This is a genomic window from Bacillus sp. EE-W1 (assembly GCF_009760835.1).
GTDB classification, from domain to species: Bacteria; Bacillota; Bacilli; order Bacillales; family Bacillaceae_G; genus Bacillus_A; species Bacillus_A wiedmannii.
In genome coordinates this window covers 71,092-120,066 of sequence record NZ_WIPE01000058.1, presented here as the reverse complement: position 1 = coordinate 120,066, position 48,975 = coordinate 71,092, and the positions used below count along the sequence as shown (strand labels likewise).

Below are 48,975 nucleotides of genomic sequence, written 5' to 3'. Positions count from 1 at the left end.
TTTGGATTTATAAGAAGTGTGATAACCATTGTTGTACTTTTTGAACGAATTTTTTCTCGCCGTATCAAAATCTTTTGAAGCCTGTTTGGGAACTTGTGCGTTGATGTCATGTAACCACTTATATCGCTTTCGCTCCTTGATCTTTGTAAACCGTTTCTGTAAAGCTAACTGTGAAACAGATTTTCCAAATAGCTTATAGTATCTATCACTCATTCTTTTACAATAGTTATAAGCAAATCTTGCAGCTCCAGCATGGTTGCTAAGCACTTTTTCTTGTTCAGGCGTCGGAATCAGTCTAACTTTCTTCGCCAATATCATCAGAATGTAACTCCTTTAATGAAAGATTTGTTCTTCTGAATCGTAGCGTGTTCCACCAGCATTCTCCTGAGACTACTCGGATGCAAACCTGTTAATTCTGATACTTGACTAACTCGTGAAAATTTCATTATTATTCTTACCTCATTGAATCCAACATAGCACATACGTTCGCTGTATTCAATGAAGTTTGATAGATTCAATAAAATTTATCTCGTTCAACTAAGGGCGCAATTCCTTAGCCAGTTCTCTTATGAACTTCTCATGTTTTCACATGAGCGCAGACTATATGTTTATCTACTTAGAGATAGAGGATTTTTCCACCACCATAGGCTTGTGGTGTACTCTCGTCAGTTATACGAGATAGTCGTTGAACGTTCATCTTATCCATTTTGACTTAGATGATTCGAGGCGGAAGACCCATTGTTCTAGTGTTTAGGATTTAACCTTGCACGATCTGATTGATTTTTCCTGCTTTCGCAACATTCACGCTCGCCATTTCTAGCCACGTTGTAGTTCAATCAGCTTTAGGGATTGCCCGCAGTTAACCCTCACTACTAGCCAATCACTTGACTAGCAGGGCTTACTGATATATTTAATTAACTTTCGTTATAATTGGTTAAATAAATCGTAACAGTTAGTTACCCCTTTATTAAATTATGTAATAGATTTTATCATAAAATGATTTACAACATAATAACTGAAAAAGACATTATATTCATTAGTTATATATGTTTAGTAATATTTTATTTTCAATCATATTCTCCTTTCCTAAAACAACTACTCACACATATCCAATTCAGTCCTCATAACTTCAAAAACAATAAATTCGTAATAAAATCAAAGGTAGGAACATATTTGATATGTTCAAAATGTTCTTGTCTTTTTATTAGTGGGGCCGGTTCATAACCATCTAGCTAAGATTTTGAAATACTTCAAAATTAAAATTTTCGTCACACCACAATTTTCTATGAGAACCCAGTGCATTTTTGTAGAAAAACACGCTAAACCAAAAATAAGCTGCCCCTACGGACAGCTTATTTACATAATTATCTTTAGTGGAAATTGCTTTTTGTTTTATTTTTTCTCACTAATTTTAAGCCGTTTAGCATTTATGAAGAATGCGCTCCCAATTGTGAATATAACAGAAGAGATATACATTGTTATCCCTGAATATTTATTATCAAATATTGTAGTATTAAGTAAATTAATAAATATCATTAATATAAATGATATTTACAATCCATTAATATATTTCACTTATGCCCCTCCCTTACTTTTTTCTTTTCTCTTTCGTCTTTTTTTCGGTAACCCCTATGTAATAAATAGAGTTTTCTAAAGGCATTATTTAGAACTTCCTTTTCCCCTATTTTACCATTAAATAGAATTGATATTTTGTTTAATTTTGTTTGTATATTCTATACATGTCCGGTTGTCATAATGTTTCATTATCGTTAGCAAAAAAAGGAGAAATCATACTCTCACAAGGAAAATCCCTTTGTTTTTTCTATAGATCTATGCTTTTTTTACAGTCCTATACTGATGCGGTTTTAGGATTCTTATTTGTTAATGGATTAACCAAAAAACTGTATTAAAATTTCGTATGCTCTTAGCGTGAGGATTTTCCGAAATGCTAGCGATTCTCCTATCGTTCCAAAAACTCAATAAGCGTTTCACATACTTTATCCGTCTCCTCTATATCTGGGAAATGCGCACTATTTTCAAATATAACAAGTTTACTATTTTTCAATTTTTTCGTTATTCTATTACTCATTCCTACACCCGTATTATAGTCATGCGCCCCGACTAAGACACACGTATCAATTTCTAAATCTTTAATGCGCTCAATAAGCGGTAAAGGTGATTTTGTTTCAAAAATAACTTTACTCAGCTTCCCTGTATTACTTAACTTACTTTCCTCCCAAAGACTTCGATTTAACTTTGCAAATTCTTCATTTTTAAACAATAGACGATCTACATTTTCTGTATCAACTATATTCCAAACTTGATGATATCTTTCTTTCAAAGGAATTTTTGACTTACTTATTTTTGATATTTGTTCTTTCATTTCTCCTTTCGTTATTTGCAGAAAACCTTCTATCTGCACAGTATACATATCATTAAAACCATCTAACAACGGTGCTTGTAATACCATTTTTGCAACCTTTTTCGGATATTTCAAAGCATACTCTAAACAAAGTTGTCCACCAAAAGAATATCCTAACAAATTTACTTTTTCGACATTTAATTGCTTTCTTAATTCCTCTAAATCTTCAACTAGAGTATTGATTGAGTACGCACCATCATCTTGTGGTGCCTCACTTCGTCCACATCCCCTTTGTTCATAATAAACTACAGTCATATTTCCTTCTAACCTCAACCCAAGTGTTCTTTCGAATACATAATGATTGCCACCTGGACCACCATGTACAATAATAAGAGGAACTGTATTATGAGCTATCCCTGCAACTTTACACCAATGCAAAATCCCATTAATTTTCAAATAGTGTACACCATCTTGCAACATAAACTAATTCATTTATCCTTTCTCCTTATCGCTCACTTATTACTATCTAAATGTATAAGTTCTGACCATTAACACTTTTTCCCTTTATATTCTTTAGACACTATCCTCATTTATATGAATATTTTTCTTATTCGAAAAGATATTTTTAAAAATTCCTACTCCAAAAATTAATAAGTCTATACCAACTAACTTATTTATTTGTAATGGGACGCTCTCCATTCCGAACAATCCAAATGTATCAATGGATAACGCAACGACCAATTGAGTAATAAGGCTAATTAGCACCGTATACGCTGGACCTAAATTCTTTATTGCACCCATTATACAAATAATTAACCCAATGCCAAACAATCCACTTACATAAAACAAATAATTTGTAGTATACACTTTAATGCTAATACTGTTTTCTGCAATAATATAAAATAGAATAGAACTTATGAGACCTATTCCAAGAACACATGTTGTTGTTAACCACTGTCCTACACTTTCATTTACCTTTGCGTTAAAAACAGATTGTACGCTAATTAATACACCAGCTAATATAGCTAAACTAAATCCAATCATACTCCCTCTCCTCTTTTCATTGCTCATATATATTATTTTTAGCAACTTCCTTCATTCTCAAAAAATCTTTAATTACAATAACTCCATTGTTCTTTTCAATTAATTTCTCTTTATAAAATTTTTGTAAAACCCGAATTACATGCCTATAACTTACACCTATAAAATCCGCAATACTTGATACAGAAGTCGCATCCAAATCTTTTTTATACATATTCCCGTTACTGTCGGTGGAAATAGAAAGTAAATAACTAGCTACACGTACTTCTACTGGATAAAGTAAATTAAGAGCTGTAAAACGAGTCGATATTTTTAATGTGTTCGCAATGTTTTTAAGCAAGAAATTCATTAATTTAGGATTTTGTAATAACTTATTTCTAATAACCATATGGGAAATAGAGATTGCTACAACTTCTGAACAAGCTTCAACAGCATTATGTGCTTTACTATTTTGTATGAATTCAATATCACCAACAACCGCCAATGGATTAATAAAACGAAGGATCAGTTTCTTCCCCTCTGGTGTAATCGTGTAAACTTTTACTTTACCTTTAACAACAAAATATAAACGATCCATTTCGTCATCTATATTGCAAATAAGCTCGCCTTTTTCAAAATGATTTAATTGAAAATGAGCTGTATCTATTTCTGAAAAAGCCTCTAGTGTTTTATTGGTTTTCAAATAATGAATAATTAAATCTGATCTATTCTCCACTTTCATTTCCTCCTTTCATTTACATATTAAATACAACAATACCTATAATCATTACTATTGTTCCCACAATATGATATCTCTCCATCTGTATCTTTTTCATTTGAAATAATCCTTTCATCTCAATAAAAGTTGCTGTTAACAATTGTGCAACCATAAGTGTACCTGCTGTCAATGTAACTCCTAGTGAATATATTGCCAGCGTTTCCGCACAAATAATTAATACACCAAATGCACCCGCTGCTAAATATATTTTTTTCACACGCTTTAAATCCGTTACTTTCTCTTCTTTCTTTAACAAAAATATTGTTGTTGCAATAATGAAGCCAATTAAATGCGTAATAATACTTGTCGACCATATACCAATATGTGAACTGAGTTTCGCATTAAATGTGCCTTGAAGTGTAATAAATAAGCCAGCAAATACAGCAAATACAATGCCTTTCAAAAAATCATCTCCTAATCTTTTATTTCTAACTTAATTAAAAGGTATAATCCTATATAGGCAAAAGGACAAATGTCACATCAGTATGAAAATAACTGCAAATGACCATAAAAAAACACACCTCAAAATATTTGAGGTGTGTTTTTATTTTTTTATTAATATATATAATTTTAATAATTATAATTACGCTACATTAACAGATTTCTTCTTCAAAACCAACTTTCCAAATAAGAAACGCACAAGCGGCCCCATAATAATTAATTGTAATGGATACGCCATAATGAAGTTTTTAATAAAAATCGAGAAATACATTGAAACGAATGATTCACCATGTAACCCATTATGCAAATACATCATAGCCATTCCATAAAACGACATGAAGAACACCATTCCAATAACCATAGCTGTCGCCATCGCAATAATAATATTTACTTTTTTCGATTTATCAAATGGTAACGTGAAGACAAGTTTTTTCGCACACGGTCCAACGATACATATTTCAATTAATAGTGCAATAATGAAGCCAATTATTAGTTCTAATGCGATCTCCTTAATATGAATTTGTCCTCCTGTTCCGTTCATCAATAAATTATAAAACGTCATTACAATAACCATCCCAAGGCACATCATCATACCAAACTGGAGGTTTTCCTTTCTTGTTGTTGGCAATTTCTATCATCCTTTCTGTTTAAGTCTTTGTCATTATATCGATTATGGAAACCTCTTCGTAAGTGAACATTTTGTGAACAAATTTAAAGCGTTATCATATTTTCTTTCCTTTCCGCTCAAATTCGCACTTTTACTTATAAAGGTTTTATATATTTCAATGTTGAATTACTAAATGTAACATTAAATTACATTACTACTAGGAGGATACCCATTTATGAACAAGAGTTTTACGCATACCACATCGTTACAAGGAAAAAAATGAAGATGGGACAAATCATACATTTCGATAAAAATCAAAAGAATACCCTATTTCATTTCTTTTTTGAAAGAGAACATTTAAATTCTAACGGTAAAGATGCTATACAAATTTTGAAAGAACATTATACAAATGAAGAAATACATATAAAAAATGAAAATGCTACAGTAGTTATAAATTATATTGATCAAACAATTAGATCCGTTAGAGAAACGATTGTGGAAATGGTTAGACTAGAAGAATTCCCTGAATACCCTTCAAGATTAGCTTATTTATATGCTGCAAAGAGCTATGAAGACGCTTTAAAATGGAAAGCATTATTTGATTCTTACAATCGAGAAGTTTTGCAGATTGTTAAACTACGAGTGATAGGACATTGTTTTGAAGGTGACGGAACCCTTTTACCGAAAGAAGACGGCATTCCATTCTCTCAAAAAATTGAACAAGCTAGAGAGTATTGGAAAGGAAACTTCAGTAATGAACTTCCTGAGTTACTGATTAGTGGAAAAATTGAAGTGGTGGAAATTGTTGATGATTTTTCCGCAATTCATATATAATTCCTAACTAAATTATATAGGATGGAGATTACAATGATGAAAAAAGTGTACTTCAATCATGATGGTGGTATAGATGATTTAATTTCACTATTTTTATTACTTCAGATGGATAATGTCAAACTTACAGGTGTTTCAGTTATCCCTGCAGATTGCTATTTAGAACCAGCAATGTCTGCAAGTCGCAAAATTATTGATCGCTTCGGCAAAGGAAATATTGAAGTAGCCGCATCAAATTCCCGTGCCAAAAATCCATTTCCAAAAGATTGGCGGATGCATGCATTTTATGTAGATGCTTTACCAATATTAAATGAGTCTGGAAAAGTTGTAACACCCGTAGCAGAAAAACCTGCACATCATCATTTAATTGAAACTTTACTACAAACTGAAGAGAAAACAACTTTATTATTTACGGGTCCTCTTACCGATTTAGCACGTGCACTATATGAAGCACCAATAATCGAAGAAAAAATTGAACGTCTTATTTGGATGGGAGGCACATTTCGTACTGCCGGCAACGTTCATGAACCCGAACATGATGGAACAGCTGAGTGGAATTCGTTTTGGGACCCTGAAGCAGTAGCTCGTGTTTGGGAATCAAAAATTAAAATCGACTTAGTAACGCTAGAAAGTACAAACCAAGTTCCATTAACTATAGACATACGTGAAAGTTGGGCAAAAGAAAGAAAATATATTGGTATTGATTTCCTTGGTCAATGCTATGCAATGGTTCCTCCTCTCGTTCACTTCTCAACGAACTCTACTTACTATTTGTGGGATGTATTAACTGCTGCGTTTGTAGGAAAATCTGATCTTGCAAAATTACAAACAATTAATAGTACTGTTCATACATATGGACCTAGCCAGGGGCGTACAATGGAAACTGTTGATGGACGACCTGTAAATGTAGTATATGATGTAAACCACAATGGATTTTTTAACTATATAACTGAATTAGCGAAGAAAGCTTCCACTTGAACCACTATCTATATGAAAAATAAATAGAATGGCATTATTTCAGACGATAAACCCCATATTTAGAATTTGTTTGAAACTACATATTTAACTATTGAAAAGAGTATTGAATTAACTTTCAATACTCTTTTTATGCAGTTTAATTATATTTGATTAGTGTAGTGTCTTACTGATTATTCATTTCATAACCATTTACAAAAAACGTAATTGTTTCTAATTCATCTTCATTTAATTCTCTATTTACGTCTCGTTTATACGCTGTCTTTATGTTTTCTTCATCGCCTTTATGAATTTCTGTATAAGTTCCTACTGTTTTTAACAAATGCATTTCTTGTAAAAACTCATCCCGACTTATAGCTGTCCCATGAGAAAGAATATAAGTTTCAGCATCAAATGCCTCCAACTCTTCTATTAATTTAAACGTTCGTTTCATCGAATAGTTCCACTTTGAAGAGAAGATATCTGCATATATACAGTCTCCTAAAAATAAAATCTTTTCTTCTTTCACGTAAATAACAACTGAATCATGTGCATGATCTCCGCCGACATGTTTTAACACGCATGTCACTTCACCAAGGTCTAATTCAATTTGATCCTGGAACGTTAAGGTCGGAGGAATAATTTTAATATTTCTCGCTTTTTCTTCAAACTCTTTTTTAATGCAATCTGCACAAAATGCAATTTCAGTACCATCTTTTACGCGTGCGTCCAACGCTTCATCTGTCCATTCATAAGATACTAGTGGCTGCATTTCTTTCTTCGTTTCTGCATGCGCAATAGTTAATGCATCTTGTAGTACAGGCAACCCAAAAATATGATCCCAGTGCCAATGCGTTAATGCTACGAAATCAGGACTTGATACATTCTGTTCTTTTAGCATTTCTAAAAATAATTGTGCATGTTCTTCTGAATTCCCTGCATCAATCATTAAAGTTTTTTCTTGTCCAACGACCATTCCTAATATAGGTCTATCTGTTTCAGAAACTGGTGTCATATACCAAAATGAGTTTCCTATTTTTTTAATTTGCTGCATTACAAACCCCTCCATTTATTACTATTCTCTTCAATTATTATCTGTAAAACCTTCATCCAGCACATAGTATGAAATAATATATATCACTTTCTTTAGAACATAGTAACTTCATCTATCCATTTAAATAAGCATCCCAATCATAGTCTTCAATTTTATAGAATCTACCTTCATCATTTCTTTCATATGCACATAAAGGTGGTTCCTCAAGAAAGTTTAAAATAGAATCATCCATATTCAAAATGACTCCAATTGAAATAATTTGAAAGTTTTTAGGATTATTGACATAGTCATCACTTTCATAGCCACTTAATATTGACCAACCAGAGTCACCTTCTTCTCTTGAACCCTCTTTAAGCATAAAGTTAAATTCTCTTTTTTCAAGTACATCATCACTAACAATTACCTTCGTATCAAAATAAAAATCCCAATCTTTTGAAGCTGGATCATTATATTCCGTATCACATATATTTTCAATTCCAAATGAAATTTTATCACCTATTTTTAAATCTAAACGATATGGCTCATTGATCAGTTCCCCTACAAACTTTTTCTCATTTCTTTCAGTGATTTCCACCCACATTCGTTCACCATGAAACCCATCTTCGTCTTCGATTTTAGTTACAAAAATTAACTTTACCAAATCTCCAACCTTTAATTTCTCCAAAACTTCTGAGCTAGGAAGATAGAATGTATAGGGCGCTTCTTTATTTATCTCATAAACATTATCTAAGTACCAAGTCATCTTTTTCTCTCCTTAAAAGCTTTTCACACTCATATTTTAAAAATAATACTATTTTTTCTTCCGGCAAACTACTACCATAGAATAGCAGTCTTCCCCTAACTTATTTCCTTCCCAATCATTATATATATGTAATAATTCAAAACCATTCACTACTAATAATCTTTCTAACTCCTGTGGATACGTATAGCGAAGATCAATCGTTGTTTTCAGTTCTTCTACTTGCATATCACCCTCATAAAATCTTCTTGTTGTTATGTAATGCTGTATTTGCTGAATTGAATCATATGTCATTTCAGTATATAAATCACATTTTCTTCCCATTTCATCACTAATAGTTGTCCAATATTCTTCTGTAGATGGTTGTATTAATTCTTCTTTTGAAGGAAAACGTGTATCGAATATAAATATACCATTATCAGCTAACACATGATGAATAGATGTTAATAACTTATTTTGATCTGTATTCGTAAGAAAGTGTTGAAATCCATGACCAACCATAAATGCTAACAGAATTGTTTCTTCAATCTTTAATTGTAAACAGTCTTGTTGTAACCATTTTACTTTTTTACAATCCATAGATTTTCTCTTCGCTTCAGCAAGCATACCTTCATGTATATCTACACCAATCATTTGATATCCGTTTTCTATAAATGGAATTGTAACCCTTCCTGTTCCGCAGGCAATATCTAGAATCCATTCATTTTGTATATTTAGTTTTTGTGCCCATGATAGTAAGAACGGAAAATCTGACAGACTTTTATTTTCTATATCATATCGTTTTGGATTTTCGTATTCAGATAGACTCCATTTTGTTTGCAAACGTATTCCCCATTTCATATTTCCACTTAAGTTTAATATATAAATTATAACGAATTATTAGTTTTTTCTCTATAATCAAACACAATTACTTGGACTAATCTAACTTTCCTTTTCGTAAGCTAAAAATAAGTGGAAGAATCGGAGTGTGATACGATGGAACGATTATGGATTCCTATGATAGTTACATTTTTTTCATTCGGTGGATTACTATTAGGCGGTGCTGTCGGCATTGCTACGCGCCAACTAATTGAAGAAAAAATGCATCGTTTATATGCATTATGTGGCGGAATTTTGCTTGGCCTTTTATCTCTTGAAATTATTCCTGAAACATTTGCAAGCTATGAAATAATTGGGCCTATACTTGGTATAGCTATCGGTATTTTAGTTATGAGCTTATTAGATAACTATTGTCACCATCCAATGATACATAAAAAAGATCAACAAGCGTGGCAAACTTTCCTTTTTCTTTCTTTTGCTATATTTATTCATAATTTGCCAAGTGGATTTGCTTTAGGTACAGCTTTTATTAATCATGCTGAATCTGCAGTTCCTTTTTTAATAGCAATCGTTGTTCACCATATTCCTGAAGGATTAGCTTTAATTATCCCCTTTCTCTTTACAAAGCATAAATATATTTCATTTTTACTAACAACTTTATTACTTTCACTTATTCTCGGTACCGGTACTGTTTTTGGCATTTTGATGGAAGAAAAAGCTCTTCATCTACAAGGGCTCATTATGGGAAGTGCTATCGGTTCCCTTGGCTATGTTACAATTCATGAAATGCTTTGGAAAGCAAAGAAACAGCTCTCTTTCCTTTCATTTTTAACATGGGCAACTAGTGGTTTTTTACTAATAGCAGTATTTACGCTATTCGCTGGTCATCATTAAAGATAATAATATAATCATTTGTATATTTTTCCTTTTTCTCCAAAACATAATAGTATCTACCTAATTATAAGGAGGAAAAATTATGTTTGGGAAAACAGCCGGTGAAGCTCTAGTTGACCTTTTAATTGACTGGGGAGTAGAACATATATACGGAATGCCTGGAGATTCCATCAATTCTATAATTGAAGCTTTACGAAAAAAACAAGATAAAATCAAATTTATTCAAGTGCGCCATGAAGAAGCTGGTGCACTTGCAGCAGCTGCCTATGCGAAATTAACAGGGAAACTCGGCGTTTGTATGGCAATCGCAGGGCCCGGTGCTATTCATTTATTAAATGGTTTATATGATGCTAAACTCGATAAAGTCCCTGTTCTAGCAATTTCAGGTCAAGTAGAAACAGATTTACTCGGGACGGATTTTTTCCAAGAAGTAAACTTAGAAAGATTATTCGATGATGTTGCGGTATATAACCAGCGCATTATGTCAGCAGAACAGTTGCCTGCTGTTGTGAATCAAGCGATTCGAATGGCTTATACGAAAAAAGGTGTATCTGTTCTTACGATTCCAGATGATGTTCCGAAATTCGAAGTAAAAAGTGGTGCTCGTGTTACAAATACTTCTTTTACATTACCTGAGTTATTTCCGCAAGAAGAAGATATACATGCTGCAAAACTCGCAATAAATGAAGCGAAAAAGCCTGTAATTTTAGCTGGAAAAGGTGCGAAACATGCGAGAGAATCTTTACTTACTTTCGCAGAACACATCGGTGCTCCAATCGTACTTACATTACCAGCTAAAGGAATTATTCCTGATGAACATCCACTTTGTATCGGTGGATTAGGATTAATTGGAACGAAACCTTCTTATGAAGCAATGAAACATGCGGATACTTTAATTATGATTGGTACATCCTATCCGTTCACAGGTTTCTTGCCCGAAAAAGCAAAAACAATTCATATCGATACTGATCCTGCCCAAATAGGAAAACGTTACGTAACAGATATTGGCTTAGCTGGTGATGCTGATAAAACATTAAAATGGTTAATTGAAAATGTAGAAAAACACGAGGACCATTCCTTCTTAGAGCATCATCAAGAAATGATGAAAAAGTGGGAAGAAAAATTACACAATCAAGAAGAAGATTCTTCTACTCCAATTAAACCACAACGCGTTATGCATGCACTGCAACAAGTAGCTCATGATGATGCAATATTATCAGTCGATGTCGGAAATGTAACAGTATGGACAGCAAGGCACTTTCGTATGACAAATCAGCAATTTATTATTTCTAGCTGGCTCGCAACACTTGGCTGCGGTTTACCTGGTGCACTTGCTGGAAAAATTGCTTTCCCGGATAAACAAGTATTTGCAGTTTGTGGTGACGGTGGTTTTGGAATGACAATGAACGATTTCGTAACAGCTGTTAAATATAAACTACCAATCGTTGTCGTCGTTTTAAACAATAATAAAATCGCCATGATTAAATTCGAACAAGAAGTTATGGGGAATATCGAATTTGGTACAGACTTAACAAACCCTGATTTTGCAAAATACGCAGAGGCGTGCGGAGGTATTGGATACCGTGTTGAGAATGTAGATGAACTACTTCCTGCTTTCGAAAGTGCGGTAAAACAAAATAGTCCGTGTATTATTGATGTAGTTGTAGATGTAAATGAAGCACCAATGCCAGCAAAAATCACCTTTGGTCAAGCCGCTGGTTATACGAAGCATATGATAAAAGAATTATTTGAAGAAGGTAAGATTGATTTACCTCCACTATAAACAAAAGAGATAGCTGAAAACGATTTGTCTTCAGCTATCTCTTTTATTTTTGTATTTCTCTATAAAAAGAAAAATCATTCACATTAGTTTGTATTCGTTTCTCTTCCTTTACTTCTTTATCCTTGCTCTTAAGTATTTTTATATTTCCTAGTTTAATCGCATCTTGCATACTATTACTAACTAGATTTCCCGCTAAAATTGTCATACTATAAAAAGCAATTGGTATAAGTACAATCCATGTATGTGTAGTTAAATGGCGGAAGTTTTGACCAATTAGGCCAGTCCATTCTTTTGTTACACTATCTGGATCCATTCCACTGAAGGTTATTGTTCCACCAAAAAATAATTGCAACAAACCAAGGTGTAAAAGTAGTAATAAAGTACTTACAAATTGTTGCGCTACTAATAAAAGAAATGGCGGTAACATATGCGGCCATATATGGCGCTTCAACCTATGCCACTTACTTCCGCCGAGCACAGTAGCTGCCAACATAAATTCTTCTTTCTTAATACGCTTTACTTCTTGCGCTACATACAACATAACCGTTGGTACAGCAAGACATACAAGAACTATAATTTGAAATGCCACCCGCAAATACAACGGCACAACTTCCGCTCCACTGTCAAACGTTAAAACTTCATTTAACATAAAATAAGAAATCATGACCATCGGTACAATACTAAAAGGATCAAAAAATGATGAAATAACTGGAAAAGAACGTTTACCATACATACCAAGAAGTAAACCAACTCCCCCTCCAACTATAACTCGTAAAATCGCTATAATTATACTCGCTCCAACTGTCCATTTCGCGCCTTCTATTATTAATTGGACAAGGTCGCGGCCTTTCACATCACTTCCAAACCAAAATTTACTTGATGGCGAAAATGGAGCTGCTTCTAGTTCTCCTTTTTCGTTATACATCATCGTAAGTTCGCGAATATTCCCATCAAAAAACACCGTATATCCAATACTAACAATCATTAGTACACTTAAAAAAGTAATACCTATCCAAAATCTCACATCTCTTTTTACAACTTGCCACATATTACACACGCTCCTTTATCACATTTTGCAAGAGTGTATGTAATATACGAAATAGTATAAAAAGCGGTACGTATAATATTACTAGACTCACTGTAAATATTTCTAATTTAGAATTTTCTTTTACAAAAACAAACATACCATATGTATTAAATATCCATTCAATAATATATAAATTGGAAAGCATAAATAATATATTTGTTTTCGCATAATAAATTGTCGTCAATAAAACATTTCTTGAAATATGATGTGTCAAAATATGCTGTAAGCTTAATCCTTTACTCTTGGCAAACAAACTATAATCTTTCTCTAACTCTTCCTTAAATCGTAATAACAACAGTTTAATAAATAATAATGTTGTTGGTATTGTAAGACATATAATCGGTAACAAACGTATCCTTTCTTCCCCTAATCCAGCTAGTTTGACCGGCATAAATCCTGTTTTTTGAAAAAGAATTACGACAAGAAGTTGTGATAATAAAATAAGTAATATATCTGGTATACTCTCAAGCGTAAGAAAAATCCCGTTCCACATTTTCTGTTTCATATGAGAACGTTGCAATACCCAAACGACAAGTACATACGCTATAAGCAAAGATAGTAAAAACGCTGAGAGAAATACAATCATCGTTTCAAAATAATGAATCCATATTTGTGGAAATAATTTTCTTGAGTCCCGAAATCCATATGTAATTTCACCTGGTTGAAGTAACTTTCCTCCAAGAAATACAATCGTGTTCCAAAAACCGATTAAATCCATTTGCAATCCCTTAAATAAACGCGGTAGCGCGCCTAGACAGATTATACATAAAATTGCAGCTACTAGTTGTAAACAAGTAACCCCACACCATTTAGCAATTCGCATCAACATAACGATTTCCCCTTACCATCCGATAGAATATTCAGAAATCAAAAACCACATATATTACATCTCTTCAGCTATACTTTGCACCCGTTTCTTCCCACTCGGTAAAATGGTTTGATATAAACACGTAACAAAAAATAATAAACCAAATAAAATAATATACAACGTATCTGCACGAATCCATTTCGGGAACAACATCGCTATCGCACCGAGAGATAACAGCTGGAATCCTGTCGTTAATGGACTAAGTAAACTTTGAACACGTCCCATGAATGATTCTTCTACAATTTCATACATCCAGCCCATAATTGCAACATTAATAAACGGTAAAAAGAAAGTCGCAAAAGCGATACATACATAAAAAGACCATACGTGGTTTACAAAGTAACACATACCCAAAAAGACCCCTGAGCCAGCCATACCAAAGACAATAATAGGCTTAGGTGCATATTTCTTCCCTACACTTGTTGCTACTACACTTCCAATTAGTAATGAAATCCCTCCAACTACACCACCCACCATCGCTAAACTTTCATACGTTGCTGGTGCTAATTTATATTTTAATATGTAAGTTGTGGATACGCTTAAAATACCATTTAATAGTCCAAACACGATAAATCCTAAAAGTAATTTTTTTAAAGTGTCATTTTGATATATATACTTGATCCCTTTTTGAAACTCTGTTATTAACATTTTCAAATTAACTTCTTTCCATTTTGTTCTACCGTTTGGCAAACGCACTTTTTCTGGAATGGAGATCGTTTGAATCAAAATACCACTCATAATAAAAGTGAGCGTATTTACTAAAATGCTCCCGTAAATTCCAAAAGTCCAGTACACCATCGTTGCAATTCCTACACCAAACAAAGCATACAAACTATTTACCATTTGATTCATACCTGCTGTTACACCGTATTGGTCTGATTCAACTACTCCTTGTATCATCGACTGTTCTGATGGAGAGAAAAATTGTATACATGCATTTTCCAAAAATAAAAATATAAAGACGAGTATAATCATTCCGTAATAAAGCGAAATTAGAATTCCGATATTACAGAGCGAACAACATATGTTGCTTACCGTACAAATACGTTGTCTATCAAAACGATCCACTACTGTCCCTACTAATAGAAAAAAGATTAATGCGGGTAATGCCATCATAATTTGTGTCATCGTTGCGTAAACTGGTTGTTTTCCGTACTGGTCTAACAAATAAAACATTAAAGAAATTCCAGCAATCATAGAACCGAGTCGCTCTAAAATATTTGCTAGAAAAAAACGGCCATACACTTTGTTGCGAAATAACTGTAGCATTTCTTTCATATTTCTAACTCTTTCTCTCAACAAAATTTTATTTTTTCAGTCATTTCTTGGAAGTTATATTATATTTTTCGACCATTATCCAATCTTTTCCTTCTCTATAGAGAACAATATAAAAAAGACTCTTGTTTTTTATCAAGAGTCTTTTTATTTAACTTCGCTTCAGTTAATACTATGCATCTAAATGTCTTTATACGTCTCGCTAACTATTATAATTTTCTAAAGTTCGGATACACTTTATTTATTTTACGAATGTATCGCACATCCAATTATAAAATTTTTCTTCCTCTTCAAATTGTGGATAATGAGCTGACTTCTCAAAAGTAATAAATTCTTTTTGACCTGCTTCAATCGTATCAAAATATGTTTTTGCTGCATGATATGAAGTGTTATAGTCATATTTCCCCATAAGGAAATAAAGCGGTAGCTTCATTTTAGTCACCTTAGTAGGCAATGGATTCTTTAAATCCTTTTCTAATAAGACAGTTTGAGAATGTGATAATCCAACGTTATAACGAATTACGTCTAACAAGTTATATTCATTACTGAGTAACATTCCGATGTTATCACCATCTGGATTTTCAATGAGTCTTGATGTTCCACCATATTTCGCAACATAATTCCTCGGAGTGTATGTATCGCCATTTTTAATTTTTTCAGTCAACTCATTTAAATAGGCAACCTCATCTGTATTCCCAGCACTTTGTGCCTGTTCAATCACATAGTTTAAACTATCCATTTCACTTTCTACTGTATCACTCATTTGCCCGATGCCAACATATGCTTCATATTTTTCAGGGGCTTTATTGGCAGCTTGCATTCCGATATATGTACCGTAAGAATGACCAACCAATATTATTTTTTCTCGACCAAGACGGTTTGAAATATAATCTGTCATAGCTAATAAGTCTTCTACAAGAAGATCTGATGTAAGGTTCGAATAGTCTTCAAAGAAATGATACGACTTCCCGCTCGCTCTTTGGTCGTAATTAACAACTGTGAATTTCTCTTCCAATAAGTTTTGGTATTTTTGAGCATATGGTATTTCTGAAGTTCCTGGTCCACCATGTACAAAAATAATAACTGGATTGTTCCTATCTTTGCCGCGTATCATAATTTCATGACCACTGCCATTTATCTCTACTTTCTCTAATATGTTTATACTGTTCTTCCCCTTTATTTGCGAAGTCCATGTAGGAAATATTAGTGCTACGATTAATAATAGTGTAGTGATGGCACCAATAACTTTTATTAATTTTTTTATCTTCTTCATAAGTAGTCTCCTTTCTTTTAAATTTATAAAAACATCAATTTAATTCTGTAAAACTCCCTCAAAATAATATGAATATATAACAATTTCTCTCTCTAATTTCATCTTGCTCGTTTGCACATTTTTAATATCCCATACACTTCTTAATTTTCCCCTATATAAACTCTTAATATTTTCTTAATTTTCAAATATAAAATTTATAGAAAGACTCAGTCAAAATGTATTAAAAATAAAGAAAAAAGCCCTTGTTTTCAAAACAAAGACTTTTTTCCTTTAACTATTTCGCAACCTCTTCTTTCGGCATTACCATACCTTTATAAAGCTGGACAGTAATCCAGTAATAGATGAAATAAATGACTAAGAAAATCCCTATCGGCACCCATACCTTCACAAACGGGTCAACTAATATAAAGCTGAATAAGTTAAGCCCTACTAACACGTGGGAAATTCCAATAATTGCTGGGAAGATAAATAAATATGAAATTTCTTTGTAAATACTTTTCGTTAACATACTACGTCTCACACCGATTTTTCGTAACATTTCATAACGGCGTACGTCACGAGAAGCACCTGTTAATATTTTGAACATTAGCGAACTTGCCATCATTGCTAAAAAGGCAATTCCAAGGAAAAATCCCATAAACATTGTTCCACTCATGAAACTGTTCATAAACTGATAAATTGTCATTTTTGTAAATAAGTCTACTTTTGTACCTGTTGTTTTTTCAATTTGTTCTTTTTGTCTCTTATCTATATCGAGCAACAACGGTTTATATTTTTTCATATCATCTACTTTTGCTAATGTTACACTATGTTCCGTTCCTTGAACTGCTTTGTAGTGTTCTTCATCAGCAATTCTTACAGGTTTTCCGTTAAATTGATTATGTGTAATTTGTATTTCTCTTACAACCGCATCTTCCCAATCCCTTGGCATACGAGGAAGTTTATTGGCTGCTTCAGGAGCTTCCAAAGCAGAATAAACAGGTTCAGTTAAAGGTTCAGCCACACGTTTACGAGCAGGTTCTTTTAAAGTTTTTGTATCAAAGTGGTCTGAAACAAGTGGTGGTTTCTCAGTTAAGTCGTTACGTAAATAATAAACCGCTTCTCCATCTACTTTATACTTATACTTGCTTTCTTCCACAATTTCCATTTCTTTTAAGGCTGCTTTATCTTGATCATTTGAATCATGAATTACGACATCATATACACGAGAGAAGTCGGTCATAATACCTACATTTTTTTGGAACGCCATCCCTGCCGTCATCGCACCTGCACCTAATGCAATTAACATCGCTACGGTACCTAATACTCTCGATAAACTATTTACTCGAAAGCGTAGCTGTGCATATGTAAAACTATTTAAGCCCGTTTCATTTCGTTTTTTATTCCCTTTAATTTTCATCACAAAAAATGGAAGCAATGAACTAAAGATAAAATATGTTCCGAGTGTTGTAACGATTGTCGCTATTATAAAACCAAGTTCAGCAAACATTTTTATATTTACCATAAAATAGTATCCTGTACTTACTAGTAATACACCAAGTACAGTCATTATAATAATGCGAGTTTTACTTTTCTTCACTTCATCTAGTGTTTCATCTTCACGTATTAATTCTAATTCTGTTTTACGTAATAAACGGATGCTATTCATTAAACCAGTAATAAAAAATAGTATTAAGAAGAAAATAGCTGTAACTAAGATTGCTGGTGTATATACAGATGAATAACTACCTTTTGCTGAAATTTCCATACCATTCATTAAAAAGTTTCCTGCTACACTTGCAAGTAACATCCCTACTAAGATTCCGATAATAATACTGACAATACCCATACCGAATGTTTCAATAAATAATAACTGTGCTACTTTTTTCTTTTTCGCACCGAGCATCATGTACATACCGAGTTCTTTTCTTCTTAATGTGAGTAAGAAAGAATTGGCATATATAATATAAAATACAGTAATGAAAGATAATAGTATGGCACCTACCCAAAATACGAGTCTAATACTACCAATAAGACTATTATCCTTCGTAAATTCACTATTCATCGCCATCGTTTGGAACATGTAGAAAATACTAATACTAATAACGAGACCAATAAGTAAAACCATATAATCTTTTAACATCTTTTTCATACTATGACGTGATAATTTGAATAACATAGTCTCGCCCCCTACTTAGACTCAGCAGCTGAGCCCATATGAGCGAGCACGCCTAAAATGTCTTGATAGAAATTTTCTCGCGTTCCTTGACGCTTTAACTCTTTATAAAGAAGACCGTCTTGAATAAATAAAATACGTTCACAATAACTCGCGCTAAATGCATCGTGTGTAACCATCAAAATACTTACATTGTGATTTTCATGTAAATCTTGCATCGCTTCTAATAAGCTTTTTGCATTTTTACTATCAAGCGCACCTGTCGGTTCATCTGCTAATACGATTGCTGGATTATGTACTAAAGCTCGTGCTGCCGCCGTTCTTTGCTTTTGTCCACCAGAAACAGCAGTTGGATATTTCGTTAAAATTTCAGTAATCCCTAATTTCTTTGCAACCTCATTTACCTTCCCCGTAATCTCACTTGAAGGTACGCCTTGCAGAGAAAGTGGTAAAGCGATATTTTCATAAATTGATAAGTTTTCTAGTAAGTTAAAATCTTGAAAAATGAATCCTAATTTTTGAGATCGAAAATCAGATAATGCATTCCCCTTCATAGAAGTAATATTTGTACCAGCTATTGTCACACTGCCACCTGTTGATTGATCCAATGTACTAATCACATTAAGTAAAGTCGTTTTTCCAGATCCAGAAGGACCCATAATCCCGACGAATTCCCCTTCTTTAATACTTAATGACACACCCCTTAACGCTTTTGACTGATTCTCATTTCTTTTCCCATACGTTTTTTCTACACGTTCTACAGTAACTACATTTGTTGGCATCTCTTTCACTCCATCCCTTTTGTGTAAAATTAATTTCTCACATATTTCTTATCTTTTTCTCATGTAAATCCTTAATAATTTTTAAATTTTTCAATCAGAAAGGATTACACGAGTTACGTAAACCTTTTTCCTATTCCATATTCTCACTTTTCTAAAACTCGTTCCTTCGATTTCGCTTACATTTACCTTACATTTTTGTAAGGTAAAAATATTACAGACCATTTCATAAGGCGGATTCCTTTGTAATGAGCAAGTTTTTTATTTTTATCAAAATTAACGGGATACATAAATAACAACAATAATAAGTTAAAAAACAATATAATTTTATTTTAAAACGATAAATTATATGATAAAATCATGTTGTCATTAAATAAACGAGGTGCTTTTTATGAAACAAGTTACAACACTCTTTTTAAAACTAGCTATTGTTTTTATAGGTATAGTAGTACTTGCATTGTGCATATTTTTAGTTCCTAAAATCGGGAATTTCGCTGGAGAATTGTATCCAGCTATTGCTTATATGAAATCTCTCGTTTTAATCGATATGTACGTAGCGACGATACCTTTTTACTTCGCTCTGTATCAAGTTTTTAAACTTTTAAGTTATATTGATAAGAACAAAGCGTTCTCGGTATTATCAGTAAAGGCTTTAAAAAATATAAAATACTGTGCCCTCACTATCGGTACCATATACATACTAGGTATGCCACTTTACTATCTTATGGCAAAAAAAATTGATCCTCCAAGTTTTATACCAATTGGATTAATCATTATTTTCTCCTCTATCGTGATTGCTGTTTTTGCTGCAGTTCTCCAAAAGCTCTTACAAGAAGCCATTAATATAAAATCAGAAAATGATTTAACGGTATGAAGTGAAATATATGGCAATAAATGATGAAGGGATAGCGATTAAGCTATCCCTTCATCATTTATTATGGTTCTTTAATGAGTTTAAATTCAGTAATACATGTTAATGGTGTATTTTATTATCAATCTCTATTTCTTATTTTTTATTTCCTCTTTTATACTCTCCACAAACCTATTTAGTTCAATAACTTCTGACTGGTCTTCACCGTATTTACGTACATTTACAGATCCGTTCTCCATTTCCTTATCCCCAATAACAAGAACATAAGGAACTTTTTGCATTTGTGCTTCTCTTATTTTATATCCTAACTTTTCATCTCGTACATCTCTTTCAACACGAATGCCAGCTTGTGCTAATTTATCCGCAATCTCATCTGCGTATTGTACATGGACTGCATTCGAAACTGGAATGACCTTCACTTGAACCGGTGCCACCCATGCCGGGAACGCGCCTCCAAAGTGCTCAATTAATATCGCTAAGAAACGGTCTAAAGATCCTAAAACTGCTCTGTGAATGACAACTGGTCTTCTCTTTTCATTCTTCTCATCTATATAATTTAAATCAAACTTCTCTGGCATTTGGAAATCTAGTTGGATTGTCCCGCACTGATGACTTCTATTTAAAGCGTCTTTAATATGGAAGTCGATTTTCGGTCCATAAAATGCACCGTCACCTTCATTTAGTCTATATTTATAATTCAATGAATGTAATACATTTTCTAATGCCGCTTCTGCTTGCTCCCACAACTTATCATCACCCATTGAATCTTCTGGACGAGTAGAAAGCTCTACTTCATATTCGAATCCAAAAGTTTTATAAACGTAATCAATTTGCGCCATTACAGATTTAATTTCATCTTCAATTTGTTCTGGAGTTACAAATAAATGAGCATCATCTTGGCAGAAAGTACGTACTCTTAATAATCCATTTAATGCCCCGCTAAATTCGTGTCGGTGTACTTGACCGAACTCACACATACGAATTGGCAATTCGCGATAAGAGTGTAATTTATTTTTGAACATTAACATATGCCCTGGGCAGTTCATTGGTTTTAATGCGAAACTTTTATTGTCTACTTCAGAGAAATACATGTTGTCTTTGTAATGTCCCCAGTGTCCTGATTTCTCCCATAATTCTTGGTTCATCATAAACGGAGTACGTACTTCTTGATACTTATACTCTTTTTGAATTCCTCTTAAAAATGCTTCTAATTCATTACGAATAATTTGTCCTTTCGGTAAATAAAATGGCATTCCCGGAGCCTCTTCAGAAAACATAAATAACTCCAGCTCACTACCTAATTTACGATGATTTCTTTTTGCTGCTTCTTCAACGAAATGTACATAATCTTCTAATTCTTTTTGAGAAGAGAACGCAACACCATATATACGCTGAAGCACTTGATTGTTACTATCACCTCGCCAATATGCACCAGAAACGTGAGTTAATTGGAAGGCTTTCAAATAGCCTGTTGACGGTAAATGAGGTCCTCTACATAAGTCTACAAATTCACCTTGTTTATATAGTGTTACACTTTCCCCACTAGGAATTGCTTCCAACAATTCTAATTTCAGGTGATCATTCATTTCTTGAAACAGTTTTTTTGCCTCTTCTCGTGAAACCTCAATTCGCTCTATTTTTATATTTTCATTTATAATTTTTTTCATTTCTTTTTCGATTTCCGGTAAATCTTCTACGTTTACACTACTCGGAAGATCCATATCATAATAAAATCCATTTTCAATAACAGGTCCTACGCCAAGGTTTACATTACCATGCATTCTCTTTACAGCTTGCGCTAAAATATGTGCCGCAGAGTGTCTTGCAATTTCTACCCCTTCATTTGAATCTATAGTAACGATTTCTACTTCCGCATTTTCTTCAATATTTCGGCGTAAATCATATAACTGATCATTTACTTTCCCTGCGACTGCTTTCTTTTTTAAACTACTGCTAATGGATCCCGCAATTTCTTCTAAAGTAATTCCTTTTACAAATTCTTTAACGCTTCCATCCGGAAATTTCATTTCAATCATCTGTTCTTTCATTTTTCATCTCTCCATTTCATAATAAAAAGCACACTCATCCCTAAAATAGGGACGAGCGTGCTTTTACCCGTGGTTCCACCCAGATTCCCATTGTAAATATACAATGGCTTCTTTTACGGTAACGTCGTTTACACGGCACTAGATACTTAATTTCCCCAGTGCAGCTCTAAGGTGGTAAGTTATTTTTCTGCGTTAGGAAGTTCTCAGCTTTCCTTCCTTCTCTGTATAACCGGATAAAATAACTCGTGTCCTTTTCTTTGCTTATTATGAAATTGAATACAAAAAAGCATATTCATCCCTAAAATAGGGACGAATATGCTTATATCCGTGGTTCCACCCAGATTCCCATCACAAAAAACATAATGGCTTCTTTTGCGATAACGTCGCTTACACGGCACTAGATACTTAGTTTCCCCAGTGCAGCTCTAAGGTGGTAAGTTATTTTTCTGCGTTAGGAAGTTCTCAGCTTTCCTTCCTTCTCTGTATAACCGGATAAAATAACTCGTGTCCTTTTCTTTGCTTTTAAAAGTACATCCATTAATTGTTATTTACTATATCTTATTCATTTTATTTTTGCAAGTGTTTAAAAATGATTTTTTATTAAATAAAAAAAGAAACCAAAAATAGATTTTTGGTTTCCTCTTCTCAATTTTACCAATCTTGTGGTTCGTAATTTAAGTCTGAAAATAGACGTCGTTTCTCTTTCTTCGATAAATCTCTCCACTGTCCAACAGGTAAATTATTTAATTCTATATTCATAATTCTTGTACGCTTTAAAGTGTATACTTGATAACCTAAAGCTTCACACATACGACGAATTTGACGATTCAACCCTTGAGTTAAAATAATTTGGAATTCATATTTTGATAACTGTGTTACCTCACAAGGAAGCGTTTTCGTTCCTAAAATTTTCACACCAGCTGCCATTTTCTCTAGAAAATCAGGTGTAATTGGCTTATCTACTGAAACGATATATTCTTTTTCATGTTTGTTTTCAGCACGTAAAATTTCATTTACAATATCACCATCATTCGTTAATAAAATTAAACCGTCTGAGTCTTTATCAAGACGTCCAATGTGACTAATTCGTAATGGATGATTCACTAAATCGATAATATTACCTTTTACAGCTTTTTCACTCGTACATGTAATACCTACTGGTTTATTTAAAGCGATATATACGTGATCTCGAGCAATACGAAGTTGCTCTCCATTTACACGTACATCATCACCTGGATTTACTTGGTCACCAATTTTTGCAACCTTACCGTTAATAATTACTCTTCTCTCATTAATTAGTTTATCTGCTCCACGTCTAGACGCTTTTCCAGCTTCACTAATAAATTTATTGATACGCAAATTAGGCACATCCTTTTCAAAAAAATTCAAGCTCACACTGCTTCTACCGTACAATACAAAAGGGTAAGCCTTCTATTATAACTTAAACATATTAACATGAAAAGGTATATAACGTCTTCTATTAATTACTCGTTTATAAGAAAATATCTTTATTATACATTCATTTATGCACGTTTTGTACACTTAATATACAAGCCACTCTTCCTTACATACAGCTTGTTTACCTCTTATATCTTTTAAATCATCATGAATATTAGCTAGTTTATACAACTCAGGGAAAATCTCTTCTACATAATTTTGATGCGTCATTTCATCTTTCCAATAAGTTAGCACAATGTAACGATTTTCAGTTTTTAAAGACTTCCCAATAACTCCACCTAACATCCCTTTTGCATTTTTCATCCCTTTATTCCAAATTGTTTCTTGTTTATGTAAGAAATACTTTTCCTTTCCCACCTCTACATCACATATAGCAACTCTTACGAATGTTCCTTCTGTAACTACGTCTTCCAAAGGCATATCAGTTATATCATACAACGTTTGAAACAATTCAATTTCACATGAAAGAAACGTATCCTCTTGATTACTATTTAAATAAATGGTATCGTGAGCAGCATTCATAAATGATTGATACGCACTTCTATCTTCCCATAAAGTAAATACACATGCCTCATCCTCATACCATCCACCAAATTGCCCATGAAATCCATCTAGCTGCTGTATAGCTTGCCATTTTTCTTGTGCTTTTGAAAATAACTCTTTTTTCTCTTCTTCCACTTTACAGTAGATTGTTTTTATTAACATTTTTAACTCCCCCTTAGGATATAATTTACCTTCCACTTATAATTTTCAGTTTACATAATATTTTTATAATCTCCTCATTACTCTTTATGTGCATATAGAACTAATCATATTTATCACTACATCTATCAAACCATCTATCTGATTTTATTTCAAATAATTCAGAATCAAAAGAAAAGATGTAACCCTTAACGAATTACAACTTTATCTTATCTCCCTTTCTTATTCACCTTTTGTTCAAATAAATAATATGTAAGTTCTCCTGGATAATGTAATACAGTTACCTTCCGCTCCCCTTTTTTAAAACTAACAGTATGTCCGTTTTCCCCTAAGTTCTCCCATCCACTAGCCTTTGTAATAGGCATTACACTTATATATTTATACTCCTCTTCCTTATCATCGTTAATATGAATTGCTGACATTGGTACTGGAAAATCTTCAATTTTAGATTCTTTGTCTAAATATATAAGTGTAAATAAACCAGCTAATAACACAACCGTTGAAATATTTGAAACTAGTTTTCTTCTATTCATTTTCACTAAAAACCCTCTTTTCTCACATATTACTTTCATTATTTTACCAATCTTGATTATTTACGTATATAAAAAATATAATTTAAATTAATTCCAGACTATATTCTCTATTATTAACAATATTATTGTTATATATTATAATTAAAAGATGTTTATTTTTGGAGGTATTAACCATTGAAGAAATTATTTTTTAATAAATGGACAATCGTTATTTCTATTTTTATTATTACCTGTACGATTTTCTACACAACTAAAGATAAAAATAATAACGAAAAAACTACCGTAGAAACAATTGATACAAAAAGTTTTAAAACTAAATTACAACCAAAAATTGATGAATTAACTACAAATTATAATGACATCATCGAAAAAGATTGGTTGCCTGCCTGGGAAGAGATTAACACGAACGGAGATTCAGTAGACAGAGATAAACTATTAGTCACAATGAATGCTATTTCCAAACAATATGAAAAAATCATGAACGAAATAGACACTGTGAAAATTAAAGAAAATATATCGGAAGTACAAATACAAGAACAACTAATTTATTTCACAACTGAATTTAAGACTGCTTCTAAATTTATGAAAAACGCAGCAAATTTAATTATAGACGGAGCAAATAACTCTACTCCATCCAATGAAACAATTGAAAATACTAAACATGCTTTAGGACTTGCGGACCAACATATTGTCCTCGCTTTATCTACGTTAAATGAAGTTGAAGTTAAATTAGGACTTGCAAAAAAATAAAACTGGTTACTATTTTAACATAAAAAAAGATTGCAATTCATATTTTGTCTGTCTATAATGTTTTTATTGATTTACAATCAATATTTTTATAAATTTTATAATTCGGATGAACCATTCAGGAGAAGGTCTATTGATCTACCGACGGGGCAAAAAGTTGCTGAATCAACTTTGAAACTCTCAGGTCTTGTTTACAAGTAGAACTGCATGGGGACGAATCTCTGGAGAGACTCCCTCTCGCTTTTATATAGCGCGGAGGAAAAAGAGCACCGAAGGAGCAAATCCGCTACTATAGCGGATAATCTCTCAGGTAAAAGGACAGAGACAAGCGAAAGAAAATGCCGATTTGTATCGGTTTATTTTTCTATCCCTTGTTTCTCCAGAGACCATTTCATTTACTTGAAGTGGTTTTTATTTTTTCATAAAAAGGAGAATACAGATGGAGACAGTAAGTACAGTATTAGAACAAATCAATCACTATGTGTGGGGATTACCAACGTTGTTGTTACTCGTTGGTACTGGTATCATTCTCACAGTGCGTTTAAAAGGATTACAGTTTAGTAAACTATTATACGCTCACAAACTAGCTTTTAAAAAATCAGAAGATACATCTTCCTCTGGAGATATTAGCCACTTCCAAGCACTTATGACAGCTATGGCGGCAACGATAGGTATGGGGAATATAGCCGGTGTTGCAACTGCTGTAACGATTGGTGGACCCGGTGCAATCTTTTGGATGTGGATTACTGCTTTGTTCGGTATGGCAACAAAGTATGCCGAAGCAATTCTTGCGGTGAAATACCGTGTTAGTAATGAAAATGGTGAATATTCAGGTGGACCAATGTACTATTTAGAACGTGGTTTAGGTAAGAAATGGCTTGCTGTTTTATTCGCTATATTCGGCACAACTGCTTCTTTCGGTATCGGTAATATGGTGCAATCTAACTCAGTTGCAGAGGCAATGCGAATTAATTTCTCTTTTCCTCCTGCTTTAACTGGTATATTCATGTCGTTTTTAATCGCCATTGTTATTTTAGGCGGTGTGAAAAAAATCGGGAAAGTGACAGGATATATCGTTCCTATTAAAGCTTTCTTTTATATCATTGCTGGGCTTATTATTATTTTCTATCACTACGATCAAATTCCAGAAGCATTCTCACTTATTTTTTCTGGCGCATTCAATGGGACTGCAGCTGCTGGTGGTTTTATTGGCGCAACAATTGCATCTGCAATTCAAATCGGAATGGCGCGCGGTGTATTTGCAAACGAAGCTGGTTTAGGGAGTGCCCCTATTGCTGCAGCTGCCGCAAAAACTGATTCACCTGCAAAGCAAGCTTTAGTTTCTATGACTGGTACTTTTCTAGATACGTTTATTGTATGTACCATTACAGGGCTAGTATTAATTACTACAGGTGCATGGAAATCAGGTAAAACTGGCGTTGAAGCGACAACACTTGCGTTCCAATCTGTATTTGGCACTGCTGGTAGTATGATTCTTGGTATCGCAATTATATTATTTGCCTACTCTACTATTTTAGGATGGTCGTATTACGGCGAGAAGTGCGTGGCTTATTTATTTGGAGAAGGTGCTGTTAAATATTATAAAGCGATCTTTATCGTCATGATTGCTATTGGGGCTAATTTAAAACTAGGTATCGTATGGACATTTGCTGATATTGCAAATGGACTTATGGCGATTCCAAACTTAATTGGCCTTATTGGGTTAAGTGGTATTGTTGTTGCTGAAACGAATCGCTTTTTACAAGCAGAGAAATTGAAAGAAAGTCATAAAAAACAGGCAAGTTAATATAAAAAAAGGAATGACTCATACATAATGAGCATTTCTTTTTTCGTTTTCTAACTCAGTAAATGTCATTAAAAATATATTTATATCGATCTTTCCCTTTTTTTATTCCACTAAAAGTTTTTCACATAAATGACATAAATCGTATGGTCTAACTATATAGTTGAAAAGGAATGTGACATTAAAGTGTCGCCGAAAAACTCATCCAAGAAAAGGGAGGAAAAATCTTTTGAAAAACAAAATCATTGTTTTCCTATCTGTTTTATCATTTATTATTGGTGGTTTCTTTTTTAACACAAATACTTCAAGTGCTGAAACATCATCTACTGATTACGTCCCTAACCAATTAATCGTTAAGTTCAAACAAAATGCCTCTTTAAGTAATGTTCAATCTTTTCACAAATCTGTCGGTACTAACGTTTTATCTAAAGATGATACGTTAGGTTTTGAAGTCGTTCAATTTTCAAAAGGTACTGTCAAAGAAAAAATAAAAAGTTATAAAAATAATCCAGATGTGGAATATGCAGAACCGAATTATTACGTTCACGCCTTTTGGACTCCGAACGACCCATATTTTAAAAATCAATATGGATTGCAAAAAATTCAAGCTCCACAAGCTTGGGATAGTCAACGAAGTGATCCTGGTGTAAAAGTAGCTATTATTGATACAGGAGTTCAAGGTTCACACCCTGATTTAGCTTCGAAAGTAATTTACGGACATGATTATGTTGACAACGACAATACATCTGATGATGGTAATGGTCATGGTACGCATTGCGCTGGAATTACTGGAGCACTTACGAATAATAGTGTTGGAATTGCTGGTGTTGCCCCACAAACTTCAATTTATGCCGTCCGCGTATTAGATAATCAAGGAAGTGGTACTCTTGATGCTGTAGCGCAAGGGATTAGAGAAGCTGCTGATTCAGGTGCAAAAGTAATTAGCTTAAGCTTAGGCGCCCCAAATGGTGGGACTGCTTTACAACAAGCCGTTCAATATGCATGGAATAAAGGCTCTGTTATTGTTTCAGCTGCTGGAAATGCTGGAAATACAAAAGCTAATTATCCTGCTTATTACAACGAGGTGATTGCAGTTGCTTCTACAGATCAATCAGATAGAAAATCTTCATTTTCTACTTATGGTAACTGGGTAGATGTTGCAGCACCAGGTTCAAATATATATTCCACATATAAAGGAAGCACGTATCAATCATTAAGTGGTACATCTATGGCAACACCTCATGTTGCAGGAGTCGCTGCTCTTTTAGCAAATCAAGGATATAGCAATACACAAATCCGCCAAATTATTGAGTCAACGTCTGATAAAATTAGTGGTACAGGTACGTATTGGAAAAATGGTAGAGTCAATGCATATAAAGCTATACAATATGCTAAACAATTACAAGAAAATAAAGCCTCTTAAGAAATAATGTAAAACTTTAATCAGTGATCTGCCATTAGTGCGGAATAAAATAGAAGGAGAGACTTTTACAATTAAAGGCTCTCCTTCTTACAAACTATATTACTCCCCCTCCTTCTGCACCATATGTAAATACAGTACAAAATCCGTCATTGTCGACGAATGACCGAGTTGACGGATCATCGCTGTTATATTTCCTCTATGATATGTACCATGATTTACGACATGTTGTACTAACTCTAAAATTGAAGTTTCTAATTTCCCTGCATATGGATTCTCGATAACAAATAAAGCATTCACGTCTTGTATTGTAATTAAAAAGTCTTTATATTGATTTGCCATGTTTTTAAACATTTTTTCTAATTCATGTAACGATTTAGTTTCGATTTGTTTTCGTAAATTTTCTCGGTCTTGTATTGCTTCATTCATACTTTTACCATGCAATATGTGTAACCACACTTGATCTGTAATATAAATATGCGCAAAAGTATCCTTAATTGATGGAAATACACTCTGTATCTTTTCGCTAAAGATTGTCTCATAGCTTGGTAACTCTTTTAATCGATTGAATAATCGCGTATTAGCCCAATCATGGTAATCAAACTGTTTTAACATGTACTCTTTCAATCTAAATCGCCTCCTTATTGTACGAAACGAATGTTTTGTTTCTCCATTTCCGATTCTCTATCAGCTTTTGCAATCCCTTTTTCTTCAACTACATGTTTATTTATAGTTTTATATTTTACATACGTATGAAATTCCGTTTGAAATGGAAACGGTGTAATCCGAATTGTTTCCTCGTCCACCCATTCAGCTTGAATAAGTTTCTCCACCTTACTATTAAACATTTCCGTTCCTTCAAAACCATCTTTAAACAAATCAATTTCATCTTCCTTTTCTGCTCCAGGTTTATTCATACACACATATAAAGAAAGTTCATCGCAAAACTTTAATAATCTATAATGTTTATCGAACATCGCAAATTGTTCTTTCGTTAACGTTTTCAAAATTCTTTTTTGTCGTTCCAATTCATGTTTATAAAAAGACATCATTTCTTCGTCTTCATCATTTAATGAAAATGATAAAAAATGTTTACTACAAAGTAATGCTCCGTATGGATTCGAATCTTCAATTTCATTCAAACCAATCGTATAAAAAACAAACCGCAATGAACTTGGACAATCCATAAATGTATATGGAATATTTTTAGCATCATTCAAAATTGGTACTTTATCAAGTTCTATCCATCCTCTATCATGCTCATATATTGCATCAATTGTCTCTTTTAAGTATGTTTCATCTTCAAAAAAATCTTCTTTTATATGCTTTGCAATCTCTCCAGCTAAAAAACCATGATCATGTTGACGAATTAATATACTTTCATTCTCATTTTTTTCACGAAAAATCATTCATATACTCCCCCTCATCCTCATATTACAGCATTTTCTATACATCAATTCTTAATTAATCCCTAATTATTAGCAGGGATTCAGTCTCTTACAACGAAATTAACATAACTATATAGTATTCTTTCTAACCATATAAATAGCTTTCTCTATACTATCCATTATACTAAAACATTCATTCTAAAAAACTTTTTATGAGGTGAAAACATGAACAAAACAGAATTAGTTAAAAACGTGGCACAATCCGCTGATATTTCTCAAAAGGAAGCTTCTGCAGCGGTACAATCCGTATTTGACACAATTGCTACTGCATTACAATCTGGCGATAAAGTTCAATTAATCGGCTTTGGAACGTTTGAAGTGCGCGAAAGATCTGCTCGTACAGGACGTAATCCACAAACTGGCGAAGAAATTCAAATCGCTGCTGGTAAAGTTCCAGCATTTAAAGCTGGTAAAGAGTTAAAAGAAGCTGTGAAATAAATAAGAAACCAGCCATTTTATGGGCTGGTTTCTTATTTTCTATTTAAGCAGATTTTTTATATTCTCTGCATGATATACTTCACAAATATAAAATATGCATTTGCAATTACTTACAATTTGATATTTTCTAGTTGGATACACATTCGCCGTAACAGAGCATCCATCAAACAATTCAATAATATTCCCAGATGGCTGATATCCTTCGTATAATACGTTTCTTCTTACTTCCATCTTTTCTATAATTTTTTCAACTGGAATATTTCCACTCTCTAATTCACTCTTAATTGTATTTGGTAAAAACGAAGTGTCCGCAAAAATTAGATTCTCAGATAACACTTTTCCTTTATAACTAACATTGGATACACGGTAAAGAAATGTTCCGTTTTTATCAAAGAAATTCTTTGCTTCTTTCGGGATGTACTGTCTATCAAGTACCTCTTGTTCGAGAATTTCAAACTGAACTGTATCATTCAAAAGCTTTTCTAAAGCATGAATAGATGATGTATCTCCAGAAAATAAAATATTTTTAATTGCTTGTACATTATAAGTGAATTCATTTGTTCTATTTTCCGCTACTAACATGAGGAACACCTCTTCTATAAGATTTTTTATTTAACTTATTTATAATTTAAAAGCTCTACTGCGTCTAACTGTGTAATTTCAGTTACTTCTTTACTAAATATTGCAATTGAAGCCATATAATTTGCACTTGGCCTTATATCCTCCATCATTGTATTTTCTACTAACTCTTGCCTATCCTTAAAAACTAACAAATTTGGAGGATCATTTGGAGCTGATACAGTAATACCTACTGGTGGAATCATTAGTCCTTCACCTGTCGCTTTTAGTACCGCTTCTTTTCGAGTCCAATATGTTAAAAAACCTTCTATTTTCTGTTCATTAGATAACTTCATAACTTGTGCTATTTCAATGTCTGTTAATACGCCCTCTGCCATTTTCATAACATCTACATTTGGATTCATTTGTTCAACATCAACGCCTACAGGTGCAGACTTTGTAAATGCAACAACAACCCACTCACCCGAATGTGAAACAGATATTTGCGGCATTCCTTCTGGTAATTGTGGTCTACCATGTTGTAACTTACATACAGGGCACATTCGATTAATCGGTACTTGAACTGGCGACATAGAAAGGATCTTTCCAAGAACTAATCTACTAATTACACAACCTATTATAAATCGTGCACGATCTGCCGAATGATGATATGAATTTGCTTTCTCTCGTTCAACATTATTTAGTAAATTGTAATGCCATGATTGTAAATCTGAAATTCTTGCCCACCATATTTGACAACTATTCTCATTAAGAGTTGGTACAGAATCTACAACTTTACTCTCTATCATGTAAACTCTCTCCTTCTAAAAAACAATATCATTTTATTTCAAAAGAATATTATTATTCTATAACTTATTCGTTTACAACTTCTTTTTCTTTTTGTAATATAGGTAACGGCTTTTTCTTCTTCTTTGCCACTACCTCTTTATCAGAAATACGTAAAGAAAATAGTAATGCTATGAGTAAAAATATTGCTGATCCAATTAACGCAGCTTGATATGGTAAGAAATCTGACTGAGCATTATTTTGTACACTATTATTTCCAAAACCGGCTAGTATACTAGCTAAAACTGCAACTCCTATCGCTGAACCTAATCGATTTTGCACATTAAATATAGTCGTAGCTCTCCCCATAGAAGGTGGCGTGATATTATTAAATGCAGAAAATTGAACTGCTCCAACAGACTGACCTAAGAAAATACCGATACCAAACAATAATGCCCGAATTTGCCATGGGTTCGTATCGTGATTTACAAAACTTAATAAAACAAAGATAATCGCCGTACAAATTAATCCAATAGAAATTACCTTTCGAGCTCCTAGTTTCTTATATGACCATGGCACAATCTGTGACGATATCATTAACCCAATCGCCTCTGGGAATGTCGTAAGACCTGATTCCAATGCGGAAACCCCTATTACATTTTGATACATAAGTGGAAAAACAAATAACATTCCTAGTAAACCAGCGGATGAAAACAATGAAATAAGACTCATTTTTCTAAAGACTGGTTCTTTTAATAAGCGTAAATCTAACATCGGTTGCTTTACTCGAAGTTCTACAATGATAAACAATGTAATGAATACAATCCCAGCTATTCCAGTACTTATAATCTCTGAAGAACCCCAGCCTTTTGACGGCCCTTGACTAAGTGCATAGATAAGCATCGCGAATCCTGGTGCAGAAAGAACAAAACCGAGAGAATCAAAGCGACCAGCTGATTTTTCAATATGCTCTTTTAAAAATAGTAGACCGAATAGTAACGCTACGATTCCAAACGGTAAATTAATATAAAATGCCCAGCGCCAAGACATTTGATCTACAAAAAAACCACCTATAATTGGTCCTACTGCCGGTGCTACAGCAATTGGCAACACAATAAACCGTGAAATTTTCGGCCTTTCCTCTGGTGAAAATGTTCGGAATAACATCGCCATCCCAACTGGTGTTAAAAGCCCCCCGCCAGCACCTTGCATGATGCGAAAAAGATTCAATGAAGTAATATCATTCGCTATTCCACATAATGCAGACGCAGTTGTAAATACGAAAAGAGCGGTTATAAATACTCTTTTCGTACCGAAGCGATCTCCTAACCAACCAGAAATCGGAAGGAAAACAGCTAAGCTAACTAAATACCCAACATTAACCGTCCCCATTGCAGATGGAGGCACTTGTAGTTCTTTACTTATCGTTTGGAGTGCTACATTCACAATCGTTGCATCCATCGCAGCCATAAACATCGCTGTTATATATACGATACTTACAACTACTTTTGGATTTATTTTTTCCTTCATTATCGTTTTCCTACTAATATTTTTTCGCCAACATGATTACTTTTCGGATTCAAATCTTTCCAGTTATTTCCAACATATTGTAAACAATCATTCCTACTAGTCTCTTCATGTACGACATTCCAACCAATAGGTACATCAAGAAAGACAGGCCAGAGAGAATACTGGCCCTCCTCATTTTTTAGTACTTTATATGTGTAATTATCATTTTCAAACGGATTCGTCATACTGTACTTACCCCTTTCTTATCCTGCAAATATTTCGCTAATACTTGTCCAATCTCTGTAAGTGGTCCTGGTTGACATAAATCTTTATGTCTACAATCAATATCGTGTTGCACAATTTGCCCATCTAAATAATTTAGCCACGTATTTGGAGAGATAGGATCAAACCAGTCTGGTATAACAGTAGATCTAAAGAATAAAATATCTCCGTTATAAACTTTCGGTACATATTTCCCTAACAATCCTACCGAATTTACATATGTTTCTTTCAAATTTAAAATCGTCTCTTCTTCAAGACTTGCTAATGCACTTCCATCTTTACGAAGTATTTCTACTGCACTTTCCATCGTAAGTGGTGTACCATCCATGTTATCTGGATCGTATCCACCTAAAGCAAGTAATGCGATTAACGCTTCCTCTTCAGTAGGCGCTTCCGTATTCGGTAAGAAGTGTCCAGGATAAGAATCAAGCATAACGAGTAACTCTACTTCTTCCCCTTCATTTTGTAGTTGCGCCGCCATTGCATGCACAACATTTCCTCCAAGCGACCAACCTAATAAACGATATGGTCCATGAGGCTGTACTTCACGAACGTGTTTTAAATAATCCGCCGCCATCTCCTCTAAACTTTTTGGAAGTTCTTCATTTTTAGCGATACCACGTGCTTGTACACCATAGATTGGATAATCTGTTCCTAAAGATTTCATAAGTCCTGCATAGCACCAACTTAACCCACCTGCTGGATGTACACAAAATAGTGGTAATTGATCCCCGCTTGCTCGTAATGGAAGCAACACATCAAGTGCACTTTGACCATTCCCCATCTCAAGTCTTTCAGCTAACCCTGCAACAGTCGGTGCTGCAAATAAAGTACCAATGTTTAGTTCCACTCCAAGCGCCTCTTTCATGCGGCTCATAAGCTGCACTGCAAGGAGTGAATGGCCACCAAGATCAAAGAATCCGTCATCAATTCCAATTTGAGGTACACTTAGCACTTCTGTAAACAAGTCACATAACATTTCTTCTTGCGGTGTTCTTGGACCACGACTAGAAGATGATGCGATAAATTCTGGAGCTGGCAATGCCTTTCTATCTAATTTACCGTTTGGAGTTAAAGGTAACTCATTTACTACTACAAAAGCGTATGGAACCATATAATCTGGTAAACTATCACTAGCAAACTGACGCATTTCATTCGTATCAATCGCTTCATTATTTGATGAAACGATATAAGAAACTAACCGTTTATCCCCTGGTTGATCTTCCCTTACAATAACGGCTACTTGCTCAACTTTAGGGTGCTTCATTATGACTGCTTCTATTTCTCCTAATTCAATTCGGAATCCACGAATTTTTATTTGATGATCTGCACGTCCTATATAATCTAGCGTCCCATCTTTACGCCAGCGAGCTAAGTCTCCTGTACGATACATTCTTGTACCTGGCTTTCCAAATGGATCTGCGATAAAGCGTTCAGCCGTTAATCCTGCTCTTCCTAAATATCCACGCGCAAGCCCTGCACCTGCAACATACATTTCTCCAACTACTCCAGGTGGCACTGGTTGTAAATAGTTGTCTAACACATACACTTTAAGGTCAGGTATACTGCACCCAATTAAACTATTTGCTCGTAAAGAGACGATAGTTTCATCTAATTCAATATAACTAACATGTACTGTCGTCTCCGTAATACCGTACATATTAATAAGCTTTGGTGCGTTATGAGGATGTCGACTATACCAATCTTCTAAGCGACTTAGCTCAAGTGCTTCTCCTCCAAAAACAACATATCGTAAAGATAATTTTTGGCCAATCTCTTCATTTTCACGATCTGCTTGCATCAATTGATAGAACGCTGATGGAGTTTGGTTTAAAACCGTAACCTTTTCTTTAACAAGAAGCTGTAAAAATTCTTTCGGTGAGCGACTTACAGTATGTGGCACTACAACTAAACGCCCTCCATATAATAAAGGGCCCCAAATTTCCCAAACCGAGAAATCAAAAGCATATGAATGGAACATCGTCCAAACATCTTCTGCGTCAAATTGGAACCAATGATCAGTTGCTCCTAAAAGTCTTACTACGTTTTGATGAGGTATCATAACGCCTTTCGGTCTACCTGTTGAGCCTGACGTATAAATAACGTAAGCAATATGTGAAGGAGATAATGGCTTCATGCGCTCCATTTCATCAATATTATCTTCACTATACTTCTCAATTTCTTTTATTGTCTTCACATCATCAACTAAAATTTTCAGTTCCTCATCACATTCAATTTCCACATCTGAATTTGTTAACACACATGATGGCTTCGCATCGTGGAGCATAAATGAAATACGATCTGACGGATAATCCGGATCTAATGGAAGATAACCTGCTCCCGCTTTCAGAACAGCTAGTAAGCTTACAACCATATTTAAAGATCTCGGCATTGCTAAAGCAACGAGTTGATCAGGACCAACTCCTTTTGCAATTAGCAATCGAGCTATTTTATTCGCTTTTTTATTCAACTCTTCATAAGTTAACTTTTCATCTTCAAAGACGACAGCAATAGAATTCGGATTTATATAAACCTGCTTTTCAAATAATTGTGATAATGTCATTTCTGGTACAATTTGAAAACCACCATTCCACTTTTCTAGCACTGTATTTCTCTCTGCTAATGTTAAAATTTCTAATGTGCCAATTGATTGATCCGGATGTTTCGCTGCATCATCCAATAACAGAATAAATCGTTCTACTAATTGTTGAACCGTTTCACGTTTATACAAATCGGTACTAAACTCTAGTAACCCGTGTAAGCCATCTGGCGTACCATGAACTCCGTTACTCTCGCTAATTTCAAATGTTAGATCAAACTTCGCAGAGCCCACACTTTGGATTTCAAGGTTCGCTTCTATATCCGGAGCATCAAATGTTGCTTCTGGCGTATTTTGGTATGCTAACATAACTTGAAATAGCGGATGACTATTTCGAGTACGTACTGGGTTTAACACTTCAACGAGTCGTTCAAATGGAACATCTTGATTTTCATAAGCTGCAAGATTTGACTGCTTCACTCTATTCAATAATTCTTTAAAACTTGGATCTCCTGATGTATTTGTGCGTAACACTAATGTATTTACAAATAAACCAACTATGTCAGAGAGTGCATCATCGTTTCTTCCAGCAATCGGACTACCGATTGGTATATCAGTACCTGCACCTAATCTTGTAAATAGCGCACTAAGTCCTGCTTGCAACACCATAAACAAACTAACTCCGTTTTTCCGTGCAAGCTCTACTAACCTACTATGCATACCCGCATCTATTTGAAAATGAATTGTTTCTCCGCGATAACTCGTTTCAATTGGACGCTGGTAATCTGTAGGTAACTCCAGCTGATCTGGTAAACCTTCTAACTCTTTCTTCCAAAAATCTAATTGTGTTGAAATAAGACTTTCTGGTGTAGTTTCATTACCGAGCAGTTGTTGTTGCCAAAGTGCATAATCTGCGTATTGAACTGGAAGTGTCTCTAGCTGAACTCTGTTACCTTGACATCGTGCTTTATATGCCGCTGTAAAATCTCTCGTTAACGGTTGTAATGACCAGCCATCCCCTACAATATGGTGCAATAGAATTAGTAATACATGTTCGTTTTCATTCACTGTAAATAGTTGCAGACGAACTGCTGGTTCAACATCAAGGTTAAAACTATATCTTACCGCCTCTACAAGCACACTTTCTAATTCATCTTTACATGTTTTTGTTATTATCATTTCTAAATTTAAATTTTCCATATCTAAAATTTTCTGATAGGAACTACCTAATACGTTAGGGAAAATCGTTCTAAGCGTTTCATGTTTCTCAACTACATCATAAAAGGCACCTTGCAATGCTTCCTCGTTCAACTTTCCAGAAATACGAACGACTAATGGAATATTATAAGTAGGACTTGGACCTTCTAAACAATTTAAGAACCATAACCTGCGCTGTGCAAATGAAAGTGGAACTTCATTTGGTCTACTTACTTTCTTAATAGCTGGTCTTGCAGTTTTTGCTTGATCCAATTGTTTCGCCAGTTCAGCAACGGTTGGCGATTCAAATAGTTTTCCTATTCCTAATTCAACACTTAACGTTTCACGAATTCTTGCCATTAGACGAGATGCAAGAAGCGAATGGCCACCCATTTCAAAGAAATTATCATCAATGCTAATGCGAGAAACACCAAGTACTTCTGCAAATAAATCACATAATATTTCTTCTTTCGGATTTCTAGCAACTCTCTCCTTGTTCATTTCATTAAAATCAGGAGCAGGTAATTTCTTTCTATCAACCTTACCATTTGGCGTTAATGGTAATTCTTCTAGCACAACAAATGCCGATGGCACCATATAATTCGCTAAACTTTCTGAAACATAAGAACGAATTTCTGAAAGGTTAATCCCTTCATTCCCTTCGGCAACGATATACGCAATGATTCGTTTATCATTTGGGCGATCTTCCCGTACCATTACTACCACTTGTTGAATATATTCATGTCGTTGTAATACCATTTCAATTTCAGCTAATTCAATTCGGAAACCACGAATTTTAATTTGATGATCTGCGCGGCTCATGTACTCTAACACACCATCGTTACGCCATTTCACAAGATCACCTGTGCGGTACATGCGCTTCCCTGGTTTTCCATAAGGATCTGCAACAAACCGTTCAGCCGTTAACTCTGGTTTTCCTAAATATCCGTTCGCAAGCCCTTCCCCTGCAATATATAATTCACCAATTAATCCAGGTGGTACTGGTTGTAAACCTGCATCTAATACATACACGTCTGTACTCCAAATTGGCTTTCCAATAGGAGGTATACCAATTTCATTTTCATTAATGTTCATGACAGTAGACCAAATAGTCGTTTCAGTTGGTCCATATAAGTTTGTAATAGAGCAACCTAATTCTTTTAATATATTTGCTAAATGGGCTGGAAGAGCTTCACCACCAACGAGCACATTTAGCCCTTGTAGCCTTTCTGGATATTCAGTTACTAACGCCTGCCATAACGTCGGTGTAGCTTGCATAACTGTCACTCTTTCTTCTTGTAACAGTGCCGTTAACGCAGAAGGCTCTTGAATTACCTCTTTTTGTGCAATTGTTAAACTTGCACCACTAATAAGAGGTAAATAAATCTCTAGAGCAGAAATATCAAACGCAAATGTTGTAACCGCTACTAAATGATCGTTCTCATTTAGTGAAAACATATCGTCCATAGCCAATAGAAAGTTACTTAAAGCTTTCATAGGAACAATTACACCTTTTGGATTTCCGGTTGAGCCTGAAGTGTAAATTGTATACGCAGGCTTTAAAAATGAATCATCATTTCTAAATGGTAGATTCCTATGAGAATATGCTTTTAATGCTAGTTCTGTTTCTTCTCGATCTAATTCGATTTTTTTTATATCATTTTCTATAACTAAAGTAGATGAAACAGATGAATGTGTGATGATATAAATTGGTTTTGCATCATTTACTATATAATTTATTCGCTCAGCTGGATATTCTGGATCTATCGGTAAATACGCTGCACCAGCCTTTAAAACTGCTAGCATACTAACTACCATTTCTATTGCCCTTGGAAATACTAAAGCTACAGACTGATTTGGCCCTATTCCTTCTTCTACTAAATAGTGCGCTAGTTCATTCGCCCGTTCATTTAGCTCTTTATACGTAAGGTCTACTCCGTTACACGTAACCGCTATTTTATTTGAATTTTTTTGTACTTGTTTTTCAAATAATAAAGGTAGAGTGATTAAATCCTCAGCTTCCTTAGTTTCATTCCATTCGAATAAAACTTTATGATTTTCTTCTGGAAGAGTAATGTTTATATTTCCAATCGACACGTCTTTTTGATAATCATTTATCACTAATTCTAATACATTCATAAATCTCTCTTTATGCAATGCTAGTTCCGAATCACTATATACCTCCGGGTTCGCATCAAAATGAATCATTAGCTCATTTTCATCGAAACGTTTATAAACATTTATCGATAAATCATCGACAGGTCCTGCTGATAAATTATGTGTAATACCACGATTCCCAGCAAAATTAAGCCCGTAATCAAAAGGCATCACATTCACTAACGGCCCGAATAACCTTTGATTTTCACCTAGTAACTTTAAGTCTCTTCTTAATTCCTCATGACGATATTTATGATGACGACGTACTTCTCGAATCTCTTTAGAAACTTGCTGTATGCATTCCGCAAGAGTTATATTTGGAGTTACTGTAATACGAAGTGGTACTAAATTCATTACCATGCTCGGTGTATAAATAGATGCAGAACCGAGACGCCCCATCATTGGTAAACCTAAAACAATATCATTTGCACCTGTTAATTTATGCATGTAAATACTTGTTACAGCTACAATAAATTCCGGCCAATTTGTTAAAGAAACATTGATATCTTCTAGTAAAGTTTTCGTGCTAGAACTGGATAAATAAGCTGTTTCTCGTAAAAATCCATTTGATGTTCTCGGCGCTCGTTCTGCTAAACTTATGACATCCGGTTCATCTGCAAACTTTTCTAACCAAAAAGTACGATCTTCCTGAAATTGTTTAGACTCACGATACTCCATATCTTCTTGTACAATTTTTGCAAGAGAACCAAATGGCTTTTCATTCTTTCTCGTTTCTTCTATAAGTGATGTATACTCTTTCGCTACCTTTTGGCTTAGAAGTGAAAATCCATAGCCATCCATCACAATGTGATGGATGCGCTGATACCAAAAGAAACGATTATTTTCAACTTGAATAAGTGCTTCAGTAAATAAAGTATCTCTTTTCAAATCGACTGGCATAGATAAATCATTTTTCATCCATACTTTAGCAGCTTCTTCAGGATTTTCTTCTTTACGAACGTCAATAAAATGCATATGAAACTGTAATTCTTCAATAACTTGCCATGGACCAATTTCATCCTCTTCGAAGCGAACATGTAGCGCTTCTGCTTCTGTTACAACTTTACGTACTGCTAATTCGAAAATTTCTTGATTAATATTTCCGTTTATTTCAACATATTCCCCAGTATTATAAATCGGATTAAGCGGATCTAATTGCTGTGCAAACCACATACCAGTCTGCGCAGATGATAACGAATGACGAACCTTTTGACTATTAGGCATTCTTTACTACCCCTTTATTATGTAGTCTATTTGTTACAGCACCTGTGCTGTCTGTGAAGATAGTAAACTGTACCAATCGGAAACAGTTGGACGTTCTGCTAAATCTGCAAAAGTTATTTCTTTCCCTTCGCGACGCCACATCTCTACTAAACTCATAATTCTGACCGAATCAAGTCCTCTATTTAGTAAGTCCTCATCAATATCAATACTCTCTACTGGCTCACGAAGTAGTTGTGCAACTAGTTCATGCACTTCCTGTAAAGTGATTCCTTCACTCTCATCACTTTTTACACTTTGTAAATCTTTTAACAGTAAGTTTGTTGATGTCGTTACTGCACATCTATTAGATGCATACTCCAATGCTTGTTTATGATGGTCTATTGAAAAATCAGCAACTGCATCTGCTACAAAAAATGGTTCTATACCATCCATAAATGCTTCGCAAGCTGTTAAAAGGCAGCCGATATGCGCATAAATACCGCAAATAATAAGTTGATCTCTTCCCTGTTCATTTAAAATTTCTAATAGATTTGTCTTTTTAAATGCACTATATCTCCATTTTGTTAAGAATATATCATCTTCATTAGGAGTAAGTTCATCGACAATTTTCTTTTTATCTGGTCCAGCAGGAATACCGTCACCCCAGAAGTCTTGTAATAATCCACGTTGTTCTAACGTTTGTCCACCTGGTTGTGCTGTATAAACAACTGGTATACCAAGTTCCTTACATTTTTCTCTTATTACCTTAATATTTGAAATGAGTTCTACTTTTGGTGATTCTTTATCGCTATATGCATCAAGAAAATATTCTTGCATGTCATGGATTAAAAGAACCGCACGTTTCGGAGCTGGCGTCCAGTTCACTTTATTTTTTGGTAGTTCTGATTCAACTGGCATTTTGTATACTGAAATAGATGGGATAGCCATCTAATCACTTCCTTCCAATTTTTATTTTTTTATCGCTTTACCGTAATAAGTTTTTCCGTAATGACTTTACGTAACTCTTTTTTGCTTACCTTTCCAACACCTGTTTGCGGGAATGAATCAATAAATTCAATTCGATCTGGAATCTTATAAGCCGCTATACCCCGTTCTCTTAAAAACATTTTTAATTCACTTACTGTCGGAGCTTGTCCACGAGCTATTACAAACGCACAAGTACGTTCTCCTAAATAATCATCAGGCATTGATACGATGGCTACATCATGAACTGCATCATGTGCTAATAAATGATTTTCAACTTCTTCCGCAGCAACTTTCTCGCCACCACGGTTAATTTGATCTTTATCTCTTCCTTCTACAATGATGTAACCTTGTTCATTTACTTTTACAAGATCACCTGTGCGATAAAATCCATCCTTTGTAAATGATCGTGCATTATGCTCTTCTGCTTTATAATAGCCACGAATTGTATAGGGCCCTCTTGTTAATAAACTACCTACTTCACCAGGTTTTACATCGTTATCATTTTCATCAACAACCCGTACTTCATCGAATGTAGACATCGGTCTACCTTGTGTATGAATAATGATTTCTTCCGGATCATTTAATCTCGTGTAATTTACTAACCCTTCTGCCATACCAAACACTTGCTGTAACGTACATCCAAATGTAGGGCGAATACGCTTTGCAACTTCGGCACTAAATTTCGCACCACCTACTTGAATCACTTCTAGGCTCGATAAATCGTTATTACGGGAAGATGCAGCATCAAGCCAAATCATTGCTAATGGTGGAACGAGCGCTGTAATCGTTACTTTTTCTTTTTCTATAAGAGCAAATGCCTCATCTGGACTCCCTCCAGTTGCTAACACTACTTTTCCACCCGCATAGAAAGTTCCAAATGTCCCTGGAGAACTCATCGGGTAATTGTGTGCTACCGGAAGAACTGCCATATAGACACTTTCTGCATTTAAATTACAAACTTCAGCGCTAACACGTAAACTATAAATATAGTCATCGTGTGTTCTAGGAATTAATTTAGAAAGTCCTGTTGTCCCTCCTGATAATTGGAGAAACGCAACATCACTTGGCTGAACTTCTGGTAATGGAACGGGATCTATATACAGATCACTTATGTTCACAAACTCTTCTTCTTCCCCCACTACAATTACATGTTGTAAAGTTGGTACTTTCTCTTTCACTTCTCTTGCTAGTTTTCGATAATCAAAGCCAAGAGCCTTATCTGAAATAACGTAAGCACTCGCCTCACCAAACTCACAAAAATAACTAATTTCACTGCTTCGATGTGAAGGTAGTGCAAAAACAGGAAGTGCTCCAATTCGAAATAGCGCAAAGCATATTTCGAAAAACTCGATAATGTTGGGTAACTGTATTACAACTCGGTCCTCTTGCTTTATTCCTAAATTCAGTAAACCTGAAGCTAAGCGATCTACTTTTTTATCAAGCTCACTATACGTTATATGCGTATTACCACTTACAACTGCAATTTCATCTCCATGCTTTTCAGCACGTTCTCTTAACAACGAACCAAATGTTTCTCCAAGCCAACATCCTTCTTCTCGATAACGATTTGCAAATTCTTCTGGCCATTCCGTGAAACCTGCTAACATTCTTTCTTCCCCCTATTTTTCATTCAGCGAATTATCACTTAACCCTAGAGCCTTCAGCATTGTTTGGAACTTAGCTGATGTTTCTGCTAACTCATCTTCTGGTTTTGACTCAGCAACAACTCCCGCTCCTGCATATAAACGAAGTGTATTTTCTTGCACTTCAGCACAGCGAATTGTAACAATCCATTCACCATCTCCATTTAAATCGCTCCATCCTAGCATTCCTGTAAAGAATTCACGGTCAAATGGTTCAATTTTTTGAATTGCCTCTCTCGCTTCTTCCATCGGTGTTCCGCAAACTGCTGGCGTAGGATGAAGAGCAATTGCTAATTCCAAAGAAGTAGTATTCGGATCCTTTAGTTCACCTTTCACTTCAGTAGACAAATGCCACATCGCTTCACTATGAATAACGGATGGTTTTTCCGGAACATGTAATGTATGACAGTATGGACGAAGCGCAGCAGCAACCGCTTCCACTACTACCGCATGTTCATGTAAATCTTTCGAAGAAGAAAGTAATTCCTCTGCTCTTCTCTTATCTTCTACTGGATCATCACTACGTGGTCTTGAACCAGCTAACGGATTAGAAATAACTTGCATGCCATTACGTGAAACGAGTAATTCAGGACTTGCACCAATTAATGTTTTATTACACTCGTTTTCATCTTCCGGTAAATTCACAGCAAATGTATAACCACGCTTATTATGCTCTGCTAATTCTCGAAGAAGTTTTTGCTTATCAATCTTTTCGGAAGATTCAACATCTAATGATCTGGATAGAACGATTTTCTTTAAATCGCCGTCCTGTATTTTTTTAATCCCTTGCTTTACACCATTCATATAAACTTCAGGATCTGGTACAGGCGTCATTTCAAATGCCAGTTTCTCATTTTGTTTTATCTCATTTGTTGTCTCTAACTGTAAACGCTCAGTAATTCTACTATGTTCTGGTACGATAAGTTGAACTTCCTTTCTACGATCAAAAGGCAAAGCACCAACAACGATAGGATTCGGATTTCCAGCTTGTTTTGCATTACGTAATACCGCTTGTACAAGTTCTGTAAAACTTTCAATTTCATGATGTTTTACTGTAGTAAACTCTCCTTCTGTCAATATCGTTCGAGTTGGTGAAGCGAAAAAGAACGAAGATTCAGTTTTATAATCTTCTAATAATTTTTCCGACAGTTCCTTTACGGCTATAAGTTCATTCATAGTATTAAAACCTCCTAAATTTTTTATTAAACTCCTAATGTAGCTCCGCCATCGACACATAAATTGTGCATTGTAATATGACTCGCTTTATCAGAGGCTAAAAACAATACTGCTTCAGCAATTTCTGAAGGTTGTGCAATTTTTTGTAACGGAATACCGAGTCTATATGTATTTTGAGAACCAGCAATTATATTTTCAGCTCCATTCTCATCAGCCCATAATAATCTTTGCATTTCAGTTTCAGTAGAACCTGGAGAAACTAAGTTACAGCGAATATTGTATGCTGCAAGTTCTAACCCTAAACATTTCATAAACATCGTCGTTGCAGCTTTTGATGCAACATACGCAGCCATCTCCATTCTCGGAGTATTTGCCGCATTTGAGCCAACTGTAACAATTGCCCCTGACTTTCTTTGCATCATATATTTACTTACTGCTCGGCACATATAGAAAACTCCTGTAGAATTTACAGAGAATGTTTTATTCCAATCTTCATCACTTAAAGAGTGAATCGCTCCCATACGTAAAACCCCTGCAACATTTACTAATATATCTATCGGTGCTATATCATTTTCAATCCGTTCTACTACTTCTTCAACAGCGGCACTATCACTCACATCTAAACGAAACGTTTTCACACGTGTTTCATTTAATTCATTTTGATTTAAGAATACGTTTAACCCCTCTTCAGTTTGATCAGCCCCAATAACTGTAGCTCCTCTTTCTAAAAACATGTTTGCTACAACACTACCTATACCTTGTGCTGCACCAGTTACTAAAACCGTTTTCCCATCAAATTCCCCTATGTTCATTTCCTCTATCCTTTCATATAAAAATTAATCCAGTTTAACATCATCATTGATAACGATTTTCATTATCAATGATGATGTTAAAAATAATACACTTACTAAACTAATTGGTCAAGTGTACTTTTCATCAAAATATTATTCATTGATAATGTTTTTCATTTAATATTCTTACACCTAAATGATAATCTTTCTCAATAAACTTGTCAACCTATTTTTATTTTTCAGATAAAATATCTTAGTGATTCTCAATACAATTACATCTAAAAGCATTAATAAGTACTTACATTACACATTTAATTCATACTCCTCTTTTTAAACTTGTAGAAGACTAACTGTAGATACCTTCATTTACAAAGCCTTATCAAAAACTCAAGTATATATTTTCTCAACATTTTTCTGAAAATACCGAGAAAATATATCTTGCAATTATTGATGTATGTCTTGTTTATATTTTAAGATTTAATACGTATTTCGGATATAATGTATCATTTTTTAATATTCCAATATAATCCAATTGGGTATTTCACTCGCTTTTTTGTCTCGAAAATCCCAAAGATTATATAACCTCCTTGCAATCATTCATAAAAAAAAGCACCCTATTTAATAGGATGCTTTTTCGTATTTATAGTGTGATAGAAGATTTATATACTTATGCTACGCTGCTATACTCTTCTTCTTGTTCTTTTTTCTGCTTAGGTGCTTGAATTAAAATTGCGATAACAAATGATACGACACATAATACACCGATCACCATGAAGGTTGGTTTGAATCCACCTAGAAGTGCACCGATAAAGGAACCTGCAAGTGCTCCAAATCCAAATCCTTGATACACAATTCCGTAGTTCTTACTATGGTTTTTCATACCGTAGAAATCACCAACGATAGCTGGGAAAATAGTGATATTTCCACCAAAGCAAAACGCTACGCTTGCTACACATACGAAGTAGATACCATAATTTAAATCTACGAAACTTAAAACCAAGACTGAAGCTGCCATAACAACAAATGTACCAGTAACGATTTTTAAACGGCCGATTTTATCTGATAACGGTCCTAAAATAATACGACCTAATGTATTGAAGATTGCAACCATAGCCACCGCATTAGCTGCTGTCGCTGCGCTAAGCCCTACAAGTTGAACACCAATGTCTTTTACCATACCAATTAAGTATAAGCCACTCATACATGATGTAAATAACATAATAAATAATAAGTATACTTGTTTTGTGCCTAACATTTCTTTCGTTGTATATTCCTGAGTTTTTGTTTCATGAACTGCTCCTTGATCTGCAGCTTGATGGATTAAGCAAGCGCCAATTACAATCATAGCTGTAACAATTAAACCCCAGTATATAAACGCTTGTGATACACCAACTGATTCAATTAACTGTGCGTTAACATATTTAAAGATTAAGCTACCTGAACCATATGCAGAGACAGAAATACCAGCAATTAAACCTTTACGCTTTGGAAACCACTTTATTAAATTGGATAGTGAAGTGATATATGCTGTACCATCTGCATAACCTACAACAACCCCTGCTAGTACATAAAGCAATATTAATGAGGAAGCTTGTGAACTAAGTATTAATCCTAGTCCTAATGCTAGTCCAGCTATCATAATAAGTTTACGAAGTCCCCATTTTTCTTGCAATTTACTCGCAAATAAAGTCGAAAACGCTAAGGAAAGACTAGTAATTGAGAAAGTTATAGCAACTGCGTTAAGACTCCAACCGTATTTACTAACTAAAGGCTGATTAAATAAACTCCATGTATAAATCGTTCCAAGTCCCATTTGTACTATGACTGTACCAAGGACAACAAGCCATGGATTAACATTTGATTTTTTCATACCTTTCCGCCTCCTCTTTCTATTTCAATGCTATTCGCTAAATTTTCTTTTTTTATGTTCATATTGGCCACCTCATTTGATTTAACACCTTCATTGTATAAGATGTTTCTGTTTATGTAAGCACTTACAAGATAGAGCGTCAAAAATATGGAATCAGTTACAGAAAACGAAGGACGAAATACAAAAAACGAATTATTAAATACGTAAATAGTTATTATTATGTTTTGCATCCATACGACTTACAGCTGTTTTATCATCTTCTTTTATAAAAATTATGTCTCAAGTTATATGATGGCTAGATTACAAAAATTCGATTTTCCTATACAACAAAAAAACTATTTTTACACTATAGTGCACTTTATTTTTTATAAAATAAAAAATATTTTATTGATAAACAAAACTAAATATTCACTAATATACCTATACGTGGTTTAATATATATAATAAAAAAATATTTCTGTCTTTAATGAGGAGGTACTATGAAAGCAAACGTAGGGGATACTATACTTTTTCAACGAAATAATTTAAAGATTACAGGATCTGTATTAAAACTTTATACTGAATCGGTCTTAGTTGAAATTACAAATGTAAGCGGTGGTACTTTTGAATTTGATCGAACGATTGTAAATCATAAAAACTATAAAATTTTAAATACGAATACATAAAACAACAAAAAATAACCCCTGCTCACCAGCAGGGGCTATTTTATATGAAAATACTTCATTAGTTTATATATCCTAAAACACTTACAATCTTACTCGCTTTTAAATTATTAATATGATAATAAATTTCTAAACCTCTTCTCTCAGCTCGTAACACTTTACCTTTCATTTTTGATAAATGTTGCGAAACAGTCGATTGTGGAATATTTAGTAATTCTGTTAACTGAGTTACATTACAAGTTTTTCTCGTACTTAATTCATTTACAATTTGTAAGCGGATTGGATGCGCCATAATTTTCAAAATATCTACATCTTCTTCTGAAACTAAACTTTTTCTCATTTCACTCGTATATGTTGTCATAAGACATTCCCCTTTTATATGAATTCCTCTTATTTAGATCTATTTCCAAAATATTTAAAACTCCGA

Annotated in this window: 42 protein-coding genes, 1 riboswitch and 2 other annotated features; of the genes, 10 read left to right on the top strand and 32 right to left on the bottom strand. The window is 34.2% G+C overall.

Going from position 1 to position 48,975, the window contains the following annotated elements:
- The 6 genes from GFJ36_RS11300 to GFJ36_RS11270 form a co-directional block, all read right to left on the bottom strand.
- Window positions 1-318, bottom strand: a 318-nt coding sequence (locus GFJ36_RS11300) for a helix-turn-helix domain-containing protein (RefSeq protein WP_157349556.1), incomplete at its 3' end; no start/stop codon positions are given.
- Window positions 319-1,960: 1,642 nt separating this feature from the next.
- On the bottom strand, window positions 1,961-2,842 hold the full coding sequence (locus GFJ36_RS11290) for an alpha/beta fold hydrolase (protein ID WP_097891023.1): 882 nt from the start codon (window positions 2,840-2,842) through the stop codon (window positions 1,961-1,963).
- Window positions 2,843-2,935: 93 nt separating this feature from the next.
- Complete coding sequence (locus tag GFJ36_RS11285; RefSeq protein WP_098230853.1) at window positions 2,936-3,406, bottom strand: DMT family transporter; 471 nt, start codon at window positions 3,404-3,406, stop codon at window positions 2,936-2,938.
- A gap of 16 nt (window positions 3,407-3,422) precedes the next feature.
- Window positions 3,423-4,118 (bottom strand): Crp/Fnr family transcriptional regulator, encoded by a 696-nt coding sequence (locus GFJ36_RS11280; RefSeq protein ID WP_137015511.1) that lies wholly within the window; start codon window positions 4,116-4,118, stop codon window positions 3,423-3,425.
- Window positions 4,119-4,137: 19 nt separating this feature from the next.
- Window positions 4,138-4,563, bottom strand: coding sequence for a DMT family transporter (locus GFJ36_RS11275; RefSeq protein ID WP_087982383.1), 426 nt, complete (start codon window positions 4,561-4,563; stop codon window positions 4,138-4,140).
- Between the two features lie 180 nt (window positions 4,564-4,743).
- Complete coding sequence (locus GFJ36_RS11270) at window positions 4,744-5,229, bottom strand: DUF2798 domain-containing protein (RefSeq protein WP_087982385.1); 486 nt, start codon at window positions 5,227-5,229, stop codon at window positions 4,744-4,746.
- A gap of 210 nt (window positions 5,230-5,439) precedes the next feature.
- Between GFJ36_RS11270 and GFJ36_RS11265 the strand changes: the two genes are divergently transcribed.
- Entirely contained in the window at window positions 5,440-6,042 is a 603-nt protein-coding gene (locus GFJ36_RS11265; RefSeq protein WP_098230855.1) for a DUF2441 domain-containing protein, read from the top strand.
- Window positions 6,043-6,075: 33 nt separating this feature from the next.
- On the top strand, window positions 6,076-7,017 hold the full coding sequence (locus tag GFJ36_RS11260) for a nucleoside hydrolase (protein WP_071758201.1): 942 nt from the start codon (window positions 6,076-6,078) through the stop codon (window positions 7,015-7,017).
- A 163-nt stretch (window positions 7,018-7,180) separates the two neighbouring features.
- Here GFJ36_RS11260 and GFJ36_RS11255 read toward each other — a convergent pair whose 3' ends face one another.
- The 3 genes from GFJ36_RS11255 to GFJ36_RS11245 all read right to left on the bottom strand — a co-directional run bounded on the left by GFJ36_RS11255 (window position 7,181) and on the right by GFJ36_RS11245 (window position 9,626).
- Window positions 7,181-8,047 carry an MBL fold metallo-hydrolase gene (locus tag GFJ36_RS11255; protein WP_087982389.1) on the bottom strand — a complete coding sequence of 289 codons (867 nt, stop codon included), beginning with the start codon at window positions 8,045-8,047 and terminating at the stop codon, window positions 7,181-7,183.
- Between the two features lie 112 nt (window positions 8,048-8,159).
- Window positions 8,160-8,789: an immunity protein Imm33 domain-containing protein gene (locus tag GFJ36_RS11250; RefSeq protein WP_087982391.1), complete on the bottom strand. Its 630-nt coding sequence runs from the start codon at window positions 8,787-8,789 to the stop codon at window positions 8,160-8,162.
- A 48-nt stretch (window positions 8,790-8,837) separates the two neighbouring features.
- Window positions 8,838-9,626 carry a class I SAM-dependent DNA methyltransferase gene (locus GFJ36_RS11245; protein WP_097891019.1) on the bottom strand — a complete coding sequence of 263 codons (789 nt, stop codon included), beginning with the start codon at window positions 9,624-9,626 and terminating at the stop codon, window positions 8,838-8,840.
- Window positions 9,627-9,761: 135 nt separating this feature from the next.
- Here GFJ36_RS11245 and GFJ36_RS11240 point away from each other — a divergent pair, with 135 nt between their 5' ends.
- Together GFJ36_RS11240 and GFJ36_RS11235 are read left to right on the top strand one after the other, a co-directional pair.
- Window positions 9,762-10,499, top strand: a complete 738-nt coding sequence (locus GFJ36_RS11240) for a ZIP family metal transporter (protein ID WP_098230858.1) — start codon at window positions 9,762-9,764, stop codon at window positions 10,497-10,499.
- 82 nt (window positions 10,500-10,581) lie between these two features.
- Window positions 10,582-12,282, top strand: coding sequence for a pyruvate oxidase (locus GFJ36_RS11235; RefSeq protein ID WP_097891017.1), 1,701 nt, complete (start codon window positions 10,582-10,584; stop codon window positions 12,280-12,282).
- Window positions 12,283-12,325: 43 nt separating this feature from the next.
- Here GFJ36_RS11235 and GFJ36_RS11230 read toward each other — a convergent pair whose 3' ends face one another.
- From GFJ36_RS11230 to GFJ36_RS11205, 6 genes are all read right to left on the bottom strand, one after another.
- Window positions 12,326-13,330 (bottom strand): ABC transporter permease subunit, encoded by a 1,005-nt coding sequence (locus GFJ36_RS11230; protein WP_087982395.1) that lies wholly within the window; start codon window positions 13,328-13,330, stop codon window positions 12,326-12,328.
- 1 nt (window position 13,331) lies between these two features.
- Entirely contained in the window at window positions 13,332-14,198 is an 867-nt protein-coding gene (locus GFJ36_RS11225) for an ABC transporter permease subunit (RefSeq protein WP_137035873.1), read from the bottom strand.
- Window positions 14,199-14,252: 54 nt separating this feature from the next.
- On the bottom strand, window positions 14,253-15,515 hold the full coding sequence (locus GFJ36_RS11220; protein WP_087982397.1) for an MFS transporter: 1,263 nt from the start codon (window positions 15,513-15,515) through the stop codon (window positions 14,253-14,255).
- Window positions 15,516-15,753: 238 nt separating this feature from the next.
- A complete protein-coding gene (locus GFJ36_RS11215; protein WP_087982399.1) occupies window positions 15,754-16,785 on the bottom strand; it encodes an alpha/beta fold hydrolase in 1,032 nt (343 codons plus the stop codon).
- Window positions 16,786-17,059: 274 nt separating this feature from the next.
- Complete coding sequence (locus GFJ36_RS11210) at window positions 17,060-18,943, bottom strand: FtsX-like permease family protein (protein WP_098230861.1); 1,884 nt, start codon at window positions 18,941-18,943, stop codon at window positions 17,060-17,062.
- A gap of 11 nt (window positions 18,944-18,954) precedes the next feature.
- Entirely contained in the window at window positions 18,955-19,722 is a 768-nt protein-coding gene (locus tag GFJ36_RS11205; RefSeq protein WP_087982403.1) for an ABC transporter ATP-binding protein, read from the bottom strand.
- Between the two features lie 388 nt (window positions 19,723-20,110).
- Here GFJ36_RS11205 and GFJ36_RS11200 point away from each other — a divergent pair, with 388 nt between their 5' ends.
- Window positions 20,111-20,593 carry a DUF2975 domain-containing protein gene (locus GFJ36_RS11200; RefSeq protein WP_046959368.1) on the top strand — a complete coding sequence of 161 codons (483 nt, stop codon included), beginning with the start codon at window positions 20,111-20,113 and terminating at the stop codon, window positions 20,591-20,593.
- A gap of 125 nt (window positions 20,594-20,718) precedes the next feature.
- Here GFJ36_RS11200 and thrS read toward each other — a convergent pair whose 3' ends face one another.
- The 4 genes from thrS to GFJ36_RS11180 form a co-directional block, all read right to left on the bottom strand.
- Window positions 20,719-22,638, bottom strand: coding sequence for a threonine--tRNA ligase (gene thrS / locus GFJ36_RS11195; RefSeq protein ID WP_157349555.1), 1,920 nt, complete (start codon window positions 22,636-22,638; stop codon window positions 20,719-20,721).
- A 44-nt stretch (window positions 22,639-22,682) separates the two neighbouring features.
- Window positions 22,683-22,905: a binding site (T-box leader), on the bottom strand.
- A 35-nt stretch (window positions 22,906-22,940) separates the two neighbouring features.
- Window positions 22,941-23,164 (bottom strand) — a binding site (T-box leader).
- Between the two features lie 125 nt (window positions 23,165-23,289).
- Window positions 23,290-23,997 (bottom strand): 23S rRNA pseudouridine(2604) synthase RluF, encoded by a 708-nt coding sequence (rluF, locus tag GFJ36_RS11190; RefSeq protein ID WP_001222161.1) that lies wholly within the window; start codon window positions 23,995-23,997, stop codon window positions 23,290-23,292.
- 183 nt (window positions 23,998-24,180) lie between these two features.
- Window positions 24,181-24,801: a YdbC family protein gene (locus GFJ36_RS11185; RefSeq protein WP_087982407.1), complete on the bottom strand. Its 621-nt coding sequence runs from the start codon at window positions 24,799-24,801 to the stop codon at window positions 24,181-24,183.
- A gap of 206 nt (window positions 24,802-25,007) precedes the next feature.
- Window positions 25,008-25,373, bottom strand: coding sequence for a hypothetical protein (locus tag GFJ36_RS11180; RefSeq protein ID WP_097890814.1), 366 nt, complete (start codon window positions 25,371-25,373; stop codon window positions 25,008-25,010).
- 132 nt (window positions 25,374-25,505) lie between these two features.
- Here GFJ36_RS11180 and GFJ36_RS11175 point away from each other — a divergent pair, with 132 nt between their 5' ends.
- The 3 genes from GFJ36_RS11175 to GFJ36_RS11165 all read left to right on the top strand — a co-directional run bounded on the left by GFJ36_RS11175 (window position 25,506) and on the right by GFJ36_RS11165 (window position 29,305).
- Window positions 25,506-26,081: a hypothetical protein gene (locus tag GFJ36_RS11175; RefSeq protein ID WP_087982411.1), complete on the top strand. Its 576-nt coding sequence runs from the start codon at window positions 25,506-25,508 to the stop codon at window positions 26,079-26,081.
- 208 nt (window positions 26,082-26,289) lie between these two features.
- Window positions 26,290-26,410: riboswitch (glycine riboswitch) on the top strand.
- Window positions 26,411-26,517: 107 nt separating this feature from the next.
- A complete protein-coding gene (locus tag GFJ36_RS11170) occupies window positions 26,518-27,885 on the top strand; it encodes an alanine/glycine:cation symporter family protein (protein ID WP_000451054.1) in 1,368 nt (455 codons plus the stop codon).
- 226 nt (window positions 27,886-28,111) lie between these two features.
- Window positions 28,112-29,305 carry a S8 family peptidase gene (locus tag GFJ36_RS11165; RefSeq protein WP_087982413.1) on the top strand — a complete coding sequence of 398 codons (1,194 nt, stop codon included), beginning with the start codon at window positions 28,112-28,114 and terminating at the stop codon, window positions 29,303-29,305.
- 99 nt (window positions 29,306-29,404) lie between these two features.
- Here GFJ36_RS11165 and GFJ36_RS11160 read toward each other — a convergent pair whose 3' ends face one another.
- Entirely contained in the window at window positions 29,405-29,929 is a 525-nt protein-coding gene (locus tag GFJ36_RS11160; RefSeq protein ID WP_087982415.1) for a DinB family protein, read from the bottom strand.
- Between the two features lie 14 nt (window positions 29,930-29,943).
- Window positions 29,944-30,711: a DUF3891 family protein gene (locus GFJ36_RS11155; RefSeq protein WP_087982417.1), complete on the bottom strand. Its 768-nt coding sequence runs from the start codon at window positions 30,709-30,711 to the stop codon at window positions 29,944-29,946.
- A gap of 204 nt (window positions 30,712-30,915) precedes the next feature.
- Here GFJ36_RS11155 and GFJ36_RS11150 point away from each other — a divergent pair, with 204 nt between their 5' ends.
- On the top strand, window positions 30,916-31,188 hold the full coding sequence (locus GFJ36_RS11150; RefSeq protein WP_001043960.1) for an HU family DNA-binding protein: 273 nt from the start codon (window positions 30,916-30,918) through the stop codon (window positions 31,186-31,188).
- A gap of 39 nt (window positions 31,189-31,227) precedes the next feature.
- On the opposite strand, the gene GFJ36_RS11145 is transcribed toward GFJ36_RS11150, so the two are convergent.
- The 10 genes from GFJ36_RS11145 to GFJ36_RS11100 form a co-directional block, all read right to left on the bottom strand.
- A complete protein-coding gene (locus GFJ36_RS11145) occupies window positions 31,228-31,770 on the bottom strand; it encodes a hypothetical protein (RefSeq protein WP_046955745.1) in 543 nt (180 codons plus the stop codon).
- A gap of 35 nt (window positions 31,771-31,805) precedes the next feature.
- Window positions 31,806-32,555, bottom strand: a complete 750-nt coding sequence (gene sfp / locus GFJ36_RS11140) for a 4'-phosphopantetheinyl transferase Sfp (protein ID WP_087982419.1) — start codon at window positions 32,553-32,555, stop codon at window positions 31,806-31,808.
- Between the two features lie 64 nt (window positions 32,556-32,619).
- Complete coding sequence (locus tag GFJ36_RS11135) at window positions 32,620-34,062, bottom strand: MDR family MFS transporter (RefSeq protein ID WP_097890808.1); 1,443 nt, start codon at window positions 34,060-34,062, stop codon at window positions 32,620-32,622.
- Window positions 34,062-34,286: an MbtH family protein gene (locus GFJ36_RS11130; protein ID WP_087982423.1), complete on the bottom strand. Its 225-nt coding sequence runs from the start codon at window positions 34,284-34,286 to the stop codon at window positions 34,062-34,064. The genes GFJ36_RS11135 and GFJ36_RS11130 overlap by 1 nt, the downstream gene beginning before the upstream one ends.
- Window positions 34,283-41,440 (bottom strand): amino acid adenylation domain-containing protein, encoded by a 7,158-nt coding sequence (locus GFJ36_RS11125; RefSeq protein WP_098649092.1) that lies wholly within the window; start codon window positions 41,438-41,440, stop codon window positions 34,283-34,285. The genes GFJ36_RS11130 and GFJ36_RS11125 overlap by 4 nt, the downstream gene beginning before the upstream one ends.
- A gap of 33 nt (window positions 41,441-41,473) precedes the next feature.
- On the bottom strand, window positions 41,474-42,367 hold the full coding sequence (locus GFJ36_RS11120) for an isochorismatase family protein (protein ID WP_098230673.1): 894 nt from the start codon (window positions 42,365-42,367) through the stop codon (window positions 41,474-41,476).
- Between the two features lie 29 nt (window positions 42,368-42,396).
- A complete protein-coding gene (locus GFJ36_RS11115; RefSeq protein ID WP_087982428.1) occupies window positions 42,397-44,013 on the bottom strand; it encodes a (2,3-dihydroxybenzoyl)adenylate synthase in 1,617 nt (538 codons plus the stop codon).
- Window positions 44,014-44,025: 12 nt separating this feature from the next.
- Complete coding sequence (gene dhbC / locus GFJ36_RS11110; protein ID WP_097890800.1) at window positions 44,026-45,225, bottom strand: isochorismate synthase DhbC; 1,200 nt, start codon at window positions 45,223-45,225, stop codon at window positions 44,026-44,028.
- Between the two features lie 26 nt (window positions 45,226-45,251).
- Window positions 45,252-46,037, bottom strand: coding sequence for a 2,3-dihydro-2,3-dihydroxybenzoate dehydrogenase (gene dhbA / locus GFJ36_RS11105; RefSeq protein WP_098082777.1), 786 nt, complete (start codon window positions 46,035-46,037; stop codon window positions 45,252-45,254).
- 646 nt (window positions 46,038-46,683) lie between these two features.
- Window positions 46,684-47,886: an L-lactate MFS transporter gene (locus GFJ36_RS11100; RefSeq protein WP_048546673.1), complete on the bottom strand. Its 1,203-nt coding sequence runs from the start codon at window positions 47,884-47,886 to the stop codon at window positions 46,684-46,686.
- Between the two features lie 479 nt (window positions 47,887-48,365).
- Here GFJ36_RS11100 and GFJ36_RS11090 point away from each other — a divergent pair, with 479 nt between their 5' ends.
- Window positions 48,366-48,551: a YkvS family protein gene (locus GFJ36_RS11090; protein ID WP_000646791.1), complete on the top strand. Its 186-nt coding sequence runs from the start codon at window positions 48,366-48,368 to the stop codon at window positions 48,549-48,551.
- A 58-nt stretch (window positions 48,552-48,609) separates the two neighbouring features.
- Here GFJ36_RS11090 and GFJ36_RS11085 read toward each other — a convergent pair whose 3' ends face one another.
- Window positions 48,610-48,909, bottom strand: a complete 300-nt coding sequence (locus tag GFJ36_RS11085) for an ArsR/SmtB family transcription factor (protein WP_000214798.1) — start codon at window positions 48,907-48,909, stop codon at window positions 48,610-48,612.
- Window positions 48,910-48,975 lie beyond the last annotated feature (66 nt).

Excerpts from the sequence above, each read along its gene's own strand:
- thrS (WP_157349555.1), bottom strand. The coding sequence starts at position 22,638 with ATGAAAGAACAGATGATTGAAATGAAATTTCCGGATGGAAGCGTTAAA.
- GFJ36_RS11115 (WP_087982428.1), bottom strand. The coding sequence starts at position 44,013 with ATGTTAGCAGGTTTCACGGAATGGCCAGAAGAATTTGCAAATCGTTAT.
- GFJ36_RS11225 (WP_137035873.1), bottom strand. The coding sequence starts at position 14,198 with ATGTTGATGCGAATTGCTAAATGGTGTGGGGTTACTTGTTTACAACTA.
- GFJ36_RS11085 (WP_000214798.1), bottom strand. The coding sequence starts at position 48,909 with ATGACAACATATACGAGTGAAATGAGAAAAAGTTTAGTTTCAGAAGAA.
- GFJ36_RS11150 (WP_001043960.1), top strand. The coding sequence starts at position 30,916 with ATGAACAAAACAGAATTAGTTAAAAACGTGGCACAATCCGCTGATATT.
- GFJ36_RS11185 (WP_087982407.1), bottom strand. The coding sequence starts at position 24,801 with ATGTTAATAAAAACAATCTACTGTAAAGTGGAAGAAGAGAAAAAAGAG.
- GFJ36_RS11240 (WP_098230858.1), top strand. The coding sequence starts at position 9,762 with ATGGAACGATTATGGATTCCTATGATAGTTACATTTTTTTCATTCGGT.
- GFJ36_RS11250 (WP_087982391.1), bottom strand. The coding sequence starts at position 8,789 with ATGACTTGGTACTTAGATAATGTTTATGAGATAAATAAAGAAGCGCCC.
- sfp (WP_087982419.1), bottom strand. The coding sequence starts at position 32,555 with ATGATAGAGAGTAAAGTTGTAGATTCTGTACCAACTCTTAATGAGAAT.
- GFJ36_RS11170 (WP_000451054.1), top strand. The coding sequence starts at position 26,518 with ATGGAGACAGTAAGTACAGTATTAGAACAAATCAATCACTATGTGTGG.
- GFJ36_RS11290 (WP_097891023.1), bottom strand. The coding sequence starts at position 2,842 with ATGTTGCAAGATGGTGTACACTATTTGAAAATTAATGGGATTTTGCAT.
- GFJ36_RS11145 (WP_046955745.1), bottom strand. The coding sequence starts at position 31,770 with ATGTTAGTAGCGGAAAATAGAACAAATGAATTCACTTATAATGTACAA.
- GFJ36_RS11220 (WP_087982397.1), bottom strand. The coding sequence starts at position 15,515 with ATGAAAGAAATGCTACAGTTATTTCGCAACAAAGTGTATGGCCGTTTT.
- GFJ36_RS11120 (WP_098230673.1), bottom strand. The coding sequence starts at position 42,367 with ATGGCTATCCCATCTATTTCAGTATACAAAATGCCAGTTGAATCAGAA.
- GFJ36_RS11285 (WP_098230853.1), bottom strand. The coding sequence starts at position 3,406 with ATGATTGGATTTAGTTTAGCTATATTAGCTGGTGTATTAATTAGCGTA.
- dhbC (WP_097890800.1), bottom strand. The coding sequence starts at position 45,225 with ATGAATGAACTTATAGCCGTAAAGGAACTGTCGGAAAAATTATTAGAA.
- GFJ36_RS11235 (WP_097891017.1), top strand. The coding sequence starts at position 10,582 with ATGTTTGGGAAAACAGCCGGTGAAGCTCTAGTTGACCTTTTAATTGAC.
- GFJ36_RS11100 (WP_048546673.1), bottom strand. The coding sequence starts at position 47,886 with ATGAAAAAATCAAATGTTAATCCATGGCTTGTTGTCCTTGGTACAGTC.
- GFJ36_RS11245 (WP_097891019.1), bottom strand. The coding sequence starts at position 9,626 with ATGAAATGGGGAATACGTTTGCAAACAAAATGGAGTCTATCTGAATAC.
- GFJ36_RS11210 (WP_098230861.1), bottom strand. The coding sequence starts at position 18,943 with ATGTTATTCAAATTATCACGTCATAGTATGAAAAAGATGTTAAAAGAT.
- GFJ36_RS11135 (WP_097890808.1), bottom strand. The coding sequence starts at position 34,062 with ATGAAGGAAAAAATAAATCCAAAAGTAGTTGTAAGTATCGTATATATA.
- GFJ36_RS11230 (WP_087982395.1), bottom strand. The coding sequence starts at position 13,330 with ATGTGGCAAGTTGTAAAAAGAGATGTGAGATTTTGGATAGGTATTACT.
- GFJ36_RS11205 (WP_087982403.1), bottom strand. The coding sequence starts at position 19,722 with ATGCCAACAAATGTAGTTACTGTAGAACGTGTAGAAAAAACGTATGGG.
- GFJ36_RS11130 (WP_087982423.1), bottom strand. The coding sequence starts at position 34,286 with ATGACGAATCCGTTTGAAAATGATAATTACACATATAAAGTACTAAAA.
- GFJ36_RS11260 (WP_071758201.1), top strand. The coding sequence starts at position 6,076 with ATGATGAAAAAAGTGTACTTCAATCATGATGGTGGTATAGATGATTTA.
- GFJ36_RS11090 (WP_000646791.1), top strand. The coding sequence starts at position 48,366 with ATGAAAGCAAACGTAGGGGATACTATACTTTTTCAACGAAATAATTTA.
- GFJ36_RS11155 (WP_087982417.1), bottom strand. The coding sequence starts at position 30,711 with ATGATTTTTCGTGAAAAAAATGAGAATGAAAGTATATTAATTCGTCAA.
- GFJ36_RS11200 (WP_046959368.1), top strand. The coding sequence starts at position 20,111 with ATGAAACAAGTTACAACACTCTTTTTAAAACTAGCTATTGTTTTTATA.
- GFJ36_RS11125 (WP_098649092.1), bottom strand. The coding sequence starts at position 41,440 with ATGCCTAATAGTCAAAAGGTTCGTCATTCGTTATCATCTGCGCAGACT.
- GFJ36_RS11255 (WP_087982389.1), bottom strand. The coding sequence starts at position 8,047 with ATGCAGCAAATTAAAAAAATAGGAAACTCATTTTGGTATATGACACCA.
- GFJ36_RS11215 (WP_087982399.1), bottom strand. The coding sequence starts at position 16,785 with ATGAAGAAGATAAAAAAATTAATAAAAGTTATTGGTGCCATCACTACA.
- dhbA (WP_098082777.1), bottom strand. The coding sequence starts at position 46,037 with ATGAACATAGGGGAATTTGATGGGAAAACGGTTTTAGTAACTGGTGCA.